General features: G+C 72.4%; 45 protein-coding genes and 2 pseudogenes. 19 read left to right on the plus strand and 28 right to left on the minus strand.

Annotated features, from left to right (window positions below; translation table 11 throughout):
• Positions 1-426: 426 nt before the first annotated feature.
• Complete coding sequence (locus tag AC3ET4_RS16960; RefSeq protein ID WP_431950110.1) at positions 427-990, minus strand: MarR family winged helix-turn-helix transcriptional regulator; 564 nt, start codon at positions 988-990, stop codon at positions 427-429.
• 116 nt (positions 991-1,106) lie between these two features.
• Here AC3ET4_RS16960 and AC3ET4_RS16965 point away from each other — a divergent pair, with 116 nt between their 5' ends.
• Positions 1,107-2,354 (plus strand): MFS transporter, encoded by a 1,248-nt coding sequence (locus AC3ET4_RS16965; protein ID WP_431950112.1) that lies wholly within the window; start codon positions 1,107-1,109, stop codon positions 2,352-2,354.
• Positions 2,355-2,361: 7 nt separating this feature from the next.
• Here the strand turns inward: AC3ET4_RS16965 and AC3ET4_RS16970 are convergent, their stop codons facing one another.
• Both AC3ET4_RS16970 and AC3ET4_RS16975 read right to left on the minus strand, forming a co-directional pair.
• Positions 2,362-4,011 (minus strand): ATP-binding SpoIIE family protein phosphatase, encoded by a 1,650-nt coding sequence (locus AC3ET4_RS16970; RefSeq protein ID WP_431950114.1) that lies wholly within the window; start codon positions 4,009-4,011, stop codon positions 2,362-2,364.
• 117 nt (positions 4,012-4,128) lie between these two features.
• Positions 4,129-5,502 carry an NAD(P)/FAD-dependent oxidoreductase gene (locus AC3ET4_RS16975; RefSeq protein ID WP_431950116.1) on the minus strand — a complete coding sequence of 458 codons (1,374 nt, stop codon included), beginning with the start codon at positions 5,500-5,502 and terminating at the stop codon, positions 4,129-4,131.
• A 292-nt stretch (positions 5,503-5,794) separates the two neighbouring features.
• On the opposite strand from AC3ET4_RS16975, the gene AC3ET4_RS16980 reads away from it, so the two are divergent.
• Positions 5,795-6,511: a TetR/AcrR family transcriptional regulator gene (locus AC3ET4_RS16980; RefSeq protein ID WP_431950118.1), complete on the plus strand. Its 717-nt coding sequence runs from the start codon at positions 5,795-5,797 to the stop codon at positions 6,509-6,511.
• Positions 6,512-6,624: 113 nt separating this feature from the next.
• Positions 6,625-8,421, plus strand: a complete 1,797-nt coding sequence (locus tag AC3ET4_RS16985) for a sigma-70 family RNA polymerase sigma factor (protein WP_431950120.1) — start codon at positions 6,625-6,627, stop codon at positions 8,419-8,421.
• Positions 8,422-8,443: 22 nt separating this feature from the next.
• Here AC3ET4_RS16985 and AC3ET4_RS16990 read toward each other — a convergent pair whose 3' ends face one another.
• The 4 genes from AC3ET4_RS16990 to AC3ET4_RS17005 all read right to left on the minus strand — a co-directional run bounded on the left by AC3ET4_RS16990 (position 8,444) and on the right by AC3ET4_RS17005 (position 16,345).
• A complete protein-coding gene (locus AC3ET4_RS16990) occupies positions 8,444-9,142 on the minus strand; it encodes a DsbA family oxidoreductase (protein WP_431950122.1) in 699 nt (232 codons plus the stop codon).
• A gap of 776 nt (positions 9,143-9,918) precedes the next feature.
• Positions 9,919-13,017: a dTMP kinase gene (tmk, locus tag AC3ET4_RS16995; RefSeq protein WP_431950124.1), complete on the minus strand. Its 3,099-nt coding sequence runs from the start codon at positions 13,015-13,017 to the stop codon at positions 9,919-9,921.
• 80 nt (positions 13,018-13,097) lie between these two features.
• A complete protein-coding gene (gene topA / locus AC3ET4_RS17000) occupies positions 13,098-15,983 on the minus strand; it encodes a type I DNA topoisomerase (protein ID WP_431950126.1) in 2,886 nt (961 codons plus the stop codon).
• Positions 15,984-16,144: 161 nt separating this feature from the next.
• Positions 16,145-16,345: a hypothetical protein gene (locus AC3ET4_RS17005; RefSeq protein ID WP_431950128.1), complete on the minus strand. Its 201-nt coding sequence runs from the start codon at positions 16,343-16,345 to the stop codon at positions 16,145-16,147.
• A gap of 298 nt (positions 16,346-16,643) precedes the next feature.
• Here AC3ET4_RS17005 and AC3ET4_RS17010 point away from each other — a divergent pair, with 298 nt between their 5' ends.
• The 3 genes from AC3ET4_RS17010 to AC3ET4_RS17020 all read left to right on the plus strand — a co-directional run bounded on the left by AC3ET4_RS17010 (position 16,644) and on the right by AC3ET4_RS17020 (position 17,950).
• Entirely contained in the window at positions 16,644-17,081 is a 438-nt protein-coding gene (locus tag AC3ET4_RS17010; RefSeq protein ID WP_431950130.1) for a TM2 domain-containing protein, read from the plus strand.
• A 31-nt stretch (positions 17,082-17,112) separates the two neighbouring features.
• On the plus strand, positions 17,113-17,523 hold the full coding sequence (locus tag AC3ET4_RS17015; RefSeq protein WP_431950132.1) for a DUF2752 domain-containing protein: 411 nt from the start codon (positions 17,113-17,115) through the stop codon (positions 17,521-17,523).
• A 151-nt stretch (positions 17,524-17,674) separates the two neighbouring features.
• Positions 17,675-17,950 carry an NINE protein gene (locus AC3ET4_RS17020; RefSeq protein ID WP_431950134.1) on the plus strand — a complete coding sequence of 92 codons (276 nt, stop codon included), beginning with the start codon at positions 17,675-17,677 and terminating at the stop codon, positions 17,948-17,950.
• A gap of 58 nt (positions 17,951-18,008) precedes the next feature.
• Here AC3ET4_RS17020 and AC3ET4_RS17025 read toward each other — a convergent pair whose 3' ends face one another.
• The 5 genes from AC3ET4_RS17025 to bldG form a co-directional block, all read right to left on the minus strand.
• Positions 18,009-19,526 (minus strand): DUF7059 domain-containing protein, encoded by a 1,518-nt coding sequence (locus AC3ET4_RS17025; protein WP_431950136.1) that lies wholly within the window; start codon positions 19,524-19,526, stop codon positions 18,009-18,011.
• A 56-nt stretch (positions 19,527-19,582) separates the two neighbouring features.
• Positions 19,583-20,146: a small secreted protein gene (locus tag AC3ET4_RS17030; protein WP_431950138.1), complete on the minus strand. Its 564-nt coding sequence runs from the start codon at positions 20,144-20,146 to the stop codon at positions 19,583-19,585.
• 171 nt (positions 20,147-20,317) lie between these two features.
• On the minus strand, positions 20,318-22,741 hold the full coding sequence (locus tag AC3ET4_RS17035) for a sodium-translocating pyrophosphatase (RefSeq protein WP_431950140.1): 2,424 nt from the start codon (positions 22,739-22,741) through the stop codon (positions 20,318-20,320).
• Positions 22,742-23,046: 305 nt separating this feature from the next.
• Positions 23,047-23,541 (minus strand): ATP-binding protein, encoded by a 495-nt coding sequence (locus tag AC3ET4_RS17040; RefSeq protein ID WP_431950141.1) that lies wholly within the window; start codon positions 23,539-23,541, stop codon positions 23,047-23,049.
• A gap of 84 nt (positions 23,542-23,625) precedes the next feature.
• The gene (bldG, locus tag AC3ET4_RS17045; RefSeq protein WP_384628251.1) at positions 23,626-23,967 is read right to left on the minus strand and encodes an anti-sigma factor antagonist BldG; all 342 of its coding nucleotides are present in this window, start codon (positions 23,965-23,967) and stop codon (positions 23,626-23,628) included.
• A 134-nt stretch (positions 23,968-24,101) separates the two neighbouring features.
• On the opposite strand from bldG, the gene AC3ET4_RS17050 reads away from it, so the two are divergent.
• On the plus strand, positions 24,102-26,501 hold the full coding sequence (locus tag AC3ET4_RS17050; RefSeq protein WP_431950143.1) for a DEAD/DEAH box helicase: 2,400 nt from the start codon (positions 24,102-24,104) through the stop codon (positions 26,499-26,501).
• Between the two features lie 59 nt (positions 26,502-26,560).
• On the opposite strand, the pseudogene AC3ET4_RS17055 reads toward AC3ET4_RS17050, so the two are convergent.
• The 7 genes and pseudogenes from AC3ET4_RS17055 to ssd form a co-directional block, all read right to left on the minus strand.
• Positions 26,561-26,818, minus strand: a pseudogene (locus tag AC3ET4_RS17055) (Rv3654c family TadE-like protein); the annotation flags it as partial.
• On the minus strand, positions 26,815-27,162 hold the full coding sequence (locus tag AC3ET4_RS17060) for a TadE family type IV pilus minor pilin (RefSeq protein WP_431950145.1): 348 nt from the start codon (positions 27,160-27,162) through the stop codon (positions 26,815-26,817). The gene AC3ET4_RS17060 and the pseudogene AC3ET4_RS17055, both read right to left, overlap by 4 nt.
• Complete coding sequence (locus AC3ET4_RS17065) at positions 27,149-27,337, minus strand: DUF4244 domain-containing protein (RefSeq protein WP_431950147.1); 189 nt, start codon at positions 27,335-27,337, stop codon at positions 27,149-27,151. The genes AC3ET4_RS17060 and AC3ET4_RS17065 overlap by 14 nt, the downstream gene beginning before the upstream one ends.
• A gap of 69 nt (positions 27,338-27,406) precedes the next feature.
• A complete protein-coding gene (locus tag AC3ET4_RS17070) occupies positions 27,407-28,183 on the minus strand; it encodes a type II secretion system F family protein (RefSeq protein WP_431950149.1) in 777 nt (258 codons plus the stop codon).
• Positions 28,180-29,088, minus strand: coding sequence for a type II secretion system F family protein (locus AC3ET4_RS17075; RefSeq protein WP_431950151.1), 909 nt, complete (start codon positions 29,086-29,088; stop codon positions 28,180-28,182). Before AC3ET4_RS17075 ends, AC3ET4_RS17070 begins: the two co-directional genes overlap by 4 nt.
• Positions 29,085-30,239: a TadA family conjugal transfer-associated ATPase gene (locus AC3ET4_RS17080; protein ID WP_431950153.1), complete on the minus strand. Its 1,155-nt coding sequence runs from the start codon at positions 30,237-30,239 to the stop codon at positions 29,085-29,087. The genes AC3ET4_RS17075 and AC3ET4_RS17080 overlap by 4 nt, the downstream gene beginning before the upstream one ends.
• Positions 30,236-31,345 carry a septum site-determining protein Ssd gene (gene ssd, locus AC3ET4_RS17085; protein ID WP_431950155.1) on the minus strand — a complete coding sequence of 370 codons (1,110 nt, stop codon included), beginning with the start codon at positions 31,343-31,345 and terminating at the stop codon, positions 30,236-30,238. The genes AC3ET4_RS17080 and ssd overlap by 4 nt, the downstream gene beginning before the upstream one ends.
• A gap of 543 nt (positions 31,346-31,888) precedes the next feature.
• Here ssd and AC3ET4_RS17090 point away from each other — a divergent pair.
• Entirely contained in the window at positions 31,889-32,719 is an 831-nt protein-coding gene (locus AC3ET4_RS17090; RefSeq protein ID WP_431950157.1) for an HAD family hydrolase, read from the plus strand.
• A 362-nt stretch (positions 32,720-33,081) separates the two neighbouring features.
• On the opposite strand, the gene AC3ET4_RS17095 is transcribed toward AC3ET4_RS17090, so the two are convergent.
• The gene (locus AC3ET4_RS17095) at positions 33,082-33,912 is read right to left on the minus strand and encodes a Fic family protein (protein WP_431950159.1); all 831 of its coding nucleotides are present in this window, start codon (positions 33,910-33,912) and stop codon (positions 33,082-33,084) included.
• Between the two features lie 212 nt (positions 33,913-34,124).
• On the opposite strand from AC3ET4_RS17095, the gene AC3ET4_RS17100 reads away from it, so the two are divergent.
• The 7 genes and pseudogenes from AC3ET4_RS17100 to AC3ET4_RS17130 all read left to right on the plus strand — a co-directional run bounded on the left by AC3ET4_RS17100 (position 34,125) and on the right by AC3ET4_RS17130 (position 41,836).
• Positions 34,125-35,105, plus strand: a complete 981-nt coding sequence (locus AC3ET4_RS17100; RefSeq protein WP_431950160.1) for an ATP-binding protein — start codon at positions 34,125-34,127, stop codon at positions 35,103-35,105.
• Between the two features lie 196 nt (positions 35,106-35,301).
• Complete coding sequence (locus AC3ET4_RS17105) at positions 35,302-37,611, plus strand: SulP family inorganic anion transporter (protein ID WP_431950162.1); 2,310 nt, start codon at positions 35,302-35,304, stop codon at positions 37,609-37,611.
• Positions 37,612-37,878: 267 nt separating this feature from the next.
• Complete coding sequence (acs, locus tag AC3ET4_RS17110; RefSeq protein ID WP_431950164.1) at positions 37,879-39,840, plus strand: acetate--CoA ligase; 1,962 nt, start codon at positions 37,879-37,881, stop codon at positions 39,838-39,840.
• Positions 39,837-40,085: pseudogene (locus tag AC3ET4_RS17115) on the plus strand (Na+/H+ antiporter NhaA); the annotation flags it as partial. The gene acs and the pseudogene AC3ET4_RS17115, both read left to right, overlap by 4 nt.
• Before the next feature lie 57 nt (positions 40,086-40,142).
• Positions 40,143-40,355: a hypothetical protein gene (locus AC3ET4_RS17120; RefSeq protein ID WP_431950191.1), complete on the plus strand. Its 213-nt coding sequence runs from the start codon at positions 40,143-40,145 to the stop codon at positions 40,353-40,355.
• A 62-nt stretch (positions 40,356-40,417) separates the two neighbouring features.
• Positions 40,418-40,900 carry a phage holin family protein gene (locus AC3ET4_RS17125; RefSeq protein ID WP_431950189.1) on the plus strand — a complete coding sequence of 161 codons (483 nt, stop codon included), beginning with the start codon at positions 40,418-40,420 and terminating at the stop codon, positions 40,898-40,900.
• 12 nt (positions 40,901-40,912) lie between these two features.
• Positions 40,913-41,836: an alpha/beta fold hydrolase gene (locus AC3ET4_RS17130; protein WP_431950166.1), complete on the plus strand. Its 924-nt coding sequence runs from the start codon at positions 40,913-40,915 to the stop codon at positions 41,834-41,836.
• 328 nt (positions 41,837-42,164) lie between these two features.
• Here AC3ET4_RS17130 and AC3ET4_RS17135 read toward each other — a convergent pair whose 3' ends face one another.
• From AC3ET4_RS17135 to nth, 3 genes are read right to left on the minus strand one after another with little or no spacing between them, the layout of a single operon-like run.
• Positions 42,165-43,367 carry a MarP family serine protease gene (locus tag AC3ET4_RS17135; RefSeq protein WP_431950168.1) on the minus strand — a complete coding sequence of 401 codons (1,203 nt, stop codon included), beginning with the start codon at positions 43,365-43,367 and terminating at the stop codon, positions 42,165-42,167.
• A gap of 22 nt (positions 43,368-43,389) precedes the next feature.
• Complete coding sequence (locus AC3ET4_RS17140) at positions 43,390-44,070, minus strand: NUDIX hydrolase (protein ID WP_431950170.1); 681 nt, start codon at positions 44,068-44,070, stop codon at positions 43,390-43,392.
• The gene (nth, locus tag AC3ET4_RS17145; RefSeq protein ID WP_431950172.1) at positions 44,067-44,888 is read right to left on the minus strand and encodes an endonuclease III; all 822 of its coding nucleotides are present in this window, start codon (positions 44,886-44,888) and stop codon (positions 44,067-44,069) included. The genes AC3ET4_RS17140 and nth overlap by 4 nt, the downstream gene beginning before the upstream one ends.
• Positions 44,889-45,142: 254 nt before the next feature.
• Between nth and AC3ET4_RS17150 the strand changes: the two genes are divergently transcribed.
• The gene (locus AC3ET4_RS17150) at positions 45,143-45,817 is read left to right on the plus strand and encodes a Crp/Fnr family transcriptional regulator (protein ID WP_431950174.1); all 675 of its coding nucleotides are present in this window, start codon (positions 45,143-45,145) and stop codon (positions 45,815-45,817) included.
• 88 nt (positions 45,818-45,905) lie between these two features.
• On the opposite strand, the gene AC3ET4_RS17155 is transcribed toward AC3ET4_RS17150, so the two are convergent.
• From AC3ET4_RS17155 to sp36, 4 genes are all read right to left on the minus strand, one after another.
• Positions 45,906-46,733 (minus strand): MBL fold metallo-hydrolase, encoded by an 828-nt coding sequence (locus tag AC3ET4_RS17155; RefSeq protein ID WP_431950176.1) that lies wholly within the window; start codon positions 46,731-46,733, stop codon positions 45,906-45,908.
• Entirely contained in the window at positions 46,730-47,602 is an 873-nt protein-coding gene (locus tag AC3ET4_RS17160) for an NUDIX hydrolase (protein ID WP_431950178.1), read from the minus strand. Before AC3ET4_RS17160 ends, AC3ET4_RS17155 begins: the two co-directional genes overlap by 4 nt.
• A gap of 161 nt (positions 47,603-47,763) precedes the next feature.
• The gene (locus tag AC3ET4_RS17165) at positions 47,764-48,228 is read right to left on the minus strand and encodes a RidA family protein (protein ID WP_431950180.1); all 465 of its coding nucleotides are present in this window, start codon (positions 48,226-48,228) and stop codon (positions 47,764-47,766) included.
• The gene (gene sp36 / locus AC3ET4_RS17170; protein WP_075033571.1) at positions 48,225-48,386 is read right to left on the minus strand and encodes a Sp36 family protein; all 162 of its coding nucleotides are present in this window, start codon (positions 48,384-48,386) and stop codon (positions 48,225-48,227) included. The genes AC3ET4_RS17165 and sp36 overlap by 4 nt, the downstream gene beginning before the upstream one ends.
• A gap of 71 nt (positions 48,387-48,457) precedes the next feature.
• On the opposite strand from sp36, the gene bagA reads away from it, so the two are divergent.
• Positions 48,458-49,438 (plus strand): ATPase BagA, encoded by a 981-nt coding sequence (gene bagA, locus AC3ET4_RS17175; RefSeq protein WP_431950183.1) that lies wholly within the window; start codon positions 48,458-48,460, stop codon positions 49,436-49,438.
• Complete coding sequence (gene bagB, locus AC3ET4_RS17180) at positions 49,435-50,928, plus strand: ATPase BagB (protein WP_431950185.1); 1,494 nt, start codon at positions 49,435-49,437, stop codon at positions 50,926-50,928. Before bagA ends, bagB begins: the two co-directional genes overlap by 4 nt.
• Here bagB and AC3ET4_RS17185 read toward each other — a convergent pair.
• Positions 50,910-51,248 (minus strand): WhiB family transcriptional regulator, encoded by a 339-nt coding sequence (locus tag AC3ET4_RS17185; protein ID WP_361007162.1) that lies wholly within the window; start codon positions 51,246-51,248, stop codon positions 50,910-50,912. The two genes, bagB and AC3ET4_RS17185, sit on opposite strands and share 19 nt — an antisense overlap.
• Positions 51,249-51,644: 396 nt before the next feature.
• Here AC3ET4_RS17185 and AC3ET4_RS17190 point away from each other — a divergent pair, with 396 nt between their 5' ends.
• On the plus strand, positions 51,645-53,966 hold the full coding sequence (locus AC3ET4_RS17190; protein ID WP_431950187.1) for a transglycosylase domain-containing protein: 2,322 nt from the start codon (positions 51,645-51,647) through the stop codon (positions 53,964-53,966).
• The last annotated feature ends 72 nt before the right edge of the window (positions 53,967-54,038 follow it).

The raw sequence follows: 54,038 nt of genomic DNA on the forward strand, positions 1-54,038 counted from the left end.
GCTTCCTTCGAGACCGTCTCACCGGCCCCTCCGGGCTTTCCCTTCGTTGTCTCCAGCTTAGCAGATCCGATTTCCTTCTCTGCCACCCTCTGGAGGGGGTTCCGCCTTCCGGCTTTCGCTTTCCGGCTTTTCCGACTCTATCAGACCGTTTCCGTCCTGATCCCCAGTCAGCGGGGCTCGTCTTCCAGGCCGTTGGGCCGTTCCGACTGGTGAGACATTAGCGGATCAATGGCGCTCGATGCCAATCGAGCAATTCCGTCGATCCTCATTCCGAAAAACGCACACACGAACGAGACGGCACGCGGCCGTTCGTGGATGTGATCTTGCGGAATGGCTGCCCGGGGCCGACCGAAGCCGGTGTTCACCGGCGGGCAACCCGGAGAACATTACGGATGCCCCACACGTCTGTCAAACCGGCAGGCGGGGTCAGTCCAGATCCTGCAACCGGCCACCCGCGTCGGGCTGGTCGGCCTCGACACGGCGGAGCAGACGGGTCAGCAGGTCGCCGAGGACGTTGCGCTCGTCGGCTGCGAGGTCCTGGAGGAGATCCGCCTCGAAGACGGAGGCCATACGCATCGTCTCCAGCCACTTGCCGCGGCCGAGGTCGGTGAGCTCGACGATGACGCGGACGCGGTTGCTCTCGTCGCGCTCCCGGGTGACCAGGCCTTCCGAGACCATGCGGTCGATGCGGTGGGTCATGGCAGCGGGGGTGAGGCCGAGCCTCTTGGCCAGGTCGCCGGGGCCGAGGCGGTAGGGGCGGCCCACGACCACAAGGGCCTTGAGCACCTCCCATTCGGCGCTGGTGATGCCGACGGCCGACAGGTGCCGGCTGTAGCCCACGTTCATGCGGCGGTTGAGCCTGCCCAGCGCCGTGACGATCTTCTCGACCTGGGGGTCCACCTCGGGGTACTCGCGCTGGTAGATCGCGATCTGCTCATCGAGATCCAGCTCCTGTGGGGTGCCGGCGGGACCTTCGGCTGCACTCGTCATGGCAGGAGTGTGCCATGAAACCCGTTCGACCTAAAGGCTTCCGGCATGTACTGTTTAGCTTCGAAATTTAAACTTGAAGTCTTCAAGTTCAAGGACTACTGACCTAAGGGGTGAGTGTGACCACCGCGATGGGCGCCGCGCTGCGCCGGATCCAGCTGGGCAACGCGCTGAGCGCGTTCGGCAACGGCTTCACCGTTCCGTTCCTGTTCGTCTATGTGGCCCAGGTACGGGATCTGGGAGCAGGTACGGCAGGTGTGGTGCTGTCCGCGTTCGCCGTCGCCGCGCTCGCCGTTCTGCCGTTCACCGGTCGGGCGATCGACCGGAGCGGCCCGCTGCCCGTGGTGCTGGCCGGTGCGCTGGCGGCGGCGGTGGGCGCCATGGGCTTCGGGCTCGCCTCGAGTGCGCCCCTGGTGATCGCCGCCTCCGCGGTGATGGGCGCCGGCATCGCCGTGATGCAGCCGGCGCTGGCCACCCTCATCGTGTGGTGCTCCACGCCGCGTACGCGGTCACGGGCGTTCGCGACCCAGTTCTTCCTGAACAACCTGGGGCTGGGCGTCGGAGGACTGCTGGGCGGGCTGCTGGTGGACACCTCGCGGCCGGGCTCCTTCACCCTGCTGTTCTCCGTCGAGGCGGCGATGTTCGTCGTCCTCGGTGTCGTCGCGGCCTCCGTACGGCTGCCGCGGCCCGCGCGCGTGGAGGGGGCGCCGGCGCAGAAGGCGGCCGGGGGCTGGCGGGCGCTGCTCGCCGACCGGGCGATGGTGCGGTTGTGCGTGCTGGGCGGGGTGTTGTTCTTCGCCTGCTACGGGCAGTTCGAGTCGGGGCTGTCGGCGTACGCGGTCGAGGTGACCAAGGTGTCGCCGGCGACGTTGGGCGTGGCCCTCGCGGCGAACACCGCTGCGATCGTGGTGGCGCAGTTCCTCGTCCTGCGGCCGGTGGAGCGGCGGCGGCGCAGCCGGGTGATCGCGGCGGTCGGTCTGCTGTGGGCCGTGGCATGGGTGTTCGCGGGTCTGTCCGGGCTGACGGGCTCCGCGCACGGGCTCGCGACGGCGATGCTGATCAGCACCTATGTGCTGTTCGGGCTCGGCGAGGCGATGTTGTCGCCCACGGTGGCGCCGCTGGTGGCGGACATGGCCCCGGAGCGGATGGTCGGCCAGTACAACGCGGCGTTCGCGCTGGTGAAGCAGCTGGCGCTGGCCGTGGGGCCGGCGGTCGGCGGGCTGATGGCGGGCAGCGGGAGGTACCCCGAGTACATCGTGATGCTCGTCGCGTGCTCGCTGGCGGTCAGTGTGCTCTCGGTGCGGCTGGGCCGACGCCTGACGGTCGGACAGGACGCGCCGATGCGGGAGCCGGTGCTGGCGGCCTGATCCTCCGTCAGTCGGGGAGGGCGAACTCGCACCACACCGCTTTGCCACCGCCCGGGGTCCGCCGGGATCCCCAGGCGGAGGCGATGGTGGCGATGATGGAGATGCCCCGGCCGGCCTCGTCGGCCGGTTCGGCGCGGCGGCGGCGCGGCAGGTGCTCGTCGCCGTCGGTGACCTCGACGATCAGGCGCCGGTCGGTACGCCGCAGCCGCAGCCGCATGGGCGGGACGCCGTGCTGGAGCGAGTTGGCGACCAGTTCGCTGGCGGCGAGGACGCCGAGGTCGACGAGTTCGACGGGGAAGCGCCACGAGGTCAGCACACCCTGGGCGAAGGCACGGGCGCGGGGGGCCGCCTCGATGCCGCCGAGCAGTTCCAGGGAGGCGCCCCGGAACAGCTCGGAGTCGTTGCCCTCGCGTTGGGGGTACTGCATGACGAGCACGGCGACGTCGTCGGCGTGCTCGGAGGTGACGCCGAGGGCGCGCAGCAGGCGGTCGCAGATGACCTGGGGGCTGCCGGTGGCGCCGGACAGGGCGTTCATCAGGGCGGAGACGCCCTCGTCGATGTCCTCGCCGCGGCGCTCGATGAGGCCGTCGGTGTAGAGCACGGCGGTGGCGCCCGTTCCGAGGGGGACGGAGCCGGAGGTGTGGATCCAGCCGCCGGTGCCCAGCGGGGGGCCGGTGGGTTCGTCGGCACGGCGGACGGTGCCGTCGGCGTCGCGCACGACGATCGGCAGATGGCCGGCCGACGCGTAGGACAGCCGTCCCTCGCTGGGGTCGTGGACGGCGTAGACGCAGGTGGCGATCTGGGTGGCGTCGATCTCGGCGGCCAGGCCGTCGAGGAGCTGGATGACCTCGTGCGGAGGCAGGTCGAGGCGGGCGTAGGCGCGGACCGCGGTGCGGAGCTGGCCCATGACGGCGGCGGCGCGGACGCCGCGGCCCATCACGTCGCCGATGACGAGCGCGGTGCGGCCGGCGCCGAGCGTGATGACGTCGTACCAGTCGCCGCCGACGGCGGCGTCCTTGCCGCCGGGCTGGTAGGTGGCGGCCACCCGCAGGTCGTCGGGTTGTTCGAGCTCCTGGGGCAGCAGGCTGCGCTGGAGGGTGACGGCGGTCGCGTGCAGGCGGCGCTCGCTCTCGCGGAGGCGTTCGGCGGACTGCACCTGGTCGGTGACGTCGGCGGCGAAGACCAGGACGCCGCCGGTGTCGCCCCCGTCGTTCACCGGGACGGGGCTGCAGGTGAGGGTGAAGTAGCCCTGCCGGGTGGCGGTCGAGACCTTGCGTGCCTTGACGGTGCGCGGCTTGCCGCTGCGGAAGACCTGGTCCATCAGGGGGAGCAGGCCGAGTTCGGCGAGTTCGGGGAGCGACTCGCGGGCGGGCTCCCCGGGGGTGCGGGGCCCGAAGACCTCGGCCCAGGCCTCGTTGACGTATCCGAGGTGGTGGGTGGGCCCGTGCGTGACCGCGATGAGGGCGGGCAGCCGGCCCAGCACCTCGCGTACGGGGAGGGCGTCGAGGGTGTGCGCCGGCGCGCCCGGTTGCTCGGCGGACTCCCCGCGCGCCGCGGGAACCGCTCCGCCGGACGGGGGTTCGGCATCGGCGGCCGCCGCCTGGGCGTTGCGTCGTTGTGTTCCGGGGAGCCGGGCGCTCCAACGCGTGAGGTTCAAACGTCCGATTCCTCGTATGTGTCACTCTTTGCGGGTGCTGGCGCACGGTTGGTCACATGGACCAGTGTGGCCGACTCACCGCTCCGGGGGAATCGGCCACCGCATCCGCACTGGCGGTCAGGGCGCGTCGGGCTTGCGTCCGGTCTCCGCGGCGAGCTCGAACTCGGCACGCGGGTGCTCCAGCGAGCCGAGCGAGACGATCTCCCGTTGGAAGAGTCCGGACAGGACCCATTCGGCCAGGATGCGCGCCTTGCGGTTGACGGTGGGCATCCGGCTCAGGTGGTACACGCGGTGCACGACCCAGGCGGGCAGGCCCGTGAGCCCGCGCCCGCGGATCCGCGCCACGCCCTTGTGGAGTCCGAGCGAGGCGACCGAGCCCGCGCACACATGACGGTAGTCGGTCAGGGGCTCGCCGCGCAGGCTCGCGACGATGTTGTCGGCCAGGACCCGGCCCTGTCGCAGGGCGTGCTGGGCGTTGGGGGCGCACAGGGCATCCGGGTCGTCGGAGGTGAGGTCCGGGACGGCGGCGGCGTCGCCCGCTGCCCAGGCGTTCTCCTCTCCGGCGATCCGCAGAGCCGCGGTGCACCTGATCCGGCCGCTGCCGACGAGCGGCAGGCCGGTGCGGGCCAGCACGGGGTGCGGTGTGACGCCGGCCGTCCACACCAGGGTGCGGGTGGGCAGCCGGGAGCCGTCGTCGAGGGCGGCGATGCGGTTGTCGCAGGATTCCAGACGGGTGTTCAGGCGGATGTCGACGTTGCGGCCGCGCAGCTCCCGGATGGCGTACCGGCCCATCTCCTCGCCGGTCTCGGGCAGGATGCGGTCGGCGGCCTCGACCAGGATCCACCGCAGGTCCTCGGCCTCGACGTTGTGGTAGTGGCGCACGGCATGGCGGGCCATGTCCTCCAACTCGGCGAGGGCCTCGACGCCCGCGTAGCCGCCGCCGACGAACACGAAGGTCAGGGCCGCGTCGCGGACCTCGACGTCCCGGGTGGAGGAGGCGATGTCGAGCTGCTCCAGGACGTGGTTGCGCAACCCGATGGCCTCCTCGACGGTCCTGAATCCGATGCCGTGCTCGGCGAGGCCGGGGAGGGGCAGGGTGCGGGACACGGAGCCGGGCGCCAGCACGAGGCAGTCGTAGGGCAGTTCGAGCGGAGGGGAGCCCTCCTCCTCGGTGGCGAGGGTGGATACCTCTGCGACCCGCCTGCCGTGGTCGATGCTCCGGACCTCGCCGACGACCAGCGTGCTGCGGCGCAGGACCCGGCGCAGGGGCACCACGACGTGCCGGGGCGAGATGGAGCCGGCCGCAGCTTCGGGCAGGAAGGGTTGGTAGGTCATATAGGGCCGCGGTTGGACCACGACGATCTCCGCTTCGCCGCGTCTGAGCCGGCGCTGCAACCGCGCGGCGGTGTACATGCCGACATGACCGCCGCCGACGAGCAGGATGCGCGGGATCCCCGATGACACGCCGTACGGCCCCTCGAGTGCTGCCATCGTTCCATGAGGCAACGGGCTCTCGGGGTTTGTCCACAGGGCGTACGGCGGCGAATGGCCGAATCCCGTCGTCCGGCAGGTCACGGGCACCTTGCCGACCGGTGCGGGGCGCCGGAAAGGGGAGCCCGCGGCCGCGGTGCTCCGATCGTGCGCGGTTCCCCCCTTCATTCTTGACCAGGGCTCAACTATGTTCGTGTTCCACCGGGGTGCTCGCGCGGCGTCGTCCGCCGCCTCCCGGGGATCATGGGGTGGGGAGTCTCCGGGGGGAGACGCGATCAACCGGGGGATACACATGCATATCCAGGACCCTCAGTGGGCGGTGGCCACGACCGTCGGCGGCCCCGCGGACCCGGGCCTGCGCGGTGCAGGCGGGGGCCGTACCGCCCCGCTGCGCGTGGACGCGCAGCGCAACCTCGAACACGTCCTGCGGGCCGCCCGCGAGGTCTTCGGCGAGCTGGGGTACGGCGCGCCGATGGAGGACGTGGCACGGCGGGCCCGGGTGGGCGTCGGCACCGTCTACCGGCGCTTCCCCAGCAAGGACGTGCTGGTGCGGCGCATAGCCGAGGAGGAGACGGCGCGGCTGACGGAGCAGGCGCGCTCGGCCCTGAGCCAGGAGGAGGAGGCCTGGTCGGCGCTCTCCCGCTTCCTGCGGACCTCGGTGGCCTCCGGGGCCGGGCGGCTGCTGCCGCCGCAGGTGCTGCAGGTGCAGCCGGCCGGTGCGGCGGACGGGACGCGGGTGCCGCAGCAGCGCGGCGGGGCCGACGACGCCGCGTCGGGCGGCGGGACGACCACGCTGCTGGACGTCGTCGGGCAGCTGGTGGAGCGGGCGCGGGAGGCCGGTGAGCTCCGCGCGGACGTCTCGGTGGCCGACGTGCTGCTGGTGATCGCGACCTCGGCGCCGTCGCTTCCGGACACGGCCCAGCAGGCGGCCGCCTCGGCCCGCCTGCTGGACATCCTGCTGGAGGGGCTGCGCTCCCGCCCGGGCGCACAGGGCGTCGTCGAACACTGACGAGGCTCACCCGTGCGGGTGACGACCGGCGTCCTGGGAGCGAAACTCCCCGGACGGGTGGTTCTGATGCTTGACAGGTCGTCGGACGGTACGGGTATGTCACCGTTGCGCCCGTGGATGAAGGAAACGGAGAGTCCGGTCCGCCTGCGGAGGCGGGCGACTCCGAGGGGAGCCCGCCGGCCGGCCGCGTTCCCGGACAGCGGGAGCCGCTCGCGGAGCGCCTCCCCGAGGCCTCGGACGATCCCGGGGCGCAGCCGTCCGACGCCGACCTGGTCGCCCGGGTGCGCGGAGGCGACGACAGCGCGTACGAGCAGCTGTACCGGCGGCATGCGGCGGCCGTACGGCGCTACGCGCGCGGCTGCTGCCGCGACCGGCACACCGCCGAGGACCTGACCGGAGAGGTCTTCGCCCGCACGCTGCAGGCGATCCGCGGGGGCAGTGGTCCGGACGCCGCGGTGCGCGCCTATCTGCTCACCTCGGTGCGGCGGGTGGCCGCTTCCTGGGGCGGCACCGCCCGGCGGGAGCAACTGGTCGGGGACTTCGCCGTGTTCGCGACCGCGTCGGCCGGCGGCTCGGCGGGCGAGGGGGCCCAGGAGCCGGGCGCGGACGTGCGCGCCATGCGCGAGGCCGAACGGTCGCTGGCCGTCCAGGCCTTCCGGACCCTCCCCGAGCGCTGGCAGACGGTGCTGTGGCACACCGCGGTCGAGGAGGAGTCGCCGGGCACAGTGGCGCCGTTGCTCGGGCTGTCGGCCAACGCGACGGCCGTGCTGGCGCACCGCGCCCGCGAGGGGCTGCGCCAGGCCTATCTGCAGGCGCACGTGTCGTCCTCGCTGACCGCGGGGGAGTCCTGCGCCCGCCACGCGGACCGGCTCGGCGCGCACGCCCGCGGCGGTCTGCGGACGCGGGCCGACCGGGAGCTGCGCAAGCACCTGGAGGGGTGCGTCAGATGCCGTACGGCCGCCGCCGAGCTGGCGGACGTGAACGCGGCGCTCAAGGGGCTGCTGCCGGTCGCGGTCGTCGGCTGGTCCGGCGCCGCGTACGCGGCGAAGGCGGCGGGCGTCGCCGCGGGCGGTGCGGCGGCGGGCGCGGGCGGTGCGGCGGCGGGCGCGGGCGGCGTCGAAGGGGCCGCCGCCCCGGTGAAGATCGCCGCGACAGCGGGGCTGGCGCTCGCGGCGGCCGGTGCGGTGGTGGCGATCACCCTCGCGGGGGACGGCGGCGCACCGCACCCCCGGGCGGAGAGCAGGCCCTCGGCGGCGCCGGTCGTCCCGCCGCCGCCCGCACCGCTCCCCTCCCCCTCGCGGACCCCGACACCGTCCGTCCGGGTCCCGGAGCGGGCCACCGCCCCGGCCCCGACGGAGCCGGAGCATCCCGTCCAGCAGCCGGCGCCCGTGCCCACCGAGCCGCCGGAGCCGTCCCCGAGCCGCCTCCCACGACCCCCAGCCACGCCCTCCCCCACCCCCACCCCGCCCCCGGGGCCCGAGCCGGTGGTGCACCGGCTCAGCGGACTCCGATACGGCCTCACCGGCCGCCCGGACCAGCCCGCGATCCGGCTCGGGGACTGGGTCTGGCGGCGCTGGGACCTCGGCATCGGCGGCACGCGCTACTCCGACGGCGTCACGGTCGGCGGGCACTCCACCGTCACCGTCGCCCTCAACCGCTCCTGCACCGCCTTCGACGCCGTCGTCGGCATCGACGACGTCGCCCGGGGCCTCGGCGCGGCGCGCTTCTCCGTCCACGGCGACCACGGCCGGCTGTGGCGCTCCGAGGTGCTGCGCGGCGGTGACCCCGGGGTGCCGGTACACGTGCCGATCACCGGGCAGAGCACCCTCCGGCTGGAGGTCGAACCGGCGCGAGGGTTCCCCGCGGTGAACGTCGCGGACTGGGCGCTGTCGCGGCTCAGCTGCGGCTGAGCCGCGCCGCCGTACGGCGCGCTCAGCCCTCCGGGACCTCGCACGCGCCGTCGGCGCAGGCGTCCGCCGCGGGCACGGCCGGGGTTGCGCCGGTCTCCTCGGCGACCTGCTCCAGCACGCGCAGAAAGGTCGCGGACTCCTGGCCGCCCTGGACGGCCCACTTGCCCTCGAAGACGAAGGTGGGGACGGAGTTCACGCCGATGCCGGCGGCCCGGTCGATCTCGGCGAGCACTTCCGCGCGGCCCTCGTCGGAGGCGAGGAACTCGGCCGCGCGATCGCGGTCCAGCCCGGCCTCGGCGGCGAGCGCGGCCAGGGTGTCGCGGTCGCCGACGTCGGCGCCCTCGGCGAAGTGCGCCACGAGCAGCCGGTCCTTGAGCGCGGCCTGCTCCTTGGCGCCGTAGGCGGTCAGGGCGTGCCACAGCAGACGGTGGGCGAGCAGGGTGTTGTTCTCGATGGCGCGGTCGAAGTCGAAGGCCAGGCCCTCGGCGCGGCCGAGCTCCGCCACCCGGGCGTCCATCGCCGCGGACTGCGGGCCGAAGCGCTCGTCGAGGTAGGCGCGGTGCGGCTCGGGGGTCGTGGACTTGCCCGGGTCGAGCTGGAAGGGCCGGTAGACCACTTCCACCTGGTCGGCCTGCGGGAAGGCGGCCAGTGCCCGCTCGAAACGCCGCTTGCCGATGTAGCACCAGGGGCAGGCGACGTCGCTGTAGATCTCGACCTTCATGCTGTCTCCGTCATCCGAGCCATCAGTTGAATGCTCAAGGATGCATCGGGCCACCCTTCCCCGGCCATACCCCCTCCGGGGCCGCCGCCCTGCCTCCCGCTGCGGGGGCGTGCGGACCTCCACTCGGCGATCTTCAGAGAACGAAGGTTTGTTGAAGATCGGGATGTGGGCCCATGACGGGGAACGAAGGTGCCCGGAGCCGTCAACCCTGACGATCGTCACGATCTGGTGTTGCCGTTCGGCTCGGGTTCCTGGCTGTTCCCGCTTCTACGTTCGGGCCTCATGGAACGAGAACCGCGGATGAAGGTCCGAGCCGGTCGGCTGCTCGGCGCGTTGGCCGTCTTGGGCGTGGGAGCAGGAGTTGTCACGTGGCTGGCCCCCGGTGGGCTGGGCGAGGCTGATGCTGTCGAGGTCACGGATGGAGTTTCGGCGTCCGCGTACCGGTCGGTGGCCGGGGCGGTGGCGGATGCGCCGTCGTGGCTGGGCCCTCTCCTGGAAGTGGCCACCGAGGGCACTTTGGTGATCCTCGGAATGTTGACGAGGGGCGCCATGACCCCGGGGCCCACACGTACCGCCCGCAGCACGTGAACATGCCAGTCCAGGACGTCCAGCCCCGGAGGCGCCCCCGGCCCCCGACAGACCTGCGAGGCGCCCACTGGACGCGCCGGACGGGTCCCCCCGGCCGAAGGGTGGGGGGAGGGTGGGCGGGATGCGGAAATCCGCAACCGCCACCACACACGCCCGCACACGGCCGACAACAATCCTTGAAAAGCGCCCTACCGGGAGGGGCCCCCGTCGTGGTCGTCATCCTCGTCGCGCGGGCCGAGCAGTTCGTCCGCGAGGGAGGGGAGGTCGTCGAGGGGGGTCTCCTCGGCCCAGGAGGGCCGGGGGCGGCGGCGCCCCTCCTCCGGGACGGACGGCATCTCGCGCGTGCGCTCGTTGTCCGGGTCGTGCTGCGCCCCTTCGGGCGCCTCCGACCGGAAGATGCCGGGCGGCACGCGGTCGGCGGGGGCCACCGTCGGCAGGACGGCTGTGTCGTCCACCGCGCGAGGGGTGACCGGCGGCAGGACCGCTGTCTCCTCCACGTCACCACCCTCGGCTGAATGTGCGGACGCCGCCGGCACCGCGGGCTTCGAGAAGTCCGGGAAACCCGGCTTGACCGGCGGCAACACCGCCGTCTCCTCCACGTCACCACCCTCGGCTGAATGTGCGGACGCCGCCGGCACCGCGGGCTTCGAGAAGTCCGGAAGACCCGTCGACCCCGTCGACGCCCCCTGCGGGCGGGGCGTCTCGACGGTCTGCGTCGCGTCCTCCGCATCGATACGGGCCTGCTCGGCACGCATCAGGGCCTCCTCGGCCTTGCGCTGGCGCTCGAGGCGGCGTTCCTCGGCCTCGGCACGGAGGCGGACCTGCTCCTCGGCCTGGCGGCGCAGCCGCTCCTGCTCCTCGCGGCGGACGCGCTCCTCCGCCTCGCGGCGCGCGCGCTCTTCGTCCGCCTGCCTGCGGGCCTCCTCGGCCTGGCGGCGGGCCTCCTCTGCGGCGGCCTCCTCGGCTTCCCGGCGGGCGGCCTCCTCCGCGAGACGGCGGCGTTCCTCCTCCTCCGCCCGGAGCTTCTCCAGCTGGGCCTGGCGCTCGCGTTCGAGCCGCTCCTCCTCGGCCTTGCGGGCGGCCTCCTCCTCGGCACGCAGGCGGGCCTCTTCCTCGGCGCGGCGGCGGGCCTCTTCCTCGGCGCGGCGGCGGGCCTCCTCGCGGGCCGCGATCTCCTTCTCCGACAGGGGGAGGATCTCGTCGAGGCGGTGCCGTATCACCGTGGTGACGGCCTCCGGCTCCTGTCCCGCGTCGACGACCAGGTAGCGCGCGGGGTCGGCGGCGGCAAGGGTGAGGAAGCCGGTGCGCACGCGCTCGTGGAACTCCGCCGGCTCGGACTCCAGCCGGTCGGGCGCCTCGGTGAAGCGCTCGCGGGCCGTCTCGGGGGTGACGTCGAGCAGCACGGTCAGGTGCGGGACGAGCCCGTCCGTCGCCCAGCGGGAGATGCGGGCGATCTCGGTCGGCGCGAGGTCGCGCCCGGCTCCCTGGTAGGCGACGGAGGAGTCGATGTAGCGGTCGGAGATGACGACCGCGCCGCGCTCCAGCGCGGGACGTACGACGGTGTCGACGTGCTCCGCGCGGTCGGCGGCGTAGAGCAGGGCCTCGGCGCGGTGGGACAGCCCGCCGCTGGAGACGTCGAGCAGGATGGACCTCAGCCGCTTGCCGACGGCCGTGGCGCCCGGCTCGCGGGTGACGACGACCTCGTGGCCCTTGCCGCGGATCCACGCGGCGAGGGCCTCGACCTGGGTGGACTTGCCGGCCCCGTCGCCGCCCTCGACGGCGATGAAGAACCCGGTGGGCGCGGGCGCCTGCTCGGGGTCACCGCCGCGCAGCGCCTCGCGCAGGTCGCGGCGCAGGGGGACGCCCTGGCGGTCGTCGGTCTTGCCGAGGACGAGGGCGGCGACGGGCAGCAGCAGCGCGCCGATCAGCATGAGGGCGTACGCGGCGCCGCCGTGGTCGAAGGTGAAGTGCCCTTCGGCGAGGCGGTGGGGGCCGATACCGCCGGCCAGCAGGGGAGCGCCGACGGCGCCGACCGCCATCAGCAGGAGCGCGACCGCGTGCAGGTGGTCGGTGGCGCGGGCCCGTCCGGACTCCTCGGTCTCCTGGTCCACCAGGACATGGCCGGTGTTGGCGGTGATGCCGGCCGCGACGCCGGCGAGCAGGGCCAGCAGCAGCACGGCCGTCGGGTCGGGCACGATTCCGCTCAGCAGCAGGGCCAGACCCGTGACGGCGATGGCGAGGGCGAGCAGACGGCGCCGGGAAAGGCCCGGCAGGGTGCGCGGGGCGATCCTGATGCCGAGCACGGGGCCGGCGGTGAGCGCCAGCACGAGGAGGCCGAAGCCCACCGGACCGCCGCCGAGATCGGCTGCATGCAGTACGGCGAGCGCGACGGCGGCGGCGATGGCACCGGCGACGGCGGCGGTGCCGAACACGAGCAGCGGCACGGCGCCGGTGCGCCCGCGGTCCTTGCCGCGCAGGCCCCGCAGGGGGGAGCGGAGGGTGGCGGCCTGGTCGCCCGGCAGTTCGAGCAGGTACAGGACGGCGCCGGAGGCCGCGAACAGCCCCGCGGCGACGTAGGAGGCGAGGGCGGCCTGGTGGGCGCCGAACCAGTCGACGCCGAGGCCGATCAGGTTGCCGACGAGCGTGACGACGACCAGGGTCGCGGCGGCGAACGGGAAGGCGACGAAGCTGGTGCGCCGGTCGAGGCGGCGCAGCGCGTCGAGACGGTCGGGCAGCGGGCGTACCGTTCCTGCACCGGGTGCGGGCGCGGGCAGCAGGCCGGGGGCGGCGCCGTCCTTGGCGACGGTCCACAGCCGTTCGGACACCCCGGTGACGAAGACGGTGACCAGCAGCCAGGCGACGGCGTCGTCCGGCACCCAGTCGATCCACAGCGGGGCGACGATCAGCAGCGCGAGGCGTACGAGGTCGGAGCCGATCATCGTCCACCGGCGGTCGAGCATGCCGTCGGGCCCGGTGAGGGAGCCCAGCGGGCCGAGCAGTACCGCGCCGAAGAGCAGGTCGGCCAGCAGGCGCGCGGCGAAGACGGCCGCGACGGCGAAGGCCACACCTCGGTAGCCACCGCCGAAGGACTGGGCGCCCACGACGGCCTGCGCCGTCAGGACGACCAGGACCAGCAGGGAGAGGCGGTCGCCGATGGTGCCGCTCAGCTGAGCGCCCCACAGCCTGCGCAGCGGCGGGATCTTCAGGAGCGCGCCCACGGCGCGCTGCCGCGAGTCGGCTTCGAGTGCGTCGGCGAACGTGTCCGTTGGCTGCTCGGATCGCGTCATTACGCCAGCCTATCCGGACACCTTGTCGTGCCGGAGAGCGCCTGCCGGGACCGGTACCGGCCTGCGGCTCCCGTCCGGTGCTACTCGGCGGACTCCGCGGCCGAGGCGGCGGGCTTCTTAGCCGTCGTCTTGGCGGCCGTCTTCTTGGCGGCCGTCTTCTTGGCCGTGGTGGTCTTGGCCGCCGTCTTCTTCGCGGCGGTCTTCTTCACCGCCGTCTTGGCCACGGTCGTCTTGGTCGCGGTCGTCTTCTTCGCCGGGGCCTTCTTGGCGGCGGTCTTCTTCGCCGTCTTCTTGGCGGGGCCCTTGGCCCGCTTCTCGGCGAGCAGTTCGTAGCCGCGCTCAGGCGTGATCGTCTCGACGTCGTCGTCGCGGCGGAGCGTCGCGTTCGTCTCGCCGTCGGTGACATACGGGCCGAAGCGGCCGTCCTTGACGACGACAGGGCGCTCGCTGACCGGGTCGGTGCCCAGTTCCTTCAGCGGGGGCTTGGCGGCGGCCCGGCCGCGCACCTTCGGCTGGGCGTAGATCGCCAGGGCCTCGTCGAGGGTGATCGTGAAGAGCTGCTCCTCGCTCTCCAGCGAGCGCGAGTCGGTGCCCTTCTTCAGATACGGGCCGTAGCGGCCGTTCTGCGCGGTGATCTCGACGCCCTCGGCGTCGGTGCCCACGACGCGCGGCAGGGACATCAGCTTGAGGGCGTCCTCCAGCGTCACCGTATCGAGGGACATCGACTTGAAGAGGGAGGCGGTGCGCGGCTTGACCGCGTTCTTGCCGGTCTTCGGGGTGCCCTCGGGGAGGATCTCGGTGACGTACGGGCCGTAGCGGCCGTCCTTGGCGACGATCTGGCGGCCGGTCGCCGGGTCGGTGCCCAGCTCGAAGTCGCCGCTCGGCTTGTTGAGCAGCTCCTCGGCGAGCTCGACGGTCAGCTCGTCCGGCGGCAGGTCGTCGGGGACGTCGGCGCGCCTTCCGGTCTCGCCCTCGGCCTCGCCGGACTTCTCGACGTACGGGCCGTAGCGGCCGACGCGCAGCACGATGCCGTCGCCGACGGGGAAGGAGGAGACCTCGCGGGCGTCGATGGCTCCGAGGTCCTCGACCAGTTCCTTCAGGCCGCCGAGGTGGTCGCCGTCGCCGTTGCCCGCGTCGGCGGCGCCGCCGACCGGGGTGTCGCCCTCTCCGAAGTAGAAGCGGCGCAGCCACGGCACGGCCTGGGCCTCGCCGCGGGCGATGCGGTCGAGGTCGTCCTCCATCCGCGCGGTGAAGTCGTAGTCGACGAGCCGGCCGAAGTGCTTCTCCAGCAGCCCGACGACGGCGAAGGAGAGGAAGGACGGCACCAGGGCCGTGCCCTTCTTGAAGACGTAGCCGCGGTCGAGGATGGTGCCGATGATCGACGCGTAGGTCGACGGACGTCCGATCTCGCGCTCTTCCAGCTCCTTGACCAGCGAGGCCTCGGTATAACGGGCGGGCGGCTTGGTGGCGTGGCCGTCGGCGGCGATGTCGCGCGCCGTGAGCGCGTCGCCCTCGGTGACGGCCGGCAGCCGGCGCTCGCTGCTGTCGAGCTCGGCGTTGGGGTCGTCGGCGCCCTCGACATAGGCCTTCATGAAGCCGTGGAAAGTAATGATCTTGCCGGAGGCGGAGAACTCGACGTCCCTGCCGTCGGCGGCACGGCCGCCGACCTTGACGGTGACGGACTGGCCGACCGCGTCCTTCATCTGGGAGGCGACGGTGCGCATCCAGATCAGCTCGTAGAGGCGGTACTGGTCGCCGGTCAGGCCCGTCTCGGCCGGGGTGCGGAAGCGGTCGCCCGAGGGGCGGATCGCCTCGTGCGCCTCCTGGGCGTTCTTGACCTTGCCGGCGTAGACGCGGGGCCGGTCCGGCAGGTAGTCGGCGCCGTAGAGCTGCGCGACCTGGGCCCGGGCGGCGGCGACGGCGGTCTCCGACAGGGTGGTGGAGTCCGTACGCATGTAAGTGATGAAGCCGTTCTCGTACAGCTTCTGGGCGACCTGCATGGTGGCCTTGGCACCGAAGCCGAGCTTGCGGCTGGCCTCCTGCTGCAGCGTCGTCGTGCGGAAAGGCGCGTACGGCGAGCGGCGGTACGGCTTGGACTCGACCGAGCGGACGGAGAAAGCGGCGCCCTCCAGGGCGGCGGCGAGGGCGCGGGCGGCGGCCTCGTCCAGGTGGAGGACGTTGGCGCCGTCCCTGAGCTGCCCGTTCGCACCGAAGTCGCGGCCCTGCGCCACACGCTTGCCGTCGACGGCGTTGAGCTTGGCCCCGAAGGTGCCGGGGTCGGTGGCGTCGCCGGCCCGTCCGGTGGCGAAGGTCGCGGAGAGGTCCCAGTACTCGGCGGAGCGGAAGGCGATGCGCTCACGCTCGCGCTGGACGACCAGCCGGGTGGCGACGGACTGGACACGGCCGGCCGACAGCCGCGGCATGACCTTCTTCCACAGCACCGGCGAGACCTCGTAGCCGTAGAGGCGGTCGAGGATGCGGCGGGTCTCCTGGGCGTCGACGAGGGTCTGGTTCAGTTCGCGGGGGTTGCGGACGGCTTCCTGGATGGCGTCCTTGGTGATCTCGTGGAAGACCATCCGGCGGACCGGGACCTTGGGCTTGAGGACTTCCTGCAGGTGCCAGGCGATGGCCTCGCCCTCGCGGTCCTCATCTGTGGCGAGCAGGAGTTCGTCGGACTCCTTGAGCAGGTCCTTCAGCTTCTTGACCTGGGCCTTCTTGTCCGCGTTGACGACGTAGATCGGCTGGAACTCGCTGTCGACGTTGACGCCGAGCCGCGCCCACGGCTGGCCCTTGTACTCCGCCGGCACTTCGGCGGCCCCGTTCGGGAGGTCGCGGATGTGCCCGACGCTGGCCTCGACGACATAGCCGGGGCCGAGGTAGCTCTTGATCGTCTTCGCCTTGGCAGGCGACTCGACAATCACGAGTCGGCGGCCGCTGCCCTGTGCGGTCTCGCGGGTCGGGGACAACTTCGCTCTTCTCTCCGGGTCGAAGGTGGTCTCGCTGCGGAGTGTGACCGTACATCCCGGTCCCGTGTCAAACGGGAAAAGTCCGCAACGCCACTCGAACGGTAACCCGACAAGCGTCCTGTCTGCCGCACGGACTGCCGCCCATGTCCGATTTGCCCAGCTCAGAGGATCAGGAACAGCCAGACCCCGACAAGAAGCGAAACGGCCCCGGAGAGACCCGCCGCGGCGGCCGATGCCGGGCCGCCGTCGCGGACCACCGGCAGCCGCCGCAGCGACCGGGCGACCGTCCAGGCCAGCAGGACCGCCCCGAACACCGCGCACACCGTCCCGGCGAAGACCCCCGGCACTGTTTCCATGAGCATGACCCCCGGCATCCTCAGGCGCCCCTCGGCGCTCCACGACCGAACCCCCCGCAGTCACGGAGAGTGGCACGTCGGGGCGACAAAGGGACGAACCCGCCGTGAACGCCACCCGAAGGAGCTGGCCGATTCCTTGCGCTTCGGCCGCCTGGCCGGCCGCCTGGCCGCCGCCTGTCCCGCCGGTTCGCGTCCCCCGTGCCCGCGCCGCTCACCCGCGCGCCTCGCTTCCGTACCTCTCGGCTCTTGACCGGCCTGACAAGATGTCCGGATACAAGGAACGTTCTCTCGGGGGGAGTCCCGCATGTCCGACCCGCACAACCCGTACGGCCAGCCCAAACAGGACGGTTACGGCTACCCGCAGCAGCCCCCGGCCGGCCCCGGCGGCTACGGGCAGCAGCCGGGCTACGGCTACCCGCAGCAGGGCTACCCCCAGCAGGGGTACGCCCCGGGGTACCCGTCCGCCTACCCCCCGGGCGCCTACACCGGCGACCCCAACGCCCCGTACGGCTACGACATGTACGGCCGCCCACTGTCCGAAAAGTCCAAGGTCGTGGCGGGCGTGCTGCAGCTGCTGGTGGGCAGCCTGGGCATAGGCCGCTTCTACGTGGGCGACGTCGGCATCGGCATCGCGCAGCTCCTCACCTGCGGCGGCCTCGGCATCTGGGCGCTGATCGACGGCATCCTCTTCCTGACGAGCAACGACCGCACCGACTCCCAGGGCCGGATCCTGCGCGGCTGAGGACGCGAGGACGCCGAGGACGCCGAGGACGATGACCTCACCGCGACGCAACCGCCTGGGGGCCGTGGCCGCACGACCGGCCGCGGCCCCCCTGGCCTCGCTCGTCGCCGGCGCGGCGGGCGCCGCCTATCTGTGGGGCACCGACCCGCACCAGCCGGGCCACTGGCTGCCCCGATGCCCCTTCAACTTCCTGACGGGACTGCTCTGTCCCGCCTGCGGCGCGACCCGCATGGTCTACGACCTGATGCACGGCGACCTCCCGGCCGCCTTCCACGACAACGCGCTGCTGCTCCTGGCGAGCCCCTTTCCCCTCTATCTGTACGCGCGGTGGGTGACGGAGGGGCTCCGCGGCCGGACGTACCGGCCGACGCTCACCAAGCGCGCGCAGGCGGCGGTTCTCGGGGTGGCCGTGACGTGGGCGGTCGTACGCAACGCGGTTTGACAACGCAGTGATCACGGTTGCGTGACGTCTGCTCATCAGAGCAACGGATGGTGTTTTCACCTGCCAGGATTCAGCCATTCCTAGCGGGGGCCGGATCGAACGATGCGTGTGCTCCCGCTGAGACGTCCCCATTGCACAAGGAGCACGTTCCATGGCCACGCCCGCCACCCCTGACGCCCCGTTCGGCCTCGACCCGTCCGGCCGTCCGCTGTCCGACAAGTCCAAGGTCGCCGCCGGTCTCCTCGGCATCTTCCTCGGTGGTCTCGGCATCGGCCGCTTCTACACCGGCCACACCAAGATCGGCGTCCTGCAGCTCCTCGTCTCGGTCATCACCCTGGGCGCCGGCGGCCTGTGGGGCTTCATCGACGGCATCGTCCGCCTCGCTGCCAGCGCCCCCACCGACGCGCAGGGCCGCGTCCTGCGCTGACCACCCCGCGTCCCGGCCCGCCTCCGCTCCCCGCGGCGGCGGGCCGTCGCGTTCCCGCTCACACCGGCTCGATGAAGCCCTGCTCCACCAGCAGCCGGATCGCCTCCGGCGTGCGGTTCCGCAGCGTCACCGGGTCCTCGCCCAGCAACTGGGCGATCGCGTCCAGGATGCGACCCGCCGTCAGCGTCCCGTCGCACACGCCCGCGAAGCCCGCGCCGACCGTGTCCACCCGCGTCGCGCGCCGCATGCCGCGGTTGGCCCGCAGGACGACGTGCTCCGGGTCCTCGGCGCCGGGCAGGCCCACCTGCTCCTGCACGACCTCGTCCGCCAGCCGGAAGCGCTCGTCGAGCAGAGCCGCGTCGTCCCGGGCGCGCAGGAAGTCCTGGCGGTCGAACCATGCCGCGATGTGCGGGCCGAGCGGCTGCTCGACGGGGTGCGGCCACTCCTCGGCGACGACGACCGGCCGGTCGGCGCCCGTCCTGCGCACGGTGATCCAGCCGAAGCCGACGGCCCTGGTCTTGCGCTGCTCGAAGGCGTCCAGCCACGCGTCGTACCGGGCGGCGTACGCGTCGGGGCCGGCCACGTGGTCACCGCCGTCCCGCAGCCACAGCTCCGCGTACTGGGTGACGTCCTGCACCTCGCGCTGCACGATCCAGGCGTCGCAGCCGTCGGGCACCCAGGTCGCGACCCGGTCCTGCCAGTCCTCGCCCTCGGTGTGCTCCCAGTTGGCCAACAGCTGGAGGTAGCCGCCCTCGGCGAGGTGGTCGGCGGCCTGCCGGACGACGGTGCGGCACAGGTCGTCGCCCGCCATGCCGCCGTCGCGGTAGGTGAAGCGGCTGTCCGGTGAGATGACGAAGGGCGGGTTGGAGACGATCAGGTCGTAGCGCTCGCCCCCGACGGGCTCGAAGAGGCTGCCCTGCCGGACGTCCGGCTCGGGGGCGCCCGACAGGGCGAGGGTGAGCCGCGTGAAGTGCAGGGCTCGGGGGTTGAGGTCGGTCGCGGTGACCCGGGTGGCGTGCCGGGATGCGTGCAGGGCCTGGATGCCGGAGCCGGTGCCGAGGTCCAGCGCGCGGTCCACGGGCGTGCGGACGGTGATCCCGGCGAGGGTCGTCGACGCACCGCCGACGCCCAGTACCAGATCCGCCCGGTCCACTCCGGGCGTCGTACGGATGCCGTTCGCGCCGCCCACGGCGCAGCCCAGGTCGGAGACGATGTACCAGTCCTCGCCCTCGTCACCGCCGTAGGGGCGGACGTCCACCGTGGCGCGCACCTCGTCGCCGTCCCGGACGAGCCAGCCGTCATTGAGGGCCGCCTCGAGGGGCAGGACGTCGCGCAGCCGGGTGTACGGGACGGGCTGCTGCAGCAGGAAGAGCCGCACCAGGCTCTCCAGCGGGCCGCCGCCACGGGTGGCGCGCAGGGCCGGCACGGTCTCCGCCCGGGAGAGCGCGGCGTAGGCGGTGGCCCCGAGCAGGTCGAGGCAGCCGTCGGCCGTGAAGGCGGCGGCGCGCAGCGCGTCGCGGAGGCGGTCGGCGCGGTCGGGGGCGGGCAGGGACTGCGGGGGCGGCTGCGTACTCACGCTGCCATTGTCACCCCGGAAGGGGCGCCCGCCGGGCTCCACCCGCCCTCGGGCGGTCAGGACTTCGAGGGTGAGGCCGTGGAGTCCTGGCAGCCGGGCTGCCTGGCCATGGCCTGGCCGACCTCGCCCCGGCGCAGCGTGTCGAGCGCCTGTTCACCGCTCTTGCTCACCTTGGCCAGGTTGTCGGAGACGCTCTTCAGACCGTCGGCGAACTTCGCCTGGTCCGAGACGGGCAGCGCGTCGACCTGCCCCCGCAGGTCCGCGTAGGCGGTCGCCAGGGAGTTGAGGTCGCCGACCGCGTCCTGCTTGAGCTTCGCGCCGTTGTCGACCGGGGGGTCGCCGGCCTTGCCGACGATGCCGGCGAGCGCCTTGTAGGCGTCCGAGATTTGCCCGAACGCCGTGGAGTCGGCGTCTCTGACCTCTTGCGGCTTGGCGTCGCTCGGGGTGTTGCTGATGTGGGTGTTCGCGTCGTTGATCTTCTTGACCTGGACGGCGGCCGGGTCGCAGACCTTCTTCGCCCAGGCGTCGAGCTCCTTGTTGCCGTCGCCGCATCCCGACAGCGACCCCGTCGCGAGGATGACAGCCGTGACGGACAGCGCAGCCGCGAGTTTGTTCTTCACGGCCCCGGAACCTACACGGCTCCTGTGGGCGGGCCGCATCCCTTCCACGCGATGCGCCCACGATTGCCCCTTATGAACCAAGAACAGGGTGATGCATCTGACGTGGCACGAGCGGCGGGCGCCACCCCGGGGATGACGCCCGCCGCCGCGACCGAGTGGGCTCACTCCACGTCAGACCGTTGCCGTCGCGTTCGGGTCGGTGGACCGCTTCGTGCTCTGGCTGTCGTCGTGGCCGGCGTCGGCACCCTCGTCGTCACCGACGGTGATGCCGCGGCGCTTCGAGATGTAGACGGCGAGCACGATGACCAGGAGCGCCACAACCGCGGCGCCGATCCGCACGGCGAGGTTGGCGTCGTCGCCGTAGGAGAACTGGACCACCGCGGGGGCGACCAGCAGCGCCACCAGGTTCATGACCTTGAGCAGCGGGTTGATGGCCGGTCCCGCGGTGTCCTTGAAGGGGTCGCCGACGGTGTCGCCGATGACGGTGGCGGCGTGGGCCTCACTGCCCTTGCCTCCGTGGTGGCCATCCTCGACGAGCTTCTTCGCGTTGTCCCAGGCGCCGCCGGAGTTGGCCAGGAAGACCGCCATGAGCGTGCCCGCGCCGATGGCCCCGGCCAGGTACGCGCCCAACGAGCCGATGCCGAGCGCGAAGCCGACGGCGATCGGGGCGAGCACGGCGAGCAGACCTGGGGTGGCCAGCTCGCGGAGGGCGTCCCTGGTGCAGATGTCGACGACGCGCCCGTACTCGGGCTTCTCGGTGTAGTCCATGATCCCGGGCCGCTCGCGGAACTGACGGCGGACCTCGAAGACCACGGAGCCGGCGGACCGGGAGACCGCGTTGATGGCCAGTCCGGAGAAGAGGAACACGACGGCCGCGCCGAGCAGCAGGCCGACCAGGTTGTTGGGCTGGGAGATGTCCAGGTCCAGCCACCGCAGATCGCCGGCGGAGATGTTCGCCTCCCGCACCGCTGTGTCGACGGCCTCCTTGAAGGAGCCGAACAGCGCCGTCGCCGCGAGCACGGCGGTCGCGATGGCGATGCCCTTGGTGATCGCCTTGGTGGTGTTGCCGACCGCGTCGAGGTCGGTGAGGACCTGGGCGCCCTCGCCGTGGACGTCGCCGGACATCTCGGCGATGCCCTGGGCGTTGTCGGACACCGGGCCGAAGGTGTCCATGGCGACGATTACGCCGACGGTGGTGAGCAGACCGGTGCCGGCCAGCGCGACCGCGAACAGGGCGAGCCAGATGGAGGCACCGCCCAGCAGGAACGCTCCGTACACCGACAGACCGATGAGGACGGCCGAGTACACCGCGGACTCCAGGCCGACGGAGATGCCGGACAGGACGACGGTGGCGGGCCCGGTCAGCGACGTCTTGCCGATGTCGCGCACAGGACGCCGGGTGGTCTCGGTGAAGTAGCCGGTGAGCTGCTGGATGAGCGCCGCCAGCACGATGCCGATGGCGACCGCGACCAGCGCGAGGATGCGCGGGTCGCCGGCGTGCGAGGCGATGTCGCCAGGCACGTTCGCCAGTTCCGCGTAGGTCGAGGGCAGGTAGGCGAAGGCCGCGACGGCCACCATGGCCAGCGAGATCACCGCGGAGACGAAGAAGCCGCGGTTGATGGCGGTCATGCCGCTGCGGTCCTTGCGACGGGGGGCCACCGCGAAGATGCCGATCATGGCGGTGAGCACGCCGATCGCCGGGATGAGCAGCGGGAAGGCCAGGCCGGAGTCGCCGAAGGCGACCTTGCCGAGGATGAGCGCGGCCACCAGGGTGACGGCGTACGACTCGAAGAGGTCGGCAGCCATGCCCGCGCAGTCGCCGACGTTGTCGCCGACGTTGTCCGCGATGGTGGCCGCGTTGCGCGGGTCGTCCTCGGGAATGCCCTGCTCGACCTTGCCGACCAGGTCGGCGCCGACGTCCGCGGCCTTGGTGAAGATGCCGCCGCCGACACGCATGAACATGGCGAGCAGCGCCGCACCGAAGCCGAAGCCCTCGAGCACCTTGGGCGCGTCGGCCTTGTAGACCAGCACGACGACGGCGGCGCCGAGAAGCCCCAGGCCGACCGTGAACATGCCGACCACTCCGCCGGTGCGGAACGCGATCTTCATCGCGCGGTGCGAGACGGTCGTCAGGTCCCCCGCGGGCTCACCCGGCGCTGGGGTCGCGGCCCGTGCGGCTGCGGCCACGCGGACGTTGCTGCGCACCGCCAGCCACATGCCGATGTAGCCGGTGACCGCCGAGAAGCCGGCGCCCACCAGGAAGAACACGCTTCGGCCGATGCGCTGCGACGTGGTGTCGGCGGGCAGCAGCATGAGCAGGAAGAACGCGGCGATCGCGAAGATTGCCAGCGTGCGGAACTGCCGTGCGAGGTAGGCGTTGGCACCCTCCTGCACGGCAGCGGCGATCTTCTTCATGCTGTCGGTGCCCTCGTCGGCACGGAGCACCTGACGCACCAGCACCACGGCGAGCGCCAGGGCGGCCAGTGCCACCACCGCGATCCCGAGCACGAGATTGCGGTTGCCGTCGGTCAGTACGGGTGATGCGGCCAGTGGTTGAGCGATGTCCTGCAGGTGAGGGGTGAGTGGCCCCGCCATTCGTCCTCCTTGACGTTTGGCACGTGGGCGCGCGGCTCCGGCGACTTCGCAGCCGCGACGCTCAGGCTTGTGAGAGCTGAGCAAAGATGGACGGATTGTAGGGAGCCGAACTAGATCAAAACAGGGCGCAGGAAGCGAAATTCGCACAGGCCGGGGACACGGCAAAGGAGGTCGCGCGTAGACATCACCGAAAAAGGTGAACAGTCACCTGGTAAGTGGATCAACTTCCGGGTGAACGCGGGATGCCGAGCGCACCTGCGGCGGCAGCTCGCAGGCGGCTCGGCGGAAGTGTGAGAAGGGGGCCGCTAGGAGAGCGCGGCCGGATTCAGCGGCCAGCTCATCCGGATGACATCGCCGTACTCGCCCGAGAAGACCTCGACGTCGTCGACCAGACCGCTGATGACCGCCAGGCCCATCTGGCTCTCGTCCTCGGCCTCGGAGGAGTCGGGGGACGGGGGGGAGCTGTCGGGAAGCGGCCCGGAGCGCTCGGCGGGGTGGTCGCCGCGGGCCGAGGGCACGGCGGCGGCGTCGGCGGAGTGGTCGTCCGCCTCGGAGGACTTGTCGCCGACCTCGATGGAGAACTTCTTCTCCTCCTCGGTCAGCACCACCCGGACCGGACGCTCCGCACCACCGCTGCGGTACAGCCCCACGGCGCGGCTGCACGCCTCACCGACGGCGAGGCGGACCTCGTCGAGGACGGCCTCGTCCACCCCTGCCCTGCGGGCTACCGCAGCCGCCACCAGTCGTGCGGTGCGGACGTGCTCCGGCAGTGCGCTGAAGAGCAGTTCTACGGTGGGCATGGCCTCCCCCTCGTGCCTGTGGGCGGGCAACACAGGGGCCCGGGCGTCGGCGTCGCCCGGAGCCCCGCGGTCGGCAGCGGAACGTCAGTCGGTGGCCGCGACGGCCTCGTCGACCGAGGTGTGGATGGGGAACACCTTGGTCAGGCCGGTGATACGGAAAATCTTGAGAATGCGCTCCTGGTTGCACACCAGGCGCAGCGAGCCTTCATGCGCGCGAACCCGCTTGAGCCCGCCGACCAGCACGCCCAGTCCGGTCGAGTCCAGGAAGTCCACGCCTTCCATGTCCACGACCAGGTGGTAGTTGCCGTCGTTCACGAGTTCCACCAGCTGCTCGCGCAGCTTGGGTGCGGTGTACACATCAATCTCGCCGCCGACCTCGACGACCGTACGGTCGCCGACGGTTCGAGTCGACAGGGACAGGTCCACGGATCCTCCAGCACCTTGCATCGAGCGGTCGCCCCCCATGGATCGGCAGCCGCGATGGCATTCAATCACTACCAGCGGGCCTGCACGACGCCTTACGGCGATTGTCCGTCGTGCCAGTGACACACTGAGTGCCGATGGCTCAGGATCATCTTCCGCAGTCGGCGCACGGCCGCACCTCCCCCGGCGCCCTCCTGGAGCGGCTTGCCACGGGGGCGGGCAGGGCCGCGCGCATCACCCATACGGAGCACTTGCCCCCGCGATCGGGTCGCCATGCCGATTGGCCTGATCAAATCCGCAGGGAAGTGATCGACGCGGTCCGGGCGTGCGGCATCGAGCGACCGTGGGAGCACCAGGCTCAGGTGGCCGCCCACGCCCTCGCCGGCACGTCCGCGGTCGTCGCCACGGGTACGGCCTCCGGCAAGTCACTGGCGTACCTGGTCCCCGTCCTCAGCGCTCTCCTGGAGGGGTCCGAAGCGCCGAACGGCCGGGGCGCCACCGCGCTCTACCTCTCGCCCACGAAGGCCCTGGCGGCCGACCAGCGGCGTGCCGTGGCCGAGCTCGCCGCCCCCCTGGGCAAGGCGGTGCGCACGGCCGTCTACGACGGCGACACCCCCTTCGAGGACCGCGAATGGGTCCGCCAGTACGCCACCTATGTGCTCACCAACCCCGACATGCTCCATCTGGGCATCCTGCCGGGCCATTCCCGGTGGTCCTCCTTCCTCCGGCAGCTCCGCTACGTCGTGATCGACGAGTGCCACAGCTACCGGGGCGTCTTCGGCTCGCACGTCGCCCAGGTCATACGCAGGCTGCGGCGTGTCTGCGCCCGTTACGGCGCCGATCCCGTCTTCCTCCTCGCCTCCGCGACCGCCGCCGACCCCGGCGCCACCGCGACCCGGCTGACGGGCGTGCCCGTCGCCGAGGTCACCGAGGACGCCTCGCCGCGCGGCGAGGTGGCCTTCGCCCTGTGGGAGCCCCCGCTCTCCGAGCTCAGCGGGGAGCACGGCGCCCCGGTGCGCCGCACGGCCACCGCCGAGGCCGCCGACCTGCTGACGGACCTGGTGCTCGACGGCACCCGCACGGTGGCTTTCGTGCGATCCCGGCGGGCCGCCGAACTGATCTCCGTCATCGCCCAGGAACGCCTCGCCGAGATCGACCGCCGGCTGACCCACCGGGTCGCGGCCTACCGGGGCGGCTATCTGCCCCAGGAGCGCCGGGCCATCGAACGCGACCTGCACACCGGGCGGCTCCTCGGACTGGCCTCCACGACAGCCCTGGAGCTGGGTGTGGACGTCTCCGGGCTCGACGCCGTGCTCCTGGCCGGCTATCCGGGCACGCGGGCCTCCCTGTGGCAGCAGGCGGGGCGCGCCGGCCGGTCGGGACAGGGGGCGCTGGCGGTGCTGATCGCCCGCGACGACCCGCTGGACACCTATCTGGTGCACCACCCGGACGCCCTGTTCCGCCGTCCGGTCGAGTCGACCGTGCTGGACCCGGACAATCCGTACGTCCTGGCCCCGCACCTGTGCGCCGCCGCGGCCGAGCTTCCGCTGAGCGACACGGATCTTGAGCTCTTCGGGCCGGAGACCGCCGCGCTTTTGCCGCAGCTGGAGCGCCGCGGACTGCTGCGGCGGCGCAGCGGCGGCTGGTACTGGACGCGGCGGGAACGGGCGGCCGACCTCACCGACATCCGCGGCGAGGGCGGCAGGCCCGTCCAGGTGGTCGAGGCGGGGACCGGGCGTCTGCTCGGGACCGTCGACGCGGGCGCCGCGCACACCACCGTCCACGAGGGCGCCGTCCACCTGCACCAGGGCCGCACCTACCTCGTCCGGCACCTGGACCTGGAGGACTCCGTCGCGCTGGTGGAGCGGGCCGACCCGCCGTACTCGACCATGGCCCGCGACACCACGGCGATCTCCGTCCTCGACGAGGACCTGGTGGAGGAGTGGGGCGGGGCCCGCCTCCACTTCGGCTCCGTCGAGGTCACGCATCAGGTCGTCTCCTTCCTCCGCCGTCGGCTGATCACCAACGAGGTGATGGGCGAGACCAAGCTGGACCTGCCGCCCCGTACGCTGCGCACCCGCGCCGTGTGGTGGACGGTCACCGACGACCAGCTCGAGGCCGCGCGCATCCACCCCGAGGAACTGCCCGGCGCACTCCACGCCGCTGAGCACGCCTCCATCGGCCTCCTCCCGCTCTTCGCCACCTGCGACCGCTGGGACATCGGCGGGGTCTCCGTGCCGCTCCACCAGGACACCGGGGCGCCGACCGTCTTCGTGTACGACGGTCATCCCGGGGGCGCGGGCTTCGCGGAACGGGCCTTCCGCACCGCCCGGAGCTGGCTCACCGCCACCCGAGAGGCGATCGCCTCCTGCGAGTGCGAGTTCGGCTGCCCCTCCTGCGTGCAGTCGCCCAAGTGCGGCAACGGCAACGACCCGCTGGACAAGCAGGCCGCGGTACGCCTGCTCGACGTGCTCCTCGCGACGGCTTCGGAGTCCGGTCCCGCGTCTCCCGCGAAGGCTCCGGATCCGGAGTCCTGAGGCCCGGCCCGGGCGCGGACCCGGGCGGGCCCGACCGCGGCCGTGACGTCGGCGACCTCACCGCTGACCGCGCAGCGCACCAGCCGGGCGTGCTGGGCGGCGGCCACCCGTCCAGCCACGGCGCAGGCCTCGGCGCGGCCCCGCAGGGCGTGGTCGGCTGCGGCGAGCGCCGCAAGGTCCGCCGCGGCACCCGCGCGGTGCCGTGCCGCGACGGCGGCGCCGAACGCCAGCACGATGCAGGCGGCCAGCGCCAGCAGTGCCCCCAGCAGGGCCGTCCACACCGTTGCGGAGCCCCGGTCTCTCCCGCGCCGGCTCACGGCCCCTCCCCCGGTCCCTCCACGGCGGCGACCGCCTCGCCGCGCAGGGTGAGGGACAGGGAGCGGGCCTCGACCGTGACCCGGACCAGGCCGCCCTCCCGGTGGACCGCGATGGCGGCCTCCCCGGGAGCGGCGGTACGGGTGGTGCGCAGCACCGCTTCGTCAGGCTCGTCGCGGGCAGCCGCACGGGCTCCGGCCCGTGCCGCATCGACACAGCGAATCTGAGCGGCCGCCGCAGCCAGCCCCCAGAGCAGCAGCGCCGTGAGGAACACCAGCGACGGGATGACCACCGCGGCCTCCGCCGTGACGTAGCCGCCGTCGCGGCGGCGTTCAGAACGCCACATCGAGGGCCCTCTTGATGAGCCCGCCGAGCGCGGAGCTGACCGCCCCCGAGGTGACCACCTTGTAGAGCACGGCCGCGAAACCGCAGGCCGCCAGTGTGCCCACGGCGTACTCGGCCGTGGTCATCCCGCGGTCGCCGGTACGGCACCGGCGGCTCAGCTTCCTCAGACAACGCATGACGCGCATGGGAGTCCCCCTTCACTCACTGTCAGTTCGTCTGTCTTCAGTTCGTCGTGTTCGCCGTGTTCAGTTCGTCGTTCCGGCGAGGATCGCCCCCGCCAGGCCCATCACCACCGGCGCGACCCCCACGAGCAGGAAGGCCGGCAGAAAGCACAGCCCCAGCGGAGCGGTGATCAGCACCCCGGCGCGGCGTGCGCGCGCCGCGCCGATACGGGCGTGCTCCGCGCGGCATCCGGCGGCGAGGCGCGCGATCTCCCAGGCCGGCGGCACTCCCGTCGTGGTGGCGCGCTCCAGGCACCGGGCGAGCTCACGGCAGCCGAGCCGGTCCAGCCGTCCCCAGCACTGCGCGGGTTCGCCGCCCAGACGCAGCTCGGCGGCGGCGCGGGTGAGCGCCTCACCGAGCGGCCCGCCGAGGGACGGCCCGACGGCCTCCGCGGCCTCGCGCGGCCCCGCACCGGCGGCGACGCAGGCGGCCATCAGATCGGCCGCCAGCGGCAGCTGACGCGCGGCCCGGGACTGCTCCGCGGATTCAGCGGGCCGTGGCCGCCGCTGCCGGCGGCGCAGCACCCACGCGGCGCCGAGCCCGGCCGCCGCTCCGACGGCACCGCCCACGAGGGCGAGCACCCCCAGGGCGACCCCGGCGACCGCCGCCCAGTCCCGTACGAGGCCCGTCCCCGGCCGTCCCCGGATCCGCCGGACCCGGGGCGCCGCGCCCATGAGCAGCCGGAGCCTGCGCCGAGCGACGCGCTCGCTCCGGGCGGAAACGAGGACGATCGCGACGCTCAGGGCGGCGGCCGCGCAGGCGACGGCCATCCCCAGCCTGTGGACAGCGTCACCGCTCATGGCCCGCCCTCCGCCGTCCGGACGATGCGGGCGGTCCAGGCGAGCCCCGCCCCCTCCAGAAGCCCTCCGACGGCCAGACAGCCGAGCCCCGCGGGCGTGCGCAGCAAGGTGCCCAGCGGATCGGCGCCCAGCCCGGCTCCCAGCACCAGCCCGAAACCGGGCAGGAGGGCCAGCATGGCCACGGTGGAGCGGGGCGCCGAGAGCTGTGCCCTCAGCTCCTCGCGCTGATCGCGCTCGGCGCCCAGAGCTGCCGCGACCCGGTCCAGTCCGTCCGCGAGCCCCGCACCGCCGTCCACGGCCACCTGCCAGCACGCCGCCACGCCGGAGAGCCCCTCGGCGCCCTCCGACCGGGCAGCGGCCCGCAGGGCCGCCGGCACATCACCGCCGAACCGGGCAGCGGCCAGCAAGGGAAGTGCGACTTCCGACAGGCCGGGGTGTTCCGGCCAGCCCTCGCGGCCCAGGGCACCGGCCAGGGCGGCGGGTGGGGCCAGCCCGGCCCGCAGATCGCCGGCGACCGCCGCGCACAGCGCGCCCACGGCCGCGGACCGCCGTTCTGCCGCCGCGCGCCGTTCGCGCCCGCGCAGCCAACGCCCGGCGAGCGGCACCGCGGCCGCCCCCAGCAGGACCGGAAGCGCCGATCCGGCGGCCAGTCCCGCGACCAGCCCGGCCGGCAGCGCCAGCACTTCGCGGCCCAGGCGCCAGCCGAACCGCACCCGGAACGGCTCCAGCACCCCGCTCAGACGGCTCTGGATGCCTCCGGGCCCCAGGAGCGCACCGGACGCCCCATGGGCCTCGGAAGCACCGTAGAACAACGTCCGTGCTCTGCGCAGCACTTCGTCCCGCGCACACAGCATCCAAGCCGCAGTGCCCACGCACGCGGTGAGGAGGAGCACCACGGCGTTCATGGCCGCCCCCTCTCGCAGAGCGCGGCCAACCGCCCCCACCCCGGGCCGCGTTCGCCCCCGCTCAGGGCGGGGACCGTGAAGACGATCCCGTCCCGCCCGCGCTCGAGAACGTGGACCTCGGAGACCCGGCGCCGGCCCGCGCGGTCCCGGACCAGATGCACCACCACCGACAAGGCGGCGGCCAGTTGGCTGTGCAGCGCGGCACGGTCGAGACCCGCCACGGCGCCCAGCGCCTCCAGCCGGGCCGGCACGTCACCCGCGGCGTTGGCGTGGACAGTCCCGCAGCCGCCTTCATGGCCGGTATTGAGCGCTCCCAGCAGATCGAGGACCTCAGGGCCGCGTACCTCGCCGACCACCAGTCGGTCCGGCCGCATGCGCAGTGCCTGCCGTACGAGGTCCCGCAGGGTGACCAGCCCGGCGCCTTCCTGGTTGGCGGGCCGGGTCTCCAGCCGTACGACATGCGGATGGCGCGGCCGCAGCTCGGCGGAGTCCTCGGCGAGCACGATGCGCTCGCCCGGTGGGACGAGGCCGAGCAGGCAACTCAGCAGTGTGGTCTTGCCGGAGCCGGTGCCACCGGAGACCAGGTACGAGACGCGGGCGTCCAGCAGGGCCCGCAGGAGCGCGGCCGTGCCGCCGTCCATGCTGCCGGCGGCCACCAGTTCGTCCAGGGTGAAGGCCCGGGTGCGGACGACCCGCAGGGACAGGCACGGGGCGCCGACCACCACCGGTGGTAGCACCGCGTGCAGCCGTGTGCCGTCCGGCAGCCGCGCGTCCACCCAGGGCCGGGCGTCGTCCAGCCGCCGGCCGGCCGCGGAGGCGAGCCGTTGGGCGAGCCTGCGCACGGCCGCCGCGTCCGCGAACCGCACCTCGGTGCGCTCCAGTCCGGCGCCGCGGTCGACCCACACCTCGTCCGGCCCGTTCACCAGCACATCGGTGACGTCCGGTTCGGCGAGCACCACCTCCAGGGGCCCCGCACCGACCATCTCCGACCGCAGGGCGGCCACCACGTCGAGCACCTCGGTGTCTCCGAGCAAGCGGCCCTGGGCCCGCAGCGCCGCGGCCACACCCGCCGGCGTGGGCTCGTCGCCGGAGGAGGCCAGACGCAGCCGCACGGCGTCGAGCAGGGCGGGCGTCACGACATCGGCGCTCATGCGGCCACGCTCCCGCCGTCGGCCAGTGCCGCCGTGAGGAAGGCCGAGCAGAACACGGACAACGGGCCCCGGCCGCTGCCGCCCGGCGCCTCCCCGCTGTCGAGCGCGGCGGGCAGGCCGGGCTCCGGCAACAGCTCACCGGCGAGCGGGAGCCCGACCAGCTCGGCGAGTGTCTCGTCGGTGAGCCCCGAGGTGAAGGGGCCTCTGGCGACGACCCGCAGGTCGCGCAGCACCATGGCCATCCGGGAGGCCACCCGCCCGGCGGCCGCGACCGCGCGCAGCTCGGCGGGAACGACCAGCAGACCGACATCGATCTGGGCGAGCGCCTCGGCCACGGCATCGTCCATCCGGCGCGGCAGGTCCACGACCACCACCCCGCCGCGCCGCCGGGCGGCTCCCATCACCGACCGCATGGCCTGGGGCGGGATGACGACGGTGTCGCCGCGGTCCCAGCTGAGCACGCTCAGCGCGTGGGTGCGGGGCAGCGACTCCTCCAGAGCCCCGCCGTTGACCCGGCCCCGCGACTCGGCGAGGTCCGGCCAGCGCAGCCCGCCCACCCGTTCGGCCCCGAGCAGCACATCCAGTCCGCCGCCGAGCGGATCGGCGTCGACGAGCATCGTGCGGCGCCCGGAACGAGCGGCTGTGACGGCCATCGCGCAGGCCAGGGTGCTGGCCCCCGCGCCGCCGCGGCCGCCGACGACTCCGATCGTCAGTGCCGGTTCCCCCGCGCCTTCCGCCACGTCGGCGATCCGGTCGGCCAGCCACGCCTCGGCGTCGGGCAGGAAGGCGACGTGCTCGGCGCCGACGTCCACGGCGCGGCGCCACACCTCCGGATCGTCCAGGTCCCTTCCGATGAGGAGCACGCCCTGGCGGCGACGCGCCGTCCCCGGCACCCGGCGGGTGTCCGTGGCGCCGACCAGCACCAGCGGCGCGGACTCCCAGCTGCCCGGCGCCGGCGGGACCCCGAAGGCGACCTCCGGCTCCGCACCCGCCGCGGCACACAGACGCAGCAGGTCGTCCAGGAGCGCCCCGTCCTCGGTGACGATGAGCGGACCCCCTCCTGAATCGTTCTTTCCACGAGACCGTGGCGATGTCCTCCCGGACATCGGTCCTCCACTCGTTCCTTTTGCCGCAGCGTTGAATGATTCGGCGACCACGTCGTCCCCCTCGCTCGTTCCGGACCTGCTGCCGGTTCCGGGCAGATCACCGGACGCCTCCGCGTCCCGTATTCGCACGCCGTCAGCGTCCCGCGAGTCGCCGAAATTTGATGATCTTGGTGGCATTCTGTGAATAACCAGTCTGTTGTGGATATCTCCGCCACCCGCCCGAGTGGCTTCGCCCGAGCAGCACAACGAATGCGAGCCGTCACTCGCTGTAGTCGATCAAAGCAAAAGACCGGCCCCCCGCGGAAACCGCGGGGGGCCGGTCACACGCCGGGCGCGTACGGACTCATGGCCTGTATATGCCCCCGGACATGCGACGACCCCCGCCGGGGGGGAGAGCGGGGGTCGTCCCCACGGTCCGACTCGGGGGGGGAGGAGCCAGACCGGGTTAGCACGGTCGCGAACGATCCGTGACTTCCATGGTGTACCCGAAGGCCTTCTCAGGCAAACCCACGCGCAGGAGCTTACGCCGAATGGTGGGTCCCTATGCTCGTCCTCGTGGAAAACCACCTGTCGCCGCGCACCGCCGCGTTCTTCGATCTCGACAAGACGGTGATCGCCAAGTCGAGCACTTTGGCGTTCAGCAGGCCGTTCTACCGCGGCGGCCTCATCAACCGCCGCGCCGTACTTCGGACCGCGTACGCCCAGTTCGTCTATCTGCTCGGCGGCGCGGACCACGACCAGATGGAGGGGATGCGGAAGTACCTCTCCGACATGTGCCGCGGCTGGAACGTGCAGCAGGTGCGGGAGATCGTGGCCGAGACCCTCCACGACCTCATCGACCCCATCATCTACGACGAGGCCGCCTCACTCATCGAGGAGCACCACCTGGCCGGCCGCGATGTCGTCATCGTCAGCGCCTCGGGCGCAGAGGTCGTCGAGCCCATCGGCGAGATGCTCGGCGCCGACCACGTCATCGCCACCCGGATGGCGGTCGAGGACGGCTGCTACACCGGCCGCATCGAGCACTACGTCTACGGACCGGCCAAGGCGCGGGCCATCACGGAGCTCGCCGCGCTCGAGGGCTACGACCTCAAGCGTTCCTTCGCCTACAGCGACTCGGTGACCGACATCCCGATGCTGGAGTCCGTCGGCCACCCGTACGCGGTCAACCCCGACCGCGGGCTGCGGAGGGAAGCCTCGTCACGCGAATGGCCGACGCTCACCTTCAGCCGCCCCGTCCGGCTGCACCAGCGGGTGCCCGCCCTGACGATACCTTCGGGGCCCGTGCTGGCGTTGGCCGCCGTCGGCGCGGCCGCCGCCACAGCGGGACTGGTCTGGTACGCGGCCCGGCGGCGCAGGCTCACGCCGGCCTGACAGCGCGCCACGTGCATTCGAGTGATTCGCGCTGATTCTTCCCCATACGCAAAGACCCGCGGCGAGGGCTTCCGGTGCGGCCGAAGGTGCAGTACAAAGGTTGTACGGCCCGCGAGACCACGGACTTCCGCGAGGAACTCCGCCGCACCGGCCCCACGGACCGAGCACGACAGTCGGGAACCCACGCGACGCGGACCCGCTGACCGGGTCGGCCGCACCAGGTGACGGGCGAAGTCCCCGACCTGATGGGCAGCAATCGTGCACGCCTGGTACCCCGGCCGTCGTGCCGGCGGCGGCACCCGCTCGGTGCCGCCGCATCTCTTTGGTCCCGGCCGCCCCCCACGCCCGGCCGCGCACGCCCGCTACGCGGCACCGCGCTGCAGCGCCTCACAGACGGCCACGCTCTCCCGTACGCCCAGACCGACCGCGTGCCCACAGTGGGAGATCCATGCCGCCATCCCCTCGGGGGTGCCGGAGGCGTAGCCCCGCAGGGCCTTCAGATGGTCCGCGCGCCCGAGCTCGGCGTGTCCGACCTCCGCGGGACAGATGGACTTGGGGTCCAGACCGCTCCCGACGAGGACGATGCGCTGCGCGGCCCGCGCCACGAGACCATTGTGCGAATTGAACGGCCGCAGGCACAGCAGCTCGCCGTGCACGATCGCGGCCACGACCAGCGCGGGCGCATCGCTGCCCGCCAGCAGCAGGCCGGCGAGCCCGTCGAGCCGCGCCAGGACCTCCGCGGACTGCGGCAGCGGGAACTCGGCGTCGTCAAGGAGCGGATCGTCGACCTTCTCGCCCGCCAGCCGCGGGCGGCCGACCGTCTCGTCCGGCAGCGTGCCGCCGGCCGCCACGAGGTGCAGCCGGGCCAGCGCCTGCAGCGGCGACTGCCGCCAGACGGAGAGCAACTGGCCGGACTCCGCGGTGAGTCGCAGCGCGGCGCCCACCACCCGCGACTCGCCGTCCGAGGAGAAGTCGCTGCGTCTGCGCACCTCTTCCAGCGCCCAGTCGGCGCCTGCGAGCGCGGCGGAACCGCGTGCGCCGCGCAACGCCGCCTCCGAGGACACCTCGTTGGAGCGTCGGCGCATCACCCGGTGCCCGTAGACCTGGTCCACGGCCTTGCGCACGGAGTCCACCGACTCGGCGACACCGGGGAGCGAAGCAAGGACGGCGAGCGGATCAGCTGACGTACCCATACCCCCGACCCTACGCATCCCCCATGGCGCGCCGGCGGGCGAGGGGGCATCGTCACCCGCACCGGGAGCCGCCGCCGACCGCACGATGCCGGTCGGAGTCCAGCCGCCATGGGCCGGCGAAGGCCGGGAAGGGGGTGCGGATGCCCACCGACGGGTGAACTCCGGTGGCGCAGGCTGCGGGAGAGCCAGCCTCGACACTACGCTTAACGAACATGAAGATCGCTTTCGTCGGAAAGGGAGGCAGTGGCAAGACCACGCTGTCCTCCCTTTTCGTCCGCCACCTGGCAGCCGCTCACGTCCCCGTCGTCGCCGTCGACGCCGACATCAACCAGCACCTCGGCCCGGCGCTCGGCCTCGACGAGGAGGAAGCCGCCGCCCTCCCGGCCATGGGCGCCCACCTCCCGGAGATCAAGGAGTACCTGCGCGGCACCAACCCCCGGATCACCTCCGCCGAGTCGATGATCAAGACGACCCCGCCCGGCGAGGGCTCCCGCCTGCTGCGGATCACCGAGGACAATCCCGTCTACTCCGCCTGCGCCCGGCCCGTCACGCTCGACGGCGGCGAGGCGCGACTGATGGTCACCGGCCCCTTCACCGAGTCCGACCTGGGGGTGGCCTGCTACCACTCGAAGGTCGGGGCAGTGGAGCTGTTCCTCAACCATCTGGTCGACGGCCGCGAGGAGTACGTCGTCGTCGACATGACGGCCGGCAGCGACTCCTTCGCCTCCGGCATGTTCACCCGTTTCGACCTGACCTTCCTGGTCGCCGAACCGACCCGCAAGGGAGTGGCGGTCTACCGCCAGTACAAGGAGTACGCCCGGGACTTCGGCGTCGCCCTGCACGTCGTCGGCAACAAGGTGCAGGGCCCGGACGACGTGGACTTCCTGCGCTCGCACGTGGGCGACGACCTGCTGGTCACCGTGGCGCACTCGGACTGGGTGCGCGCCATGGAGAAGGGCCGCTCGCCGCGGTTCGGCGAGCTGGAGGAGCCCGTCCGTGCCGCGCTGCGGTCGATGCGGGACGCCGCGGACGCCTCCTACGAGCGGCGGGACTGGGAGCGCTACACCCGCCAGATGGTCCACTTCCACCTCCGGAACGCGGAGAGCTGGGGCAACGCACGGACCGGCGCGGACCTCGCCTCGCAGGTCGACCCCGGCTTCGTCCTGAGCGAACGGTTCACCCTCACTGGCTAATCGTTCGTCCGTTCGGGCGAATCCTCGTTCATGAGCCCTTTGTCTGCATTACCCTCCATTTACCGACTCTTGGGAGTAGTCAAGTAATCACCTTCCGTTACTTTCAAGGCCGAGAGCACCCGCCGCACAGCCGTGACCACGACCGTGTACGCGCACCCGACGTACGCAGCCGCGCAGCCCCGGAGGAGACGGGAACATGCACGCCACGCCAGAATCACAGACGCCGCAGTCACAGACGCCGCAGTCACAGACCCCACCGCAGGATCTGTCACCGCCGCCCCGCGCCGCCGAAGGGACCTCCGTCGTCTGGCGGCACGACCTCTCGGCCTCGATCACCGTCTTCCTGATCGCCGTTCCGCTGTCGCTGGGCATCGCCCTGGCCACCGGAGCGCCCCTGCAGTCGGGGCTGGTCGCCGCCGTCGTCGGCGGCATCGTCGTCGGGCTCATGGGCGGTGCGCCGCTGCAGGTAAGCGGCGCCGCCACCAGTTTGGTGGTGGTCACCGCCGAACTCGTCCACCGCTACGGCTGGCGGACCACGTGCGCCATCACCGTGCTGGCCGGACTCGTCCAGATCGCCCTCGGCGCCCTGCGGGTGGCACGGGCGGCGCTCGCCGTCAGCCCGGCGATCGTGCACGGCATGCTGGCGGGCATCGGCGCCGCCATCGCGCTCGCCCAGTTCCATGTCGTCCTCGGCGCACGTCCGGACGGCTCGACGCTCGCCAACCTGCTGGCCCTGCCGCAGGAGCTGGCGTCCCCGCACACCGGCGCACTGTCGATCGCAGCGGTGACGGTGCTCGTGCTGATCTGCTGGCCGCGCCTTCCCGGACGGGCCGGCAAGGCGCTGCGCACCGTCCCGGCGCCCCTCGCCGCCATCGTGACGGCGACCGCCGTCGGCATCCCCGTCGCCGCGCCGAGGGTGGAGCTTCCCGCCTGGCACACGGTGGCGCTGCCCGGGCTGCCGCACGGGCCGGTGCTCGGCATCGCCGCCGCCGTCCTGACCGTCGCCCTGGTCGCGAGCATGGAGTCACTGCTGTCGGCGGTGGCGATCGACAAACTGCGTGCCGGGCGCGGGGCACCCGGGGACGCCGTCCCGGCCCGCCTGAACCGGGAGCTGCTCGGCCAGGGCACGGCGAACGTGGTCTCGGGCCTGCTCGGCGGGCTGCCGGTGGCCGGCGGCGCCATCCGCGGCTCGGCGAACGTGGCCGCGGGCGCGCGCACACGTCGGGCCACCGCACTCCACGGTGTGTGGGTGCTGCTCTGCGCCGGGCTGCTGGCCGGACTGCTGGAGCACATCCCGCTCGCCGCCCTTGCCGCCCTGGTCATGGTGGTCGGCGTGAAGATGGTGAGCTTCGCGCACATCAAGCACGTACAGCGGCACCGGGAGTTCCCCGTCTACGCGGCGACACTCGGAGCGGTGCTGCTGCTCGGCGTGCTGGAGGGGATCCTGACCGGCATCGCGGTGGCCGTCTTCCTGTCGCTGCGCCGGCTCACCCACACCCGGATCACGGTGACGGAGGAGTCCGGCGTCCATCAGGTGCAGGTGAGCGGGCAGTTGACCTTCCTCGCGGTGCCACGGCTGACGCGGGCGCTGGCCGAGGTGCCGGACGGCGCCAGCGCCGTGATCACCCTGGACGGCTCCTTCATGGACCACGCTGCCTACGAATCGCTGCAGCACTGGTGCGACGGGTACCGGGCGCGGGGAGGCTGGGCGACCCTCACAAGCCGGGCGGGCACGCCGATCTCGGTCCCCTCCGGCATGCACGCCTGCCGCCCCTGGACACCGTGGCGCAACCATCACTGCACCAAGCCGGGCACGCGGGCGGGGGCCGCCGGGCAGCTGGTGGGCGGACTCAGCGCCTTCCAGCGCAACACGGCGCCGCTGGTCAGGGACGAGTTGGCACGCCTCGCCCGCGAGGGGCAGCGGCCCACCCAGCTCTTCCTGACCTGCGCCGACTCCCGCCTGGTCACCAGCATGATCACTTCCAGCGGGCCCGGCGACCTGTTCACCGTCCGCAACGTCGGCAACCTCATGCCGCCGCTGGGGGAGGACGCCTCCTGCGACTCGGTGGGCGCCGCCATCGAGTACGCGGTGGAGGTGCTGGAGGTCGGCAGCATCACGGTGTGCGGCCACTCCGGGTGCGGCGCCATGCAGGCGCTGCTCAGCGGGGCGGGCCACGAGCCGGGGGCGCAGACCCCGCTGGCGCGGTGGCTGCGGCACGGGCGTCCGAGCCTCGCCCGCCTGGAGCGGACGGGCCCGATCGGCCGCGGCGAGGTCGCCCTCGCCACCCGCCCGGTGGCCGACGACCTCGAACGGCTCTGCCTCGTCAACGTGGTGCAGCAGCTGGACCATCTGATGGCCCACGCCGGCGTCGCTCGCAGGGTGGCGGAAGGCACGCTGCAGCTGCACGGCATGTACTTCCACGTCGCCGAAGCCCAGACCTATGTCCTGGACGCCGGCAGCGGGATGTTCTCCGCCGTACGCCCCGAGGTGCTCGACGCGGTCTGACGGGCTCCGCAGCGGCAATCGCCCCTCCCGTCCCGGCCCCTCGGCCTGCGCCGACGGGCCGGGACGGGGCGCACGGGCCGACATGCGGGGACGACCGGGACGGGCCGGGACAGGCGAGGACGACCGGGGTTGGGTCTCGCGGGGCGGGTGGGGCGCCTGACCGTGACAGGTCTAAACCAATATTCGCCGTGAACCCTTGTCTTTCCGCCCCTCCGCTGGTGAGCTATGGCGTGGGACACAAGAGGACACCCTGCAAAGGAGCACGGCGTGAGCAACGAGAGCCTGGCCAACCTTTTGAAGGAGGAGCGCCGGTTCGCTCCGCCCGCCGAGCTGGCGGCCGGTGCCAATGTGACCGCGGAGGCCTACCGCCAGGCCGGTGACGACCGACTGGGCTTCTGGGCGGCGCAGGCCCGCCGGCTGACCTGGGCGAAGGAACCGACCGAGACCCTGGACTGGTCCAACCCGCCGTTCGCGAAGTGGTTCGTCGACGGCACCCTCAACGTCGCCTACAACTGCGTCGACCGGCATGTCGAGGCCGGCAACGGCGACCGGGTGGCGATCCACTTCGAGGGCGAGCCCGGTGACGGTCGCGCCATCACCTACGCCGAGCTCAAGGACGAGGTGAGCCGCGCCGCTAACGCCCTGAGCGAACTGGGTGTGACGGCCGGCGACCGGGTCGCGATCTACCTGCCCATGATCCCCGAAGCCGTCGTGGCGATGCTGGCCTGCGCCCGCGTCGGCGCCGCGCACTCGGTGGTCTTCGGCGGCTTCTCGGCCGACGCTCTGGCCGCCCGCATCGCCGACGCCGACGCCAAGGTCGTCATCACCGCCGACGGCGGCTACCGCCGCGGCAAGCCGTCTGCCCTCAAGCCCGCCGTGGACGAGGCGGTGGGACGCTCCGCGGGTGTGGAGAAGGTGCTCGTGGTGCGCCGCACCCGCCAGGAGGTCGCCTGGACCGAGGGCCGGGACGTGTGGTGGCACGAGGTCGTCGAACGGCAGTCCGCCGAGCACACCCCCGAGGCCTTCCCGGCCGAGCACCCGCTCTTCATCCTCTACACCTCCGGCACCACGGGTAAGCCGAAGGGCATCCTGCACACCTCGGGCGGCTACCTGACGCAGACCTCCTACACCCACCACGCCGTCTTCGACCTGAAGCCGGAGTCGGACGTCTACTGGTGCACCGCCGACGTCGGCTGGGTCACCGGCCACTCGTACATCGTCTACGGCCCACTGGCCAACGGCGCCACCCAGGTGCTCTACGAGGGCACCCCGGACACCCCGCACCAGGGCCGCTTCTGGGAGATCGTGCAGAAGTACGGGGTCACCATCCTCTACACCGCCCCCACGGCGATCCGCACCTTCATGAAGTGGGGCGACGACATCCCCGCCAAGTTCGACCTGTCCTCGCTGCGCGTCCTGGGCAGTGTCGGAGAGCCGATCAACCCCGAGGCGTGGATCTGGTACCGCGAGCACATCGGCGGCGGCCGCTGCCCCATCGTGGACACCTGGTGGCAGACCGAGACCGGCGCCATGATGATCTCCCCACTGCCCGGCGTGACGGAGACCAAGCCCGGCTCCGCGCAACGCCCGCTGCCCGGCATCTCCGCGACCGTGGTGGACGACGAGGCCCGCGAGGTGCCCAACGGCTCCGGCGGCTACCTCGTCCTCACCGAGCCGTGGCCGTCGATGCTCCGCACCATCTGGGGCGACGACCAGCGCTACCTGGACACGTACTGGTCCCGCTTCGAGGGCCGCTACTTCGCGGGCGACGGCGCGAAGAAGGACGAGGACGGCGACATCTGGCTGCTGGGCCGGGTGGACGACGTCATGCTCGTCTCGGGCCACAACATCTCCACGACCGAGGTCGAGTCGGCCCTCGTCTCGCACCCGAAGGTCGCCGAGGCCGCCGTGGTGGGCGCCGCGGACGCGACCACCGGCCAGGCCATCGTCGCCTTCGTGATCCTGCGGGGCACCGCGGCCGCCGAGGACGGCGAGGAGCTCATCGCCGCACTGCGCGACCACGTCGCCAAGGCGCTCGGCCCGATCGCCAAGCCGAAGCGGATCCTCACGGTCGCCGAGCTGCCGAAGACCCGTTCCGGCAAGATCATGCGGCGCCTGCTGCGCGATGTCGCCGAGAACCGGGAACTGGGAGACGTCACCACCCTGACGGACTCCACGGTCATGACCCTCATCCAGTCCAAGCTCCCGAGCGCCGCGAGCGAGGACTGACCCGTTCGCGCCACCCGGCCGAGGGGCCCCTCCGGGGCCCCTTCGCGTTTCGCCCTGGGGCTGGTGGCGGGCAAGGCGGTCGGCGTGTCGGCGGTACCTGGTCGGCGGCCCGCTTCACCCGGGCGGAGCTCCAGCCCGGTCCGGCCTGGCTCGACGTCCTGGCCCTCGCCACGCTCACCGGAATCGGCTTCACGGTCTCGCTGCTCATCGGCGAGCCGGCCTTCGAGGGCGACGAAGCGCTGGCAGCGCAGGTCAAGGCGGCCGTCCTGATCGGCTCGTCCGTCTCGGCCGTGCTGGCCGCGGTGCAGCGGAAGCTCCGCAACGACCGGTACCGCCGCATCTGCGAGGAGGAGGAGCGCGACGAGGACCGGGACGGCGTCCCGGACGTCTACGAGTGGGCGGACCCCGAGTTCCACCTGTGCATGGCCGCGATCCATGAGGCGAAGGCCGCCGAGCACCGCAGCTCGCGGAAGTGGCGCGCTCCGTGGGCAGCGGCGAGGATGAGTCGGGCATGATCGGGGGTAACCCGATTGCCCCGGATGACGACTGACGCACCATGACGACGACGGAGGACGCGATGAGCCGAGCGGACGAGCCCCTGGACATGGGGGTGACCGTGAGCCCGAACGGAAGCCGCAGTCTCGGTCAGCTCTTCGCTTCCGCGACGGCGGACCTGTCCGAGCTGGTCCACGAGGAGGTCGCCCTCGCCAAGGCGGAGCTGAGGCAGGACATGAAGCGCGCCGGCACGGGCGGTGGGGCGGTGGGCGCCGCCGGCGTCCTGGCGCTGTTCTCGCTGCCGGTGCTCAGCTTCGCGGCGGCGTACGGCATCCACAACCTGGGGCTGGGCCTGGCGTGGTCGTTCCTGATCGTCGGCGCCGCGTATCTGGTGCTGGCCGGCGTGCTGGGCCTGGTGGCGCGCTCGAAGTTCAAGAAGATCAAGAAGCCGGAGCGCAGCATCAGCTCGGCGAAGCAGACCGCGGCGGTGCTGCAGGGCGTCAAGCCGCACCCCCGTCCCGCCCCCTCCGGCGGGACGGAGGCCACGGTACGGGCCAAGGTGTGACACGCTCAGGGCATGACGGTCGTTGACGGTTCCCCGGCGGTGCGCATCGACGGGCCCTGGATCCACCGGGACGTCGCCGCGAACGGCGCCCGCTTCCACACCGCCGAGCTCGGTGACGGCCCGCTGGTGCTGCTGCTGCACGGCTTCCCGCAGTTCTGGTGGACCTGGCGGCACCAGCTGACCGCGCTGGCCGAAGCGGGTTTCCGGGCCGTCGCGATGGACCTGCGCGGGGTGGGCGGCAGCGACCGCACGCCTCGCGGCTACGACCCCGCCAATCTGGCGCTCGACGTCACCGGCGTGATCCGCTCGCTCGGCGAGCCGGACGCCGCGCTGGTCGGCCACGACCTCGGGGGTTACCTGGCCTGGACGGCGGCGGCGATGCGGCCCAAGCTCGTCCGGCGGCTCGCGGTGTGCTCCATGCCGCACCCTCGGCGCTGGCGCTCCGCCATGCTGACCGACCTGCGGCACAGCGCGGCCGGCGGCTACGTGTGGGGGTTCCAGCGCCCGTTCGTCCCGGAGCGGCAACTCGTCGCGGACGACGCGGCCCTGGTGGGACGGCTGCTGCGGGACTGGTCCGGGCCGCGGCTGCCGGAGGACGACGCGGTGGACGCCTACCGCAGGGCGATGCTCATCCCGTCGACGGCGCACTGTTCGATCGAGCCGTTCCGCTGGATGGTGCGCTCGCTGGCCCGGGTGGACGGCTTCCAGTTCAACCGGCGCATGAAGCGCCCGGTGCGGGTGCCCACGCTGCATCTGCACGGTTCCCTGGACCCGGCGATGCGGGCCCGGCACGCCGCGGGCAGCGGGGAGTACGTCGAGGCGCCGTACCGCTGGCGGCTCTTCGACGGGCTGGGGCACTTCCCCCACGAGGAGGATCCGGCGGCGTTCTCGGCCGAACTGGTCAACTGGCTGAAGGATCCCGAGCCCGACCGCTGATCCGGTATGACGATCGGGCCACATGCCGGGCGCATAGGCCAACTGATGGAGTGCCAGGTGGTTATCGACCTTGCACCCCGGGCAGAGAGCTCGACATGAGCTGGACGCACCACCACCGTGACGTGTCACGCGACCGCCGCGCCGACAGGGCGCGGACCACCACCGGGACGCGGGCCCCGGACCATCGGTCCGGAGGCTCCCGACTCGGCATCCCCCACATCCTCAGGCGCCGCGCCCGCTGGGTGGGCGCCCGGCTGAGGCATACCCGCGGCGACTGACCGCCCGGCCCCTCATCGGGGCCGGCGCCCCGGACGCATCCCAGGGGACATCACAGGGCGCAGCCCTGGGTGCCGACCTGCGAGGTCGCCGTCCGCCCGGCCCGGACGTCCGGCGCGACCTCGTCCGCCGTCAGGGCGTAGCCCGTGTCCGCGTCGTCGCGGGACTTGGCGAACACCACGCCGTACACCTTCCCCTCGGGGGTGAGCAGCGGTCCGCCGGAGTTGCCCTGGCGGACCAGCGTGTACAGCGAGTAGACATCGCGCTCGACGGTGCCCCGGTGGTAGATGTCCGGGCCGGAGGCGGGGATGCGGTCGCGCACCCGGGCGGCACGGACGTCGAAGCCGCCGTTCTCCGGGAAGCCGGCGACGATCGCGTCGTCACGTGACCGGGCGTCACCGCTGCTGAAGGTCAGGGCGGGCGCGTTCAGGGACGGTACGTCGATGACGGCGATGTCGCGCTGCCAGTCGTAGAGCACGACCTTGCCGTCGTGCACCCGGCCTTCGCCGCCGATCTGCACGGTCGGGTTGTCGACGCCGCCGACGACATGGGCGTTGGTCATCACCCGGTGCGGCGCGAACACAAAACCGGTGCCTTCGAGCACCTTTCCGCAACTCGGCGCCGTGCCGACGACCTTGACGATGCTGCGTCGCGCGCGGCCCACGACCGCGCTGTCGGCGAGCGCCGGGTCGGGGGCGGGGACGGCGGTGATGGGCTCGGTACCGAACGGCGAGAAGACCTGGGGCAGTCCGTTCTGCGCCAGCAGCGAGCTGAAGTCCGCGAACCAGTTGTCGGCCGCGCGCGGCACGATCTGCGCCACCCCCAGCAGCACCCGGGACGAGCGGACCTCACGTCCGAGGCTGGGCAGCGTGGTCGTGGTGGCCAGTGCGGAGCCGATGAGCCAGGCGACCAGCAGCATCGCCAGGACGTTGACCAGGGCGCCGCCGACGGCGTCGATCGCCCGCCCCGGTGACCAGCTGATGTGTGTGCGGACCTTGTTGCCGAGATGTGTGGTGAAGGCCTGACCCACTGACGCGCACACGATGATCAGGACCACCGCGGCGACGACCGCCACCGTGCCGGGCTGTGCGTTGCCGGTGACCGCGTTCCAGATCGCGGGCAGCACGTAGACGGCGACCAGACCGCCGCCGAGGAACCCGACCACCGACATCACGCCGACGATGAATCCCTGGCGGTAGCCCACGATCGCGAACCACACAGCGGCCAGCAGCAGCACGATGTCCAGCACATTCACCCGGACACCGTCTCATGGCGGGTCAGCCCAGCGGGACCGTCTTCGCACGATCCCAGGGTCGTTCCCAACCCGCGTGGTGCAGGATCCGGTCGATCAGGCCCGCGGTGAAACCCCACACCAGGGCGCCCCGCACCAGGAAGGCGGGCCCCTTGTGGCCGCTGGGATGGGTCACCATGGCGCGGTTGGCCGGGTCGGTGAGATCCGTCACGGGCACGGTGAACACCCGTGCGGTCTCGGCCGGATCGACCGCTCCGACCGGCGTGGGCGTACGCCACCAGCCGAGGACCGGCGTCACGACGAAGTCGCTCACCGGAATGTACAGCCGCGGGAGCACCCCGAAGAGCTGCACTCCGGACGGGTCGAGGCCGGTCTCCTCCCACGCCTCGCGCAGCGCGGCCCGCAGCGGGCCCTCGCCCTCCGGGTCGCCGTCCCCGGGATCGAGCGCACCGCCCGGGAAGGAGGGCTGGCCCGCGTGCGAGCGCAGTGAGGCCGCCCGTTCCATCAGGAGCAGTTCTGGTCCCTCGGGCCCCGCGCCGAGGAGGATGAGCACGGCGGAGGGCCTGCCGCCGCTCGGTGGCGGAAGGAGGCGGCTGAGCTGTTCGGGCCGTACTCCGTCGACCGCGCGGACCACCGGGCCGAGCCAGGACGGCAGCCCTTCACGGTCGAGCGCGACGTCGTCTATGTCCGGTCGTGCCTGCGTCACTCCACCTCCAGCGGCGGCGCCGCCTTGCCCGGGAACCCCGGCGGCGGCTTGAGCCGCTGCCCCGGTCCACCGGCCAGCTCGTACTTCAGCAGCTTCCTGGCCTTGTCCGGATCCGTCTCCCCCTCGCCGTACGACGGGCACAGCGGCGCGATCGGGCAGACGCCGCACGCGGGGCGGCGTGCGTGGCACATCCGGCGGCCGTGGAAGATCAGACGGTGCGAGAGCATCGTCCACTCGCTCTTCGGGAAGATCGCCATGATGTCCTGCTCGATCTTCTCCGGCTCCGTCGCGCCGGTCCAGCCGAAGCGGCGGACCAGCCGCTGGAAGTGGGTGTCCACGGTGAGGCCGGGGACGCCGAAGGCGTTGCCGAGCACCACGTTGGCCGTCTTGCGGCCCACGCCCGGCAGCGTCACCAGATCCTCCAGCCGGCCGGGCACCTCGCCGCCGAAGCGGTCCCGCAGCGCCGTTGCGAGCCCGATCAGCGCACGCGCCTTGGCGCGGAAGAAGCCGGTGGGGCGGATGATCTGCTCCAGCTCCTCGGGATCGGCGGCGGCCAGGTCCTCCGGCGTCGGGTAGCGGGCGAACAGCGCGGGCGTGGTCTGGTTGACCCTCAGGTCGGTCGTCTGGGCCGACAGGACCGTGGCGACCAGCAGCTGGAACGGGTTCTCGAAGTCGAGCTCGGGGTGCGCGTAGGGGTAGAGCTCGGCGAGCTCGCGGTTGATCCGGCGCGCCCTGCGCACCATCGCGAGCCGCGACTCGGGGGTGCGGGACGCCCGGGCGCGGGCGGTGGAGCCCGCCCCGGCGGGCTGTTCACTCACAGCGGAATCCGCGGCGACACTCACCCTCCTGGCCCCGCCACTTCGCGTTTTCTTCTGCCCACTTGGCGTATCCGACACCCGGCCAGCCTAAGCCTCGCCACCGACAATCGCCCCGGAGAGCCTCGATCCGGCCCCCGAACGGACCCCCGGAACACAATCACACGAGCACATAAGACAGACTTGTGATTGATCGCACTGTTTTGCTGTCGGGCAGGATGGGGACCGACCCAGCGATGTCGACAAGGAGAGAGCTCGTGGACGACGTTCTGCGGCGCGCACCGCTTTTCGCGGCGCTCGACGATGAGCAGGCCGCTGAACTGCGCGCCTCCATGACGGAGGTCACGCTCGCGCGTGGCGACTCGCTGTTCCACGAGGGCGAACCCGGGGACCGGCTGTACGTCGTCACCGAGGGCAAGGTGAAGCTGCACCGCACCTCCCCCGACGGCCGCGAGAACATGCTCGCCGTCGTCGGCCCCGGCGAGCTGATCGGTGAGCTGTCGCTCTTCGACCCGGGACCGCGTACGGCCACCGCCACCGCGCTGACCGAGGTGAAGCTGCTCGGTCTCGGCCACGGCGACCTCCAGCCGTGGCTCAACGCCCGCCCCGAGGTCTCCACGGCCCTGCTGCGCGCCGTCGCCCGGCGCCTGCGCCGCACCAACGACGTCATGTCCGACCTGGTCTTCTCCGATGTCCCGGGCCGCGTCGCCAAGGCGCTGCTGGACCTGTCGCGCCGGTTCGGCGTGCAGTCGGAGGAGGGCATCCACGTCGTGCACGACCTGACGCAGGAGGAGCTGGCCCAGCTGGTGGGCGCCTCCCGCGAGACGGTCAACAAGGCCCTCGCCGACTTCGCGGGCCGAGGCTGGCTGCGCCTGGAGGCCCGGGCGGTCATCCTGCTGGACGTCGAGCGGCTGGCCAAGCGCTCGCGCTGACGGGCCAGGAGCCGACGCCCGTACCTGTACGAGGGGGGCGCCCACCCCGGGGTGGGCGCCCCCCTCGCGCGTCCGGGTGCGCGGGCGGTCAGATCAGCCCGTGCTCCAGCAAGTAGTCCAGCTGGGCCCGCACCGACAGCTCGGCGGCCGGCCACAGGGCGCGGTCGACGTCCGCGTAGACGTGCGCGACGACCTCGGAAGGCGTCGTCAGACCCTGTTCCACGGCCGTCTCCACCTGGGCGAGGCGGTGGGCGCGGTGGGCGAGGTAGAACTCGACCGCGCCCCGGGCGTCGGCCAGAACCGGGCCGTGGCCCGGCAGGACGGTGGCGACGTCGTCGTGCATCGCCAGGGCCTGCAGCCGGCGCAGCGAGTCCAGGTAGTCGCCCAGCCGTCCGTCGGGGTGGGCGACGACGGTGGTGCCGCGGCCGAGGACGGTGTCGCCGGTGAGCACGGAACGGTCGGCGGGCAGGTGGAAGGAGAGCGAGTCCGACGTGTGCCCCGGGGTGGGCACGACGCGCAGCTCCAGGCCGCCTGTGGTGATGACGTCGCCCGCGACGAGCCCCTCCCCGCCCAGCCGCAGCGCCGGGTCCAGGGCGCGCACCGGCGTGCCGGTCAGCTCGGCGAAGCGGCCGGCGCCCTCGGCGTGGTCGGGATGGCCGTGGGTGAGCAGGGTGAGGGCGATCCGTTTGCCGAGGGAGTGGGCGGTGGAGACCACGGTGTTCAGATGGCCCTCGTCGAGCGGTCCGGGGTCGATGACGACGGCGAGCTCGGAGTCCGGCTCGGCGACGATCCAGGTGTTCGTGCCGTCCAGCGTCATCGGCGAAGGGTTCGGCGCGAGCACGCAGAAGGCACGGGCGGTCGCCCGCCCGCCGACCTGCTCGCGGGGGTCGCCTGGCTGCGGTGCCGGGGTGGTCATTCGGCGGCTCCCATGCGCCGGGTGAACTCCTCGTGGCCGGGCCAGCTCAGCACGATCTCGTCGCCCACGAGGGTGGCCCTCGCCAGCACGGGCGTGAGGTCGCGGCCCTGAGCGGCGCCGCGCAGGGCCGCTTCCGCGCAGTCGTACGGGAGCAGCTCGCGCAGGGTGGCGATGGTCGGCGGCAGCATCGTCATCTCGCCGCGGTCGTAGCCGGCCACCGCCTCGGCGGGGCGCAGCCACACCGTACGGTCCGCCTCGCCCGAGACGTCGCGGGTGCGCTGCCCGGGCGGGAGCGCGGTCACGAAGAACCATGTGTCGTACCGGCGCTCCTCGAACTCCGGGGTGATCCAGCGGGCCCACGGGCCGAGCAGGTCGGAGCGCAGCACCAGGGAGCGGCGTGCGAGGAAGTCGGCGAAGGACAGCTCCCGCGAGACCAGGGCGCGCCGGTCCGCCTCCCACCGCTCACCGGTGGTGTCCGCGACGACGGACGCCTCATCGGGCCCGGCCAGCAGCACGCCGGACTCCTCGAAGGTCTCGCGTACGGCCGCGCACACGATCGCCTGCGCGGAGGCGGGGTCCAGGCCCTCGCCCAGCCGGGCCGCCCAGGCGGCCGGCGAGGGGCCCGCCCAGGCCACCGGCCGCTCGTCGCGCGGGTCCACCCCGCCACCCGGATAGGCGTACGCACCCGCGGCGAAGGCCATCGAGGCCCGGCGCCGCAGCAGGTGCACCGCGGGACCGCCGTCGGTGTCCCGCAGCAGCAGGACGGTCGCCGCACGGCGTGGCACGACGGGCCGCAGGGTGCCCGCGGTGAGGGACCGGATACGGTCGGGCCAGGTCGGCGGGAACCACTGGCCGTTCGTGGTGGTCATGGGGCGGATGCTATGCGCTGGCGCGGGGATGTTCGATAGGGCCGGTCCGGGCGGCGGGACCGGGGCCGCTCCGCCGGCCGGGTCCTGTCCGGCGGCCCACACCCCTCCGGCGGCCGGGGCGCGGCCGGACCGGAGGGGTGTGGGAGGGGTGCTGAAGGACGTCAGTCCTCGATCTCGACCTGGATCTCGATCTCGACCGGCGCGTCGAGCGGCAGCACCGCCACGCCGACGGCGCTGCGGGCGTGCACGCCCTTGTCCCCGAGCACCTCGCCGAGCAGCTCGCTCGCGCCGTTGACGACGGCCGGCTGCCCGGTGAAGTCGGGAGCGGAGGCGACGAAGCCGACGACCTTGACGACGCGCTTGACGCGGTCGAGGTCACCCACGACGGAGTGAACCGCGGCCAGGGCGTTGAGCGCGCACGTACGGGCGAGCTGCTGTGCCTCGTCCGCGGTGACCTCGGCGCCGACCTTGCCGGTGCAGGTCAGCTTGCCTTCGAGGAGCGGCAGCTGACCCGCGGTGAAGACATACGATCCGGACCGGACGGCCGGGACGTACGCGGCGAGCGGCGCGGCCACCGCGGGGAGCGTCAGCCCCAGTTCCGCGAGCCGCTGCTCGACGGCGCTCACGCGCTCTTCTCCCGCTTGAGGTAGGCCACCAGCTGCTCGGGGTTGTTCGGGCCCGGGACGACCTGGACCAGCTCCCAGCCGTCCTCGCCCCACGTGTCCAGGATCTGCTTCGTCGCGTGCACCAGCAGCGGCACGGTCGCGTATTCCCACTTCGTCATGAGGGGACTGTAATGCCTGGCACAGCCCCGCCCCCGAGTAGCCCCGCCCTCGACTGGTTAGGCTCGCAGGTGTGAGGCTCCACATCGTGACGGGCAAGGGCGGCACGGGAAAGACGACCGTCGCCGCGGCGCTGGCACTCGCCCTCGCCGCCGAGGGGCGGCGGACGCTGCTGACGGAGGTGGAGGGGCGCCAGGGCATCGCACAGGTCTTCGAGACCGAGGCCCTCCCCTACGAGGAGCGCAAGATCGCGGTGGCGCCGGGCGGAGGCGAGGTCCACGCCCTGGCCATCGACGCGGAACAGGCGCTGCTGGACTACCTCGACATGTTCTACAAGCTGGGCCGGGCGGGCCGGGCCCTGAAGAAGCTGGGCGCGATCGACTTCGCCACCACGGTCGCCCCCGGTCTGCGCGACGTCCTGCTGACCGGTAAGGTCTGCGAAGCCGTGCGCCGCAAGGACCGGGCCGGCTGGCGCTCGTACGACGCCGTGGTGCTGGACGCGCCGCCGACCGGGCGGATCACCCGCTTCCTCAACGTCAACGACGAGGTCGCCGGGCTCGCCCGCTTCGGACCCATACACAACCAGGCGCAGGCCGTGATGCGGGTGATGAAGTCCCCGGAGACGGCGGTGCACCTGGTCACCCTCCTGGAGCAGATGCCCGTCCAGGAAACCGTGGACGGCGTGGCCGAGCTGCGCGCCGCGGGGCTGCCGACCGGCGCCGTGGTCATCAACATGGTGCGACCGGTGGTGATGGACGGCGCGGCCGTCACCGCGGCCCGCGAGGGGCAGCGCACGGCGATCGCCAAGGCGCTCTCCCAGGCGGGGCTGGGCGGCGCGCGACGCGGCGGCCTCGCGGAGCGGCTCGTCGACCCCCTGCTGGCCCAGGCGCACGAGCACGCGGAGCGGGTGGCTCTGGAGCGCGCCCAGCGCGAGGAGCTGAGCTCGCTCGGGCTGCCGGCGTGCGAGCTGGAGCTGATGGGAGACGGAGTCGATCTGGGCGGGCTGTACAGATTGGCTGAAAATCTGCGGAAGCAGGGGCTGGGGGTCGCATGAGCCTGGAGAGTCCGGTATTGGACATCGACCCGTTGATCGACGATCCGGAGACCCGGATCGTCGTCTGCTGCGGCTCGGGAGGCGTCGGCAAGACCACCACGGCCGCGGCGCTGGGCGTGCGCGCCGCCGAGCGCGGCCGCAAGGCCGTCGTGCTGACCATCGACCCGGCGCGCCGGCTGGCGCAGTCCATGGGGCTCACGGAACTCGACAACACCCCGCGCAAGGTGGCCGGGATCGACGAGTCCGCGGGCGGTGAACTGCACGCGATGATGCTGGACATGAAGCGCACCTTCGACGAGGTCGTGCTGCAGCACACGGACGAGGAGCGGGCCCGGGCGATCCTCGACAACCCCTTCTACCAGTCGCTCTCGGCGGGCTTCGCCGGCACGCAGGAGTACATGGCCATGGAGAAGCTGGGCCAGCTGCGGGCGCTCGACGAGTGGGACCTGATCATCGTCGACACCCCGCCGAGCCGGTCGGCGCTGGACTTCCTCGACGCCCCGAAGCGGCTGGGGTCCTTCCTCGACGGCCGCTTCATCCGGCTGCTGATGGCCCCGGCGAAGGTCGGCGGACGGGCCGGCGTGAAGTTCCTCAACGTCGGGATGTCGATGATGACCGGCACGCTCAGCAAGGTCATGGGCGCGCACCTGCTGCGCGACGTGCAGACCTTCGTGGCGGCCATGGACTCGATGTTCGGCGGCTTCCGCTCCCGGGCGGACGCCACCTACAAGCTGCTCCAGGCGAACGGGACGGCGTTCCTGGTGGTGGCCGCGCCGGAACGGGACGCGCTGCGGGAGGCCTCGTACTTCGTGGAACGGCTCGCCGCGGAGGACATGCCGCTCGCCGGGCTGGTGCTCAACCGCGTGCACAGCAGCGGTGCCTCCCAGCTCACGGCGGAACGGGCCCTGGCGGCGGCGGAGGCACTGGACGATCTGAACGGCCATACCACCGCTGACGCCCTCGGCAACGGCGCCGACGACGACCCCGCCGACGTCGGCCTCGGAGCCGAAGATCCGCGAACTCCCCAGCTGACCGGGGAGTTTGACGTATCCGCAGAAAATCTTCAAAGCGTCGGCATTGTGGATCAGCCCGGCGGGAAAGCTGGATTCCGTACGGCCGACGGCGGCGAAGGGACCACCAGTACGGACAGTGCGGACACAAGTTTTCCCCCATCGCCCACCGGCTCCCAGGCCCCCGCGCCCGCCGAGGACCCCGCACGAGACCGCGCCCCGGAGCGACACACGGACACCGACCCGGCCCCCGACGGGGGCCCGCTGGACGCCGACCGCATCGCCGCCGGCCTGCTGCGCCTGCACGCGGAGCGGATGCAACTGGTCGCGCGCGAACGGCGCACCCTCGACCGCTTCGTGTCCGTGCACCCGGACGTGCCCCTGGTGGACGTCGCGGCCCTGCCCGGCGACGTGCACGACCTCGAGGGCCTGCGCGCGATCGGCGAACGCCTCGCGCAGGGTCAGCCGACGGCCGCGTAGTCGTCGTAGCCCTCGTCGTCGAGCGGAAGCACACCCGTGCTGCGCTCGTACTCCGTGCGCGCCGTCTCCAGGAGCCTGCGCCACGAGGTGACCGTGGGACGCCGGCGCAGCAGCGCCCTGCGCTCCCGCTCGGTCATCCCGCCCCAGACGCCGAACTCGACGCGGTTGTCCAGGGCGTCGGCCAGGCACTCGGTGCGCACCGGGCAGCCGGTGCACACCGCCTTGGCCCTGTTCTGGGCCGCTCCCTGGACGAAAAGTTCATCCGGATCCGTCGTGCGGCACGCGGCCTGCGTACTCCAGTCCGTAACCCAGCTGCTCATGCTGGCGCCGTCCTCTCCCGAATCGAGGCTCCCCCACGGCGGCAAGCGGCATATTCACCGTTGCCAGTTGAGGACGTTACGGAAGGTAGGCACGGCGCAACAGCCCTTTCAGGCCCAATCTTGGATGGCCCAAACGGACTATGCGTACGCGGCAGATCACCCGACGGAGTGAGCCGACGACAAAATGGACGAACAACCACAAAAGAGTCAGATCGCCACATCGAGACCCGAGATCTGTGTCACATCACTGGCATATGACAAAAATTCGGGCAGCTCTCATCACCCACAAGAGTGAGGGGAGAAGGCAGGCGTGTGCGCTGGGACCGCGCCTGTCTGTTACAGACTAGGCGAACAAGCGAGCCCTCGTCTTGAGAATGGCAACGTAAGCTGCACTCCATGGGTCACAAGCGATCGCGCCCCCCCAGCAGCGGCGGCACCAGCTCCGCCCAGCAGGCCGCCAAGTTCCTCGGCGTAAGCGTCCTGGCCGGCGTCGTCCTGGCCGGCATCGCCCTGCCCGCGGCAGGGGCGCTCGGACTGAGCGCCAAGGGCACCGCGGCCGGATTCGACTCGCTACCGGGGGAATTGAAGCGTCCGCCGCTCTCCCAGAGCACCCGCATCCTGGACGCCAAGGGCGATCTGATCGCGAACGTCTACTCGCGCGACCGCACGGTCGTGGGGCTCGACAAGATCAGCAAGCCGATGCAGCAGGCCATCGTCGCCATCGAGGACGCCCGCTTCTACGAGCACGGAGCGATCGACGTCAAGGGCATCCTGCGCGCGCTCAACAAGAACGCCCAGGAGGGCGGGGTCTCCGAAGGCGCCTCCACGCTGACGCAGCAGTACGTCAAGAACGTCTTCGTCGAGGAGGCCGGGAACGACGCGACCAAGGTCGCCCAGGCCACCCAGCAGACCCTCGGGCGCAAGATCAAGGAGATGAAGTACGCCATCCAGCTCGAGCAGGAGCTGGGGAAGCAGAAGATCCTCGAGAACTACCTCAACATCACCTTCTTCGGCGAGCAGGCGTACGGCGTCGAGTCCGCCGCCAAGCGCTACTTCAGCAAGTCCGCCAAGGACCTCTCGCTCACCGAGTCCGCCCTGCTGGCCGGCCTCGTCCAGTCGCCGAGCCGCTACGACCCCGTCAACGACCCCGAAGAGGCCAAGAAGCGCCGCGACGTGGTGCTGCAGCGCATGGCCGACCTGAAGGACATCACCCAGGCCGAGGCGGACGCGGCGAAGAAGAAGCCGCTCGGCCTCAAGATCAGCCAGCCCAAGAACGGCTGCATCACCGCCGTGAACGGCGCCGGCTTCTTCTGCGACTACGTGCGCCAGGTCTTCCTCACCGACAAGGCCTTCGGCAAGACCAAGGCCGAGCGCTCCAAGCGCTGGGACCAGGGCGGCCTCACCATCCGCACCACCCTCGACCCGAAGGCTCAGCGGGCCGTCCAGGACTCGATCAGCAGCCACGTGTACAAGAGCGACGACGTCGCCACCGCGGTGACGCTGGTCCAGCCCGGCACGGGCAAGATCGTCGGGATGGGGCAGTCGCGTCCCTACGGCTTCGCGAAGAACCAGACGCAGATCAATCTCTCGGTCAACCAGTCCATGGGTGGCGGCATCGGCTACCAGCCCGGTTCGACCTTCAAGCCGATCACCGCGGCCGCGGCCATCGAGCAGGGCACCGACCCGGCGACCGTCTACCCCTCGCCGTACAAGATGGCCTACCCGAGCCCCGTCTCCACCTGCGGCGGCAACTGGGTCAACACCGAGGGCAGCACGGTCGAGAACGAGAACGAGTCCGAGAAGGGCCCGTACTCCATGAAGGAGGCGACCGCGAAGTCGGTCAACACCTACTACGTGCAGCTGATCAGCGACATCGGTGTGTGCCCGGTGGTCAACATGGCGAAGTCCATGGGGATAAAGCGGGCCAACGGCAAGGCCCTCACGCAGGTGCCCTCGCTGACCCTGGGCAGCCAGGAGGTCTCTCCGCTGACGATGGCGAACGCGTACGCGACCTTCGCCAACAAGGGCGTCTACTGCAGCCCGATCGCCATCGAGTCGATCACCGACGCCACCGGCAAGAAGCTCAAGGTGCCGCAGGCCGAGTGCAAGCGGGCGATGTCCGAGCAGACGGCTTCCACGCTGAACACGCTGCTCAAGGGCGTCGTCGAGGACGGCACCGGCCATGAGGCAGGTCTGTCCGACCGCGACAGCGCCGGCAAGACCGGTACGACCGACGAGCGCTACGCCGCCTGGTTCGTCGGCTACACCTCCGACATGGCCGGCGCCGTCTGGGTCGGCGACCCGACCCACAAGCGCCGCATGACCAACATCACCATCGGCGGCGTGTACCACGCCATGGTCTTCGGCGCCGACACGCCGGGCCCGATCTGGAAGGACGCGATGTCCGGGGCCCTGTCGGGGACGACGTCGGCGGACCTGCCCACGGTGGCCATCCGCGAGCCCGAGAAGCCGCGCAACGACGACCACCAGGACCCCGGCGACGAGGGCCGCCCGCGCGACGGCCGTCACGGCGGCAACGGCAACGGCGGCGGCGGAGGCGGCGACGAGAACCTCTTCGGCGGCATCTTCGGCGGCGACACCCTCGGCGGCAACGGGGCCAACGGTTTGGCCAACGGTGGCAACACCGGTGCCGGGAACGACGGCGGGCCCGGGACGGGCAACACCGTCCCTGAGACGGGCGGTCCCGGCCAACGCTGAGTCCGTGGCACTGGACAAAGCCGGAGGGGGGGGGGGGGGGGGGGGGGGGGGGGGGGGGGGGGGGGGGGGGGG

It is taken from the genome of Actinacidiphila sp. bgisy167 (genome assembly GCF_057707665.1).

Excerpts from the sequence above, each read along its gene's own strand:
- AC3ET4_RS16960 (WP_431950110.1), bottom strand. The coding sequence starts at position 990 with ATGACGAGTGCAGCCGAAGGTCCCGCCGGCACCCCACAGGAGCTGGAT.
- AC3ET4_RS16975 (WP_431950116.1), bottom strand. The coding sequence starts at position 5,502 with ATGGCAGCACTCGAGGGGCCGTACGGCGTGTCATCGGGGATCCCGCGC.
- AC3ET4_RS16980 (WP_431950118.1), top strand. The coding sequence starts at position 5,795 with ATGCATATCCAGGACCCTCAGTGGGCGGTGGCCACGACCGTCGGCGGC.
- AC3ET4_RS16990 (WP_431950122.1), bottom strand. The coding sequence starts at position 9,142 with ATGAAGGTCGAGATCTACAGCGACGTCGCCTGCCCCTGGTGCTACATC.
- tmk (WP_431950124.1), bottom strand. The coding sequence starts at position 13,017 with ATGACGCGATCCGAGCAGCCAACGGACACGTTCGCCGACGCACTCGAA.
- AC3ET4_RS17005 (WP_431950128.1), bottom strand. The coding sequence starts at position 16,345 with ATGCTCATGGAAACAGTGCCGGGGGTCTTCGCCGGGACGGTGTGCGCG.
- AC3ET4_RS17010 (WP_431950130.1), top strand. The coding sequence starts at position 16,644 with ATGTCCGACCCGCACAACCCGTACGGCCAGCCCAAACAGGACGGTTAC.
- AC3ET4_RS17015 (WP_431950132.1), top strand. The coding sequence starts at position 17,113 with ATGACCTCACCGCGACGCAACCGCCTGGGGGCCGTGGCCGCACGACCG.
- AC3ET4_RS17020 (WP_431950134.1), top strand. The coding sequence starts at position 17,675 with ATGGCCACGCCCGCCACCCCTGACGCCCCGTTCGGCCTCGACCCGTCC.
- AC3ET4_RS17035 (WP_431950140.1), bottom strand. The coding sequence starts at position 22,741 with ATGGCGGGGCCACTCACCCCTCACCTGCAGGACATCGCTCAACCACTG.
- AC3ET4_RS17040 (WP_431950141.1), bottom strand. The coding sequence starts at position 23,541 with ATGCCCACCGTAGAACTGCTCTTCAGCGCACTGCCGGAGCACGTCCGC.
- AC3ET4_RS17050 (WP_431950143.1), top strand. The coding sequence starts at position 24,102 with ATGGCTCAGGATCATCTTCCGCAGTCGGCGCACGGCCGCACCTCCCCC.
- AC3ET4_RS17060 (WP_431950145.1), bottom strand. The coding sequence starts at position 27,162 with ATGTGGCGTTCTGAACGCCGCCGCGACGGCGGCTACGTCACGGCGGAG.
- AC3ET4_RS17065 (WP_431950147.1), bottom strand. The coding sequence starts at position 27,337 with ATGCGTTGTCTGAGGAAGCTGAGCCGCCGGTGCCGTACCGGCGACCGC.
- AC3ET4_RS17070 (WP_431950149.1), bottom strand. The coding sequence starts at position 28,183 with ATGAGCGGTGACGCTGTCCACAGGCTGGGGATGGCCGTCGCCTGCGCG.
- AC3ET4_RS17075 (WP_431950151.1), bottom strand. The coding sequence starts at position 29,088 with ATGAACGCCGTGGTGCTCCTCCTCACCGCGTGCGTGGGCACTGCGGCT.
- AC3ET4_RS17080 (WP_431950153.1), bottom strand. The coding sequence starts at position 30,239 with ATGAGCGCCGATGTCGTGACGCCCGCCCTGCTCGACGCCGTGCGGCTG.
- ssd (WP_431950155.1), bottom strand. The coding sequence starts at position 31,345 with ATGTCCGGGAGGACATCGCCACGGTCTCGTGGAAAGAACGATTCAGGA.
- AC3ET4_RS17090 (WP_431950157.1), top strand. The coding sequence starts at position 31,889 with ATGCTCGTCCTCGTGGAAAACCACCTGTCGCCGCGCACCGCCGCGTTC.
- AC3ET4_RS17095 (WP_431950159.1), bottom strand. The coding sequence starts at position 33,912 with ATGGGTACGTCAGCTGATCCGCTCGCCGTCCTTGCTTCGCTCCCCGGT.
- AC3ET4_RS17100 (WP_431950160.1), top strand. The coding sequence starts at position 34,125 with ATGAAGATCGCTTTCGTCGGAAAGGGAGGCAGTGGCAAGACCACGCTG.
- AC3ET4_RS17105 (WP_431950162.1), top strand. The coding sequence starts at position 35,302 with ATGCACGCCACGCCAGAATCACAGACGCCGCAGTCACAGACGCCGCAG.
- AC3ET4_RS17125 (WP_431950189.1), top strand. The coding sequence starts at position 40,418 with ATGAGCCGAGCGGACGAGCCCCTGGACATGGGGGTGACCGTGAGCCCG.
- AC3ET4_RS17130 (WP_431950166.1), top strand. The coding sequence starts at position 40,913 with ATGACGGTCGTTGACGGTTCCCCGGCGGTGCGCATCGACGGGCCCTGG.
- AC3ET4_RS17155 (WP_431950176.1), bottom strand. The coding sequence starts at position 46,733 with ATGACCACCCCGGCACCGCAGCCAGGCGACCCCCGCGAGCAGGTCGGC.
- AC3ET4_RS17160 (WP_431950178.1), bottom strand. The coding sequence starts at position 47,602 with ATGACCACCACGAACGGCCAGTGGTTCCCGCCGACCTGGCCCGACCGT.
- sp36 (WP_075033571.1), bottom strand. The coding sequence starts at position 48,386 with ATGACGAAGTGGGAATACGCGACCGTGCCGCTGCTGGTGCACGCGACG.
- bagB (WP_431950185.1), top strand. The coding sequence starts at position 49,435 with ATGAGCCTGGAGAGTCCGGTATTGGACATCGACCCGTTGATCGACGAT.
- AC3ET4_RS17185 (WP_361007162.1), bottom strand. The coding sequence starts at position 51,248 with ATGAGCAGCTGGGTTACGGACTGGAGTACGCAGGCCGCGTGCCGCACG.
- AC3ET4_RS17190 (WP_431950187.1), top strand. The coding sequence starts at position 51,645 with ATGGGTCACAAGCGATCGCGCCCCCCCAGCAGCGGCGGCACCAGCTCC.